This window comes from Allobosea sp. BE125, from assembly GCF_031456075.1.
Classification (GTDB): domain Bacteria; phylum Pseudomonadota; class Alphaproteobacteria; order Rhizobiales; family Beijerinckiaceae; genus Allobosea.
This window is the reverse complement of the sequence record NZ_JAVDTY010000002.1, coordinates 336,670-392,713: the sequence shown is the minus strand read 5'-3', so window position 1 is coordinate 392,713 and position 56,044 is coordinate 336,670. Positions and strand designations below refer to the sequence as shown.

51 protein-coding genes and 1 pseudogene (1 of these 52 cut by a window edge) are annotated in these 56,044 nt (G+C 66.4%); 14 read left to right on the top strand and 38 right to left on the bottom strand.

The features are described from left to right. Positions 1-51: 51 nt before the first annotated feature. The 3 genes and pseudogenes from J2Y55_RS07170 to J2Y55_RS07160 all read right to left on the bottom strand — a co-directional run. A pseudogene (locus J2Y55_RS07170) lies at positions 52-150 on the bottom strand (zinc-binding dehydrogenase); the annotation flags it as partial. 143 nt (positions 151-293) lie between these two features. Beyond that, complete coding sequence (locus tag J2Y55_RS07165; protein WP_310149843.1) at positions 294-1,388, bottom strand: alkene reductase; 1,095 nt, start codon at positions 1,386-1,388, stop codon at positions 294-296. Between the two features lie 60 nt (positions 1,389-1,448). Next, the gene (locus tag J2Y55_RS07160) at positions 1,449-2,237 is read right to left on the bottom strand and encodes an SDR family NAD(P)-dependent oxidoreductase (RefSeq protein ID WP_310149840.1); all 789 of its coding nucleotides are present in this window, start codon (positions 2,235-2,237) and stop codon (positions 1,449-1,451) included. A 110-nt stretch (positions 2,238-2,347) separates the two neighbouring features. Between J2Y55_RS07160 and J2Y55_RS07155 the strand changes: the two genes are divergently transcribed. Then, positions 2,348-2,917: a TetR/AcrR family transcriptional regulator gene (locus J2Y55_RS07155; protein ID WP_310149837.1), complete on the top strand. Its 570-nt coding sequence runs from the start codon at positions 2,348-2,350 to the stop codon at positions 2,915-2,917. Between the two features lie 491 nt (positions 2,918-3,408). On the opposite strand, the gene J2Y55_RS07150 is transcribed toward J2Y55_RS07155, so the two are convergent. From J2Y55_RS07150 to J2Y55_RS07090, 13 genes are all read right to left on the bottom strand, one after another. After that, complete coding sequence (locus J2Y55_RS07150) at positions 3,409-4,107, bottom strand: SDR family NAD(P)-dependent oxidoreductase (RefSeq protein ID WP_310149834.1); 699 nt, start codon at positions 4,105-4,107, stop codon at positions 3,409-3,411. A 5-nt stretch (positions 4,108-4,112) separates the two neighbouring features. Continuing rightward, positions 4,113-5,183 carry an ABC transporter substrate-binding protein gene (locus J2Y55_RS07145; RefSeq protein ID WP_310149831.1) on the bottom strand — a complete coding sequence of 357 codons (1,071 nt, stop codon included), beginning with the start codon at positions 5,181-5,183 and terminating at the stop codon, positions 4,113-4,115. 43 nt (positions 5,184-5,226) lie between these two features. Continuing rightward, positions 5,227-6,066 (bottom strand): amidohydrolase family protein, encoded by an 840-nt coding sequence (locus tag J2Y55_RS07140; protein ID WP_310149828.1) that lies wholly within the window; start codon positions 6,064-6,066, stop codon positions 5,227-5,229. Between the two features lie 17 nt (positions 6,067-6,083). Continuing rightward, positions 6,084-7,151, bottom strand: coding sequence for an ABC transporter substrate-binding protein (locus J2Y55_RS07135; protein WP_310149825.1), 1,068 nt, complete (start codon positions 7,149-7,151; stop codon positions 6,084-6,086). A 51-nt stretch (positions 7,152-7,202) separates the two neighbouring features. Continuing rightward, the gene (locus J2Y55_RS07130) at positions 7,203-8,066 is read right to left on the bottom strand and encodes an ABC transporter permease (RefSeq protein WP_310149822.1); all 864 of its coding nucleotides are present in this window, start codon (positions 8,064-8,066) and stop codon (positions 7,203-7,205) included. Then, positions 8,066-8,875, bottom strand: a complete 810-nt coding sequence (locus tag J2Y55_RS07125; protein WP_310149819.1) for an ABC transporter ATP-binding protein — start codon at positions 8,873-8,875, stop codon at positions 8,066-8,068. Before J2Y55_RS07125 ends, J2Y55_RS07130 begins: the two co-directional genes overlap by 1 nt. Before the next feature lie 59 nt (positions 8,876-8,934). Continuing rightward, the gene (locus tag J2Y55_RS07120; protein WP_310149816.1) at positions 8,935-10,146 is read right to left on the bottom strand and encodes a sialidase family protein; all 1,212 of its coding nucleotides are present in this window, start codon (positions 10,144-10,146) and stop codon (positions 8,935-8,937) included. Between the two features lie 68 nt (positions 10,147-10,214). After that, positions 10,215-11,189: a Bug family tripartite tricarboxylate transporter substrate binding protein gene (locus J2Y55_RS07115; RefSeq protein ID WP_310149813.1), complete on the bottom strand. Its 975-nt coding sequence runs from the start codon at positions 11,187-11,189 to the stop codon at positions 10,215-10,217. A gap of 60 nt (positions 11,190-11,249) precedes the next feature. Then, a complete protein-coding gene (locus tag J2Y55_RS07110; protein ID WP_310149810.1) occupies positions 11,250-12,683 on the bottom strand; it encodes an FAD-binding oxidoreductase in 1,434 nt (477 codons plus the stop codon). Between the two features lie 35 nt (positions 12,684-12,718). Next, on the bottom strand, positions 12,719-13,849 hold the full coding sequence (locus tag J2Y55_RS07105; RefSeq protein WP_310150666.1) for an iron-containing alcohol dehydrogenase: 1,131 nt from the start codon (positions 13,847-13,849) through the stop codon (positions 12,719-12,721). Between the two features lie 88 nt (positions 13,850-13,937). Further along, the gene (gene pdxA, locus J2Y55_RS07100) at positions 13,938-14,978 is read right to left on the bottom strand and encodes a 4-hydroxythreonine-4-phosphate dehydrogenase PdxA (RefSeq protein ID WP_310149806.1); all 1,041 of its coding nucleotides are present in this window, start codon (positions 14,976-14,978) and stop codon (positions 13,938-13,940) included. Beyond that, entirely contained in the window at positions 14,975-16,081 is a 1,107-nt protein-coding gene (locus J2Y55_RS07095; RefSeq protein WP_310149801.1) for a four-carbon acid sugar kinase family protein, read from the bottom strand. Before J2Y55_RS07095 ends, pdxA begins: the two co-directional genes overlap by 4 nt. Position 16,082: 1 nt before the next feature. Further along, the gene (locus J2Y55_RS07090; RefSeq protein WP_310149798.1) at positions 16,083-16,850 is read right to left on the bottom strand and encodes an HpcH/HpaI aldolase family protein; all 768 of its coding nucleotides are present in this window, start codon (positions 16,848-16,850) and stop codon (positions 16,083-16,085) included. Between the two features lie 235 nt (positions 16,851-17,085). Between J2Y55_RS07090 and J2Y55_RS07085 the strand changes: the two genes are divergently transcribed. Continuing rightward, on the top strand, positions 17,086-17,832 hold the full coding sequence (locus tag J2Y55_RS07085; RefSeq protein WP_310149795.1) for a FadR/GntR family transcriptional regulator: 747 nt from the start codon (positions 17,086-17,088) through the stop codon (positions 17,830-17,832). A 1-nt stretch (position 17,833) separates the two neighbouring features. Here the strand turns inward: J2Y55_RS07085 and J2Y55_RS07080 are convergent, their stop codons facing one another. Next, a complete protein-coding gene (locus J2Y55_RS07080; protein WP_310149791.1) occupies positions 17,834-18,850 on the bottom strand; it encodes a LacI family DNA-binding transcriptional regulator in 1,017 nt (338 codons plus the stop codon). Positions 18,851-19,136: 286 nt separating this feature from the next. On the opposite strand from J2Y55_RS07080, the gene J2Y55_RS07075 reads away from it, so the two are divergent. From J2Y55_RS07075 to J2Y55_RS07040, 8 genes are all read left to right on the top strand, one after another. Further along, the gene (locus tag J2Y55_RS07075; RefSeq protein WP_310149788.1) at positions 19,137-20,378 is read left to right on the top strand and encodes an ABC transporter substrate-binding protein; all 1,242 of its coding nucleotides are present in this window, start codon (positions 19,137-19,139) and stop codon (positions 20,376-20,378) included. A gap of 115 nt (positions 20,379-20,493) precedes the next feature. Further along, on the top strand, positions 20,494-21,387 hold the full coding sequence (locus J2Y55_RS07070) for a carbohydrate ABC transporter permease (RefSeq protein ID WP_310149784.1): 894 nt from the start codon (positions 20,494-20,496) through the stop codon (positions 21,385-21,387). After that, the gene (locus tag J2Y55_RS07065; RefSeq protein WP_310149782.1) at positions 21,384-22,292 is read left to right on the top strand and encodes a carbohydrate ABC transporter permease; all 909 of its coding nucleotides are present in this window, start codon (positions 21,384-21,386) and stop codon (positions 22,290-22,292) included. Before J2Y55_RS07070 ends, J2Y55_RS07065 begins: the two co-directional genes overlap by 4 nt. Before the next feature lie 2 nt (positions 22,293-22,294). Next, on the top strand, positions 22,295-23,371 hold the full coding sequence (locus J2Y55_RS07060; RefSeq protein WP_310149778.1) for an ABC transporter ATP-binding protein: 1,077 nt from the start codon (positions 22,295-22,297) through the stop codon (positions 23,369-23,371). A 27-nt stretch (positions 23,372-23,398) separates the two neighbouring features. Next, on the top strand, positions 23,399-24,157 hold the full coding sequence (locus tag J2Y55_RS07055; protein ID WP_310149774.1) for a sugar phosphate isomerase/epimerase family protein: 759 nt from the start codon (positions 23,399-23,401) through the stop codon (positions 24,155-24,157). 10 nt (positions 24,158-24,167) lie between these two features. Continuing rightward, positions 24,168-25,328, top strand: coding sequence for a Gfo/Idh/MocA family protein (locus J2Y55_RS07050; protein ID WP_310149771.1), 1,161 nt, complete (start codon positions 24,168-24,170; stop codon positions 25,326-25,328). Positions 25,329-25,446: 118 nt separating this feature from the next. Beyond that, on the top strand, positions 25,447-26,505 hold the full coding sequence (locus J2Y55_RS07045) for a sugar phosphate isomerase/epimerase family protein (RefSeq protein WP_310149767.1): 1,059 nt from the start codon (positions 25,447-25,449) through the stop codon (positions 26,503-26,505). A gap of 16 nt (positions 26,506-26,521) precedes the next feature. Then, positions 26,522-27,673: a Gfo/Idh/MocA family protein gene (locus J2Y55_RS07040; protein ID WP_310149764.1), complete on the top strand. Its 1,152-nt coding sequence runs from the start codon at positions 26,522-26,524 to the stop codon at positions 27,671-27,673. 16 nt (positions 27,674-27,689) lie between these two features. Here J2Y55_RS07040 and J2Y55_RS07035 read toward each other — a convergent pair whose 3' ends face one another. Next, positions 27,690-28,373, bottom strand: a complete 684-nt coding sequence (locus tag J2Y55_RS07035; protein ID WP_310149761.1) for a TetR/AcrR family transcriptional regulator — start codon at positions 28,371-28,373, stop codon at positions 27,690-27,692. 321 nt (positions 28,374-28,694) lie between these two features. On the opposite strand from J2Y55_RS07035, the gene J2Y55_RS07030 reads away from it, so the two are divergent. Beyond that, entirely contained in the window at positions 28,695-29,357 is a 663-nt protein-coding gene (locus tag J2Y55_RS07030) for a DUF3313 domain-containing protein (protein ID WP_310149758.1), read from the top strand. A 134-nt stretch (positions 29,358-29,491) separates the two neighbouring features. On the opposite strand, the gene J2Y55_RS07025 is transcribed toward J2Y55_RS07030, so the two are convergent. The 3 genes from J2Y55_RS07025 to J2Y55_RS07015 all read right to left on the bottom strand — a co-directional run bounded on the left by J2Y55_RS07025 (position 29,492) and on the right by J2Y55_RS07015 (position 31,744). Then, positions 29,492-30,034, bottom strand: a complete 543-nt coding sequence (locus J2Y55_RS07025) for a flavin reductase family protein (RefSeq protein ID WP_310149756.1) — start codon at positions 30,032-30,034, stop codon at positions 29,492-29,494. Between the two features lie 131 nt (positions 30,035-30,165). Beyond that, positions 30,166-30,621 (bottom strand): RrF2 family transcriptional regulator, encoded by a 456-nt coding sequence (locus tag J2Y55_RS07020; protein ID WP_310149754.1) that lies wholly within the window; start codon positions 30,619-30,621, stop codon positions 30,166-30,168. A 268-nt stretch (positions 30,622-30,889) separates the two neighbouring features. Beyond that, positions 30,890-31,744 carry an NADPH-dependent oxidoreductase gene (locus J2Y55_RS07015; protein ID WP_404978858.1) on the bottom strand — a complete coding sequence of 285 codons (855 nt, stop codon included), beginning with the start codon at positions 31,742-31,744 and terminating at the stop codon, positions 30,890-30,892. A 420-nt stretch (positions 31,745-32,164) separates the two neighbouring features. Here J2Y55_RS07015 and J2Y55_RS07010 point away from each other — a divergent pair, with 420 nt between their 5' ends. Then, positions 32,165-33,511, top strand: coding sequence for an LLM class flavin-dependent oxidoreductase (locus J2Y55_RS07010; RefSeq protein WP_310149747.1), 1,347 nt, complete (start codon positions 32,165-32,167; stop codon positions 33,509-33,511). A 99-nt stretch (positions 33,512-33,610) separates the two neighbouring features. On the opposite strand, the gene J2Y55_RS07005 is transcribed toward J2Y55_RS07010, so the two are convergent. The 9 genes from J2Y55_RS07005 to J2Y55_RS06965 form a co-directional block, all read right to left on the bottom strand. Then, positions 33,611-33,943: a cupin domain-containing protein gene (locus J2Y55_RS07005; protein WP_092166171.1), complete on the bottom strand. Its 333-nt coding sequence runs from the start codon at positions 33,941-33,943 to the stop codon at positions 33,611-33,613. Between the two features lie 28 nt (positions 33,944-33,971). After that, positions 33,972-34,850 (bottom strand): branched-chain amino acid ABC transporter permease, encoded by an 879-nt coding sequence (locus J2Y55_RS07000; RefSeq protein ID WP_310149740.1) that lies wholly within the window; start codon positions 34,848-34,850, stop codon positions 33,972-33,974. Beyond that, positions 34,843-35,628, bottom strand: a complete 786-nt coding sequence (locus tag J2Y55_RS06995) for an ABC transporter ATP-binding protein (protein ID WP_310149737.1) — start codon at positions 35,626-35,628, stop codon at positions 34,843-34,845. Before J2Y55_RS06995 ends, J2Y55_RS07000 begins: the two co-directional genes overlap by 8 nt. Next, complete coding sequence (locus J2Y55_RS06990) at positions 35,625-36,590, bottom strand: branched-chain amino acid ABC transporter permease (protein WP_310149734.1); 966 nt, start codon at positions 36,588-36,590, stop codon at positions 35,625-35,627. The genes J2Y55_RS06995 and J2Y55_RS06990 overlap by 4 nt, the downstream gene beginning before the upstream one ends. Continuing rightward, entirely contained in the window at positions 36,559-37,299 is a 741-nt protein-coding gene (locus tag J2Y55_RS06985) for an ABC transporter ATP-binding protein (protein WP_310149731.1), read from the bottom strand. The genes J2Y55_RS06990 and J2Y55_RS06985 overlap by 32 nt, the downstream gene beginning before the upstream one ends. Further along, the gene (locus J2Y55_RS06980; protein WP_310149728.1) at positions 37,296-38,435 is read right to left on the bottom strand and encodes an ABC transporter substrate-binding protein; all 1,140 of its coding nucleotides are present in this window, start codon (positions 38,433-38,435) and stop codon (positions 37,296-37,298) included. Before J2Y55_RS06980 ends, J2Y55_RS06985 begins: the two co-directional genes overlap by 4 nt. Positions 38,436-38,525: 90 nt before the next feature. Further along, on the bottom strand, positions 38,526-40,076 hold the full coding sequence (locus J2Y55_RS06975; protein ID WP_310149725.1) for a hydantoinase B/oxoprolinase family protein: 1,551 nt from the start codon (positions 40,074-40,076) through the stop codon (positions 38,526-38,528). Positions 40,077-40,081: 5 nt separating this feature from the next. Next, complete coding sequence (locus tag J2Y55_RS06970) at positions 40,082-42,145, bottom strand: hydantoinase/oxoprolinase family protein (protein ID WP_310149721.1); 2,064 nt, start codon at positions 42,143-42,145, stop codon at positions 40,082-40,084. A gap of 4 nt (positions 42,146-42,149) precedes the next feature. Next, positions 42,150-42,944, bottom strand: a complete 795-nt coding sequence (locus J2Y55_RS06965; protein ID WP_310149718.1) for an IclR family transcriptional regulator — start codon at positions 42,942-42,944, stop codon at positions 42,150-42,152. Between the two features lie 364 nt (positions 42,945-43,308). Here J2Y55_RS06965 and J2Y55_RS06960 point away from each other — a divergent pair, with 364 nt between their 5' ends. After that, positions 43,309-44,685: a M20/M25/M40 family metallo-hydrolase gene (locus J2Y55_RS06960; RefSeq protein WP_310149715.1), complete on the top strand. Its 1,377-nt coding sequence runs from the start codon at positions 43,309-43,311 to the stop codon at positions 44,683-44,685. A 9-nt stretch (positions 44,686-44,694) separates the two neighbouring features. Here J2Y55_RS06960 and J2Y55_RS06955 read toward each other — a convergent pair whose 3' ends face one another. The 5 genes from J2Y55_RS06955 to J2Y55_RS06935 form a co-directional block, all read right to left on the bottom strand. After that, the gene (locus J2Y55_RS06955) at positions 44,695-46,254 is read right to left on the bottom strand and encodes a GMC family oxidoreductase (protein ID WP_310149713.1); all 1,560 of its coding nucleotides are present in this window, start codon (positions 46,252-46,254) and stop codon (positions 44,695-44,697) included. 120 nt (positions 46,255-46,374) lie between these two features. Next, complete coding sequence (locus J2Y55_RS06950; RefSeq protein WP_310149710.1) at positions 46,375-47,082, bottom strand: DUF1345 domain-containing protein; 708 nt, start codon at positions 47,080-47,082, stop codon at positions 46,375-46,377. 266 nt (positions 47,083-47,348) lie between these two features. Then, complete coding sequence (locus J2Y55_RS06945) at positions 47,349-48,890, bottom strand: ABC transporter substrate-binding protein (protein WP_310149703.1); 1,542 nt, start codon at positions 48,888-48,890, stop codon at positions 47,349-47,351. A gap of 74 nt (positions 48,891-48,964) precedes the next feature. Beyond that, positions 48,965-50,719: a hydantoinase B/oxoprolinase family protein gene (locus tag J2Y55_RS06940; protein WP_310149699.1), complete on the bottom strand. Its 1,755-nt coding sequence runs from the start codon at positions 50,717-50,719 to the stop codon at positions 48,965-48,967. 2 nt (positions 50,720-50,721) lie between these two features. Next, positions 50,722-52,755 (bottom strand): hydantoinase/oxoprolinase family protein, encoded by a 2,034-nt coding sequence (locus tag J2Y55_RS06935; protein WP_310149696.1) that lies wholly within the window; start codon positions 52,753-52,755, stop codon positions 50,722-50,724. Positions 52,756-52,934: 179 nt separating this feature from the next. Between J2Y55_RS06935 and J2Y55_RS06930 the strand changes: the two genes are divergently transcribed. Then, positions 52,935-53,861 carry a LysR substrate-binding domain-containing protein gene (locus J2Y55_RS06930; protein WP_310149692.1) on the top strand — a complete coding sequence of 309 codons (927 nt, stop codon included), beginning with the start codon at positions 52,935-52,937 and terminating at the stop codon, positions 53,859-53,861. Between the two features lie 21 nt (positions 53,862-53,882). Here the strand turns inward: J2Y55_RS06930 and J2Y55_RS06925 are convergent, their stop codons facing one another. The 3 genes in view from J2Y55_RS06925 to J2Y55_RS06915 are tightly spaced (each overlapping or abutting the next) and all read right to left on the bottom strand, a layout consistent with a single transcriptional unit that may run on beyond the window. Further along, the gene (locus J2Y55_RS06925) at positions 53,883-54,620 is read right to left on the bottom strand and encodes an ABC transporter ATP-binding protein (protein ID WP_310149689.1); all 738 of its coding nucleotides are present in this window, start codon (positions 54,618-54,620) and stop codon (positions 53,883-53,885) included. Further along, a complete protein-coding gene (locus tag J2Y55_RS06920; protein ID WP_310149686.1) occupies positions 54,617-55,663 on the bottom strand; it encodes a FecCD family ABC transporter permease in 1,047 nt (348 codons plus the stop codon). The genes J2Y55_RS06925 and J2Y55_RS06920 overlap by 4 nt, the downstream gene beginning before the upstream one ends. Further along, positions 55,660-56,044 carry the final stretch of an ABC transporter substrate-binding protein gene (locus J2Y55_RS06915; RefSeq protein WP_310149682.1) on the bottom strand. Its footprint extends 692 nt past the window's final position, so the window shows 385 of its 1,077 coding nt (coding positions 693-1,077); its start codon lies beyond the right edge, outside the window; it ends in the stop codon at positions 55,660-55,662. Before J2Y55_RS06915 ends, J2Y55_RS06920 begins: the two co-directional genes overlap by 4 nt.

Below are 56,044 nucleotides of genomic sequence, written 5' to 3'. Positions count from 1 at the left end.
CCGGGCCTGTTGTCCTGGCTCGGAAACACCGCTTCATCCTGAGCGCTATCGTCACTTCAGCCGCACGACGACCTTACCTTTCGACCGTCCCGTTTCGATATAGGCCAAGGCTTCGTTGGTCACTTCGAACGGGAAAGCCCGATCGATGAGGCCATGAGCGCGGCAGCCAAGGTGAGCGTGAGAACACCCGATTGTTTCAAAATACGCATTCCGGTGGTCCCCAGGATTCTCTGCGTGGTCCGGCCAGGTCGCTTGCCGAGGTCGGGGGCACGCTCCAGCGCGCCCCCGATGGGTCAGGAGTGGCTTGCGGCTGCGATGGCGGGATAGTCGGTATAGCCCGCGGCGCCGCCACCATAGATCGTGGCAGGATTGACCTGCGCCAGCGGTGCGCGGGTTTCCAGCCGCTCCACCAGGTCGGGATTGGCGATGAAGGGGCGGCCGAAGGCGAAAAGGTCGGCCTTGTCCTCGGCCAGCCGTGATGTCGCGAGGTCGAGATCATAGCCGTTATTGGCGATATAGGCGTTCTTGAAGCGCCGGCGGAGCGATCCGAAATCGAACGGCGCGACGTCGCGCGGCCCGCCTGTGGCGCCCTCGACGACATGGATGTAGGCGATGCCGAGGCCGTTCAGTTGATCGACGATATAGTCGAACTGTCCCTGAGGATCCGTAGCCGATACGCCATTGGCCGGTGAAACCGGCGAAATGCGGATACCGGTGCGCTCCGCGCCGATTTCCTCGACCACCGCAGTCGCAACTTCCAGCATCAGGCGGGCGCGGTTTTCGATCGATCCGCCATATGCGTCCGTCCGGAGGTTGGAGCCGTCCTTGGCAAACTGGTCGAGCAGATAGCCATTGGCGCCATGAATCTCGACACCATCGAAGCCGGCCGCAATGGCGTTCGCGGCTGCCTTGCGGAAGTCGTTGACGATGCCCGGAAGCTCGTCGAGTTCAAGCGCGCGGGGTTCCGAAACGTCAAAGAAGCCATTGTTGACGAATGTCTTGGTTTTGGCCCGAATCGCGGAGGGCGCAACCGGAGCCGCCCCGTTTTCCTGGAGATCGACGTGCGAGACGCGGCCGACATGCCAGAGCTGCAGGAAAATCCGCCCACCCTTGGCGTGCACGGTGGTGGTGACCTTGCGCCAGCCTTCGATCTGCGCCTGGGAGTAGATGCCGGGCGTGTCCTGGTAGCCTTGTCCCTGCTGCGAGATCTGTGTGGCCTCGGAAATCAGCAGGCCGGCCGACGCGCGCTGGCCGTAATACTCAGCAGTGAGATCGCCTGGAACGAAGCCTGGGCCAGCGCGATTGCGCGTCAGGGGGGCCATGACGATACGGTTGGAGAGGATCAGCGAGCCGAGAATGTAGGGCTCGAACAGCGTTTTGCGGGTCATAGGTCACCTTGGTTTATCCCGCAGCGGCGGGGTCGTTTATCGAAATGGCTTCGTTGGTGCTCAGGCGAGCGTGCGGTATCGCTCGGCAGGGTGCTCGTTCCGATAGTTCGGAAGCATGGCCTGGCGCGCGGCCTGAAACGCGTCCCACTGCCCGGCATCGGGAAGCGGCGGGATGGTCACCGGTTCGCGGCGGTCGAAGCCGACCAGCGCCGCATCGACCAGATCGTTCACCTCCATCACGTTGGAGAGCGTGTTGATGTCGGCGCCGACATGGTCCCAGATCTCGGTTCGCGTCGTGGCGGGAAGCACGGCCTGGACGTAGACACCCTTCGGCGCGAGCTCGAGGCTGAGCCCCTGCGACAGAAACAGCACGAAGGCTTTGGTTGCGCCGTAGACCGTCATGCCGAATTCCGGCGCCAGGCCGACCACGGAGCCGATGTTGACGATCGCTCCTTCGCCGGCCTTCGCAAGGCGCGGGGCGATGGCGCTGGCAAGCCGGAGAAGTGCAGTCGTATTGAGCGCAACCAGCCGCGCGGCGTCATCGGTGCTCTGCTCGATGAAGCTTCCGCCGATGGCCGTTCCGGCATTGTTGACGAGAATCCCGATGCGGGCGTCGTCGCGCAGCCGCGTCTCTACCGTCGCAAGCTCGGCAGGCTGCGTAAGATCGGCCTGGATGATGTCAATCGCCACGCCATTTTCCTGACGCAGACGGGCTGCCAGGGCCTCCATTCGAGCGATGTCACGGGCAACCAGCACAAGGTCGTGCCCGCGGCGTGCGAAGCGCTCCGCATAGGCGGCTCCGATGCCGGTGGAGGCGCCGGTGACGAGGACTGAGGGGATGGTGGTCATGGCATTGCTCTTTTCTGTTCGGGAACCTATATTCATGATGCTCATCATGATTGATGTTAAATATGATGGCCATCATGTAAATGTCAACGGAGCCGGCGGAGAATTTTGAAATGAAGGTCAGTCGAGAGCAGATGGCGGAGAACCGTCGCCGGATTCTGGAGGTTGCCAGCCGGCTGTTTCGCGACAAGGGGTTCGACGCGGTCAGCGTGGCGGAGGTGATGAAGGCCGCCGGGCTCACCCATGGCGGCTTCTATGGCCATTTCAGTTCGAAGGACGACCTGATCGCGCAGAGCCTTGCCCATGCTCTCGCCGTCGGCGCAGGGGAAGGCGGCGATTTTCTCGCTTATGTGGGGGCTTATCTCGCGCCCCGTCATCGCGACAACTGCGCGGGGGGCTGCCCGACGGCGGGCCTTGCCGCAGCCGTCCGCCATCAGACCCCGGCGGCACGCTCGGTCATGACTGACGGCCTTCGATCGCAGTTCGACCGTATCGGCAAGGCGCTCCCGGAGTTGGATGCAGCCGACAGGCGTCGCGCGGCAATCGGAAGCTTTGCGGCGATGGTGGGGGCCGTGATTCTCGCCCGGGCGATCGACGATCCCGCGCTTTCGGATGAGGTTCTGGAACAGACGCGTGAATGGATCGAAGCTGGGATCAAGCCGCAGTCTGCCAGCGCCAGCTGAGCGAGGGCACGCTTCGCAACGGGCAATCGATCAGAATCTGCAAATCGGCGCGAGCTATCGATCCCTACGCCACTATCCAAGCCCCGAGCATTCAAAGGCTCACGGCCATGACTCCACGCCGGTCGGCGTCGAAAGCCGTCGCCGATCCACAAGTCATGCGCCCTGATCCCGGCATTGTTGACCAACATGTCGAGCCCCGAGCCGGCCGCGTCGATAGCGGCCATCAGCTTCTTCCAATCGGCTTCATGGAGGCGTCAAGATGGTGCGCCGTGGCCGTAAAGCCCTCGTCACGCTGGCTGCGGCCGAGGTCTCGCATCTCCTAGCCGAACACATCAGCGACATGCACATGCGCGCCGGCACCCGCAAAACGCCGTGCGATCGCAGCTCCCAGGCCACGAACTGCGCCGGTGACGCAGACGGATGAGTTGCGGAACTTCGGCTCGGTCATGCCGGATACCGTTTGGTGAGGGCTGGCCGACGGCGCGGGCTGCTCAAAGCGAAGCTCCGCCACAGACGATGATCTGCTGGCCTGTGATGCTGGCAGCGCCTTCAGAGAGCAGGAACGCCGTCGTCGCCGCGATTTCCTCCGGCTTCACCAGCCGGCCGATCGGCGGCATCTTGGGCGCGACCGATGCCCGTCTTGGGTCTCTGAGCATTGGTGTGTCGGTTGCGCCGGGCGCCACGACGTTCACCGTGATCTGCCGTGGAGCCAACTCGATGGCGAAAGAACGGGCCATGCCTACGACGGCGGCCTTGGTCGCAGCATATTGCGCCCGTCCGGGAGATCCGGCTGCCGTACGGCTGCCGAGCAGGACGATGCGCCCGCCATCCGGCAGCTTTGGCACAAGCGCCTCAACGATCTGTTCTGCCGCGTCGACATGGAGCCGCCACATCGTTCGCGCGTTTTCCGGATCGAGTTCGCCGAGCCGGCCGACGCGCAGGATACCTGCGGCGTGCACGATGGCGTCCAGCGGACCCAGGCCCTCAAGCGCGAGAGCGAGTGCCTCCCTGTCGAAGAGATCGACCGGCGCATGTGCCAGCCCCGGATCTACGAAGGCGGGCGTGCTGCGGCTGAAGCCGACGACGTACCAGCCCTCGGCGAGCAATCGCTTCGCGATCGCCTCGCCGATGCCGGAGCTCACGCCGGTGACGAGCGCGCGTTTCGCGCGCTCGTCCTGTGTCGAAAGCACCTGCGTCATCCGGTGAAGGACCGCGCCTGCGCCCTGATCTTCTCGACGTCGAAGTCGTTGATCTTGTCGATCAGGTCATTGGTGTAGACCTTGGAGAAGTCGGTGATGGCCCAGTCGTTCATCTTCGCCTCCGTGACGAATTCGTCGACCCGGATGCTGCCCATCTTGGCGCCTTGATAAGGCGGCTCATAGAGCTTGATGCGCCGGCTGATCGCCTCCAACACCGACTTCACTGCCTGCTCCTCGCTGGAACCGCGCGGGGCGGTCTCGGGATAGAGCTTGAGGAAGGCTTTCGCGCCGGCCGCGGGGTTCTCCAGGATGAAGCGCGAGGCCTTGGCGGTCGAGCGGCCGAAGCCGATGAAGAGATCGCGCTCGGCCTGGATCCTCTGGCGCAGGCCCATCAGGAACTGGCCGCCGATCATCGGCAGGTTGCTGGGGCGTGCCAGCAGCTCGAGCGGGATGCCGGCGCCGTCAATGATGCCGAAGCCGGTGTCGTAATAGGCGAGGGCGTCGATGGCGCCGCGCTGCAGGGCGACGCCGGCCGGCACGCCCGCGCCGACCGCCGTCCATTTCACGTCCTTGTCGGGGTCGACGCCGAGCGACTTCAGCACGTTGCGGGTGACCGGATATTCGGTGCCGCCGAAGTCGGAGACGCCGATGTTCTTGCCCTTGAGGTCGGTATAGGCCTTGGCGGTCGATCCGGGCTTGACCGCAATGTCCCATTTATAGGGGTAGGTGTACTGGTAGAACCATTGCGCGTTGCCCCATTCGTTCCGGGCCAGGATCGGTAGGGCGTAGGAGGGCACGCCGATGCCGACATCGACGTCGCCCTTGTCTGTGGCGACCTGGACGTTGGCGTTGCCGCCGAGCGCCAGCCCCTGGACCTTGAAGCCTTCCTCGGCATTGTAGCCGAGCGCCTCGCCGATCAGCAGGTTGATAACGCTGGAGTTGAGCGATTTCAGCCCGACGCCGACCTTCACGGTCCGCGTCGCCTGCGCGAAGGACGAGCGCGGTCCCATTGTCAGTGCGGCCGCGAAGGCGCCGCTTGCCAGAAGCCATTCTCTGCGTGTCGTCATGGTTTCTCTCCCTTCTTGCCGATTGGGCCCGATACGCGAGCCGTTACTTGAAGTCATAGAGGCGTTCAGCGTTTTCGCTGAAAATCTTCTTGCGAATAGGCTCGTCAAAAACGCTACAGAGCTCTTCGAACAGTCTTTGCGTGTCAGGCACGATCTCCATCAACGGATGCGGCCAGTCGGTGCCCCAGAGGCAGCGCTCCGGCGCGGCGGCTGCGAAGCGCCGCAGGAACGGCGCCATCTCGTCGCCCTCGCCGCCTGCCGGAAGCGATCGGTAGCTGATCAGCTTGATCCAGCATCGCCCGGTCGCGAGCAGGTCCAGCATCGCCCGCACCGCTTCCTGATCCTCGCCTTCGCGCGGATCGATCCGGCCGCAGTGATCGATCACCACTTCGACGGGCAGATCACGAAGCAGCGCCGCATGCTCCACGATCTGATCGGCGCGCGCGTGGAACTGGATGTGCCAGCCCAACTCCGCGATCATGGTCGCCTGTGCCCGGATAGCGCCGCCGTCGATGCGCTTGTCCGATATGGCGTTGAGTCGGATGCCGCGTACGCCGCCGTCATCAAGCCGGTGGAGATCTGCCACGGTGGTGGTCGCGTCGATGATGGCGATTCCGCGTGCACGATCGCGACCCAGCATCTGCACCGCATCGAGCATCGCTGCATTGTCGGTGCCGTAGCAACCACCCTGCACAACCACCATGCGGTCGACGCCGAGCCGTTCGGCAACCTGGCGATAGGCCGCGGCGGTCGCCTCCTGAGGCGCATAGGAGGGATGACGCGGCAGCGGGAAGCGGTCATAGGGGCCGAAGACATGGAAATGCGTGTCGCATATCCCGACAGCGGCAGGCGCATCGACGCGCCGCGCCGTCGAAGCGTCCATCTCTTTGGCCCCGATGCTCATGCGTAAGCCAGCGCCTGCCGCTTGATCTCCTCCCGATCGAAGCTGTTGATCTCGTCGATCAACTCATTCGTCAGAAAGGCATCGAACGAGCTGATCTTCATGTCGTTCATCTGCGCCTCGATCCGAAACTCCTCCGGATTGATGCTGCCGATCTTCGCGCCGGCATATGGCGGGTCGTAGAGCTTGATGCGTCGTGCCGTCGCGAGGAGCACCGACTTGATCGCATCCTCTTCGCTCGAACCGCGGGGCGCCGCTTCAGGATACATCTTCAGGAAGGCGCGGGCGCCCGCGCGCGGGCTAGCGGCGAGGAACACCGAAGCCTTGGCGACCGACCTACCATAGCCGACCATCAGGTCGCGGTCCTTCGCGATGCATTCGCGCAGCGCCATCAGGAACTGCCCGCCGACCATGGGCACGTTTTTCGGAAGCGGCAGCATCTTGAACGGGATACCGGCGCCTTCGATCTGTCCAAAGCCGGTGTCGTAATAGGCGAGGGCATCGACGGCGCCGCGCTGCAGTGCGACACCGGCAGCGACGCCAGTGCCCACCGCCGTCCATTTGACGTCCCTGTCCGGGTCAAGGCCCAGGCTACGCAGAACGTTCTTGGTGACCGGGAATGCCGTCTCCGCAAAATCCGGCACGCCGATGTTCTTGCCCTTGAGCTCCTCATAGCTCGTCAGCGTCGATTCCGGCTTCACCGCCACGTCCCATTTGTAGGGATAGGTATACTGGTAGAAGTGGATCGCCTTGCCCCACTCGCCCTTGGCCAGGATCGGCAGGGCAAAGGAGGGCACACCGGTCGAGATGTCGGAATCGCCGCGATCGATGGCGACCTGAGCGTTCGAGACGCCGCCCACCGTCATGAACTGCGCCTTGAAGCCCTCGGCCGCGTTGTAGCCGAGTCCTTCGCCGATGAGCAGGTTGACCAGGTTCGGCGCGATCGTCTTCTGACCGATCGCTACCTTCACGGTGCGGGCCGGCTGGGCGAACGCCGAGCGGGCCGGCAGGGCCAGCGCCGCCGCGACGGCGCCACTGGCGAGAAGCCATTCTCTGCGTGTGACCATGATGTTCCTCCCGTTGTGGCTTATTGCTTTTGGTCGTCTAGGTTTGGGCGGTTACTTGCGGCCGCGCTCGCCCCAGTGGACGATCTTCTTTTCCAGCCCGCGTACGATGGCGTGGAGCAGGATTCCCATGGCGCCGAGGATGACGAGCGCGGCGAAGACGCCTGCCACGTCGGTCACCGCCTGCGCCTGGGTGATGACGACGCCCATGCCCTGCTGCGCGCCGAGGAACTCCGCGACGATGGTGCCGAGCAGCGCATAGACCACCGCCATGTCGAGACCGGCGAAGATGAAGGGCGCCGCATTGGGCAGCTTGACAATGCGGTAGGTCTCGAAGCGCGAGGCCGAGAGCGAGCGCATCAAGTCGATGCGTTCGGGCTCGACGGCGCGCAGGCCGGTGAAGCTGTTGATCAGCATCGGGAAGAAGGCGAGCAGCGCCGAGATCGCGATCTTGGAACCGTCGCCGAAGCCGAACCAGATCACGATCAGCGGTGCGATCGCAACCTTGGGCAGGCTCTGCAGTGCGAAGGCATAGGGCATGATCAATTTCTCGATCAGCCGGCTCTCTGCCATGAGGGAGCCCAGCGTCAGACCCAGCGCTGAGCCGAGAAATAGGCCGATGGCGGCATTCTTGAGTGTGCCCCAGAGCGGCAGGTAGTAGCCGAGCGGGCTCGACGGGCTGACCGCGATGCCCGACCACAGCGCCTTCCAGACCGCCAGCGGCGTCGGCAGGATGTAGGAGGGCACTTCGAGATACTTCACCGCCAGCGACCAGCCGCCGAACAGGACGACGAGGCCGACCAACGTGATCGCTGTGCCGTTGACGCCCTTACCGTCCTTGGCTTTGGCCTTAGGCTTCGTGGCAGCGCGCTCGATCGAGACGCTGTCTGCAATGATGGTGGTCTGTGCTTGGCTCATCACTCGTCTCCCGATGCGTTCAGAAGCCCGCGGATTTCCTTGGCCAGCGCTGGATAGGCGGGATGGCTGATGATGGTGTCGTTGCTGCGCGGGCGCGGGATCGGCACTTCGAGCTCGCGGATGACGCGGCCCGGTCTTGCCGACATCACGACGACGCGGTCGGCGAGGAAGATCGCCTCCGAGATCGAATGGGTGATCAGCAGCACGGTCTTGCGGCTGGCCTGCCAGATGCGCTGCAATTCGAGGTTCATGCGCTCGCGGGTGAGCGCGTCGAGGGCGCCGAAGGGCTCGTCCATCAAGAGGACGCGGGGTGAGCGCACTAGGGCACGGCAGATGCCGGCGCGCTGCTGCATGCCGCCGGAGAGCTCATAGGGGAAACGCTCGCCGAAATCCTTGAGGCCGGCGACATCGAGCAACCGGTCGATATCCTCGGCCTGCCCAACCTGCTTGCCGCCGACGCGCAGCGGCAAGGCGATGTTCTCGCGCACGGTCAGCCAAGGCAGGAGGTTCGCGGCCTGGAAGACGACGCCTACGTCCCGCGAGGGGCCGGAGATCGTCTTGCCGTCGAGCGCGGCCGTGCCGGTGTCGTAGTCGTCGAGCCCGGCGAGGATGCGCAGCAAGGTCGACTTGCCGCAGCCCGAAGGGCCGACGACGCAGACGAATTCGCCATCCTTGATATCGAGGTTGATATTCGACAGCGCATGCACGCTGCCGCCGGCATAGGTCTTGTCGAGGCCGCGGATGCGGATCAGGTCATGCTGCGGCGAAGACGCCGTATTCAGCGGGTGGATTTGAGCGAGTGCAGGCATCTGCGGTCTCCCTGTTCTTGGTCTTGCTGTTCTTGGTCTTGTTCAGGCTTGGGTCTTGTTCAGGTTTGAGCCGCCCAATCGGGCTCAACGCGGACGTATTTGATGGCGCGGCGGAAATAGGTGAAGGCGATGTGCAGCGCCCCGTCCGGCGTCCGCGTGATCGAGGGATAGGAGAACTCGCGGTTGAGCTGGTCCTTGGAGTTGTTGGTCATGCAGAAGCCGTCGCCGGTTTCGAGGTCGCGCATCACCGGCCAGCTCCGGCCGTCATCGGCGGACAGCGCCAGCGTCATCGGCGCACGCGGCGCGCCCCAGAAGGCGGTGCGATGCGTCGCTGCCGGGGCGGGGGCGGCCTCGGCTTGTGGCGCGGCGTCTTCCTCGTCTTCGATGTCGTCATAGAGGCCGGTGCGCCGGTCGGTCGCGTCGGCCGCGCTGGAGTGGTTGAAGACGAGCGCGATGCGGCCGTCGGCCAGCACGGTCGCCTGGATCGAGGAGTTGTTGTTGGGCAGCACGGTGGGCTCGGGCGGCGTCCAGTTGCGGCCGTCGGTCGAGCGGCTGGCATAGATGAAATCGGCCCAGCGGCTGCGATAGAGCGCAAGCAGCCCATCCTCGGTCTTCAGCACGTTCATATGCACGCAGCCGGTCGAGCCGGGCACGGCATGCTCCACCCAGCTCTTGCCGGCGTCGGAGGAGACGCGCACTGCGCTGATGTCGTGGTCGCCGACCCATTTGGCGCCGGGCACGCTGATGCAATGGAACACCGGGATCACCCAATCGCCATTGTCGAGTACGACGGGAGGCTGGCGCACGAACAGGCCGTGGCCCTTGGGCGCCTCGAACAAGGTCTCGATCGGCCCCCATGTCAGACCATGATCATGCGAGACGCGCTTGCGCACCAGCGCCGTGTCCTGGTTGCCGGAGATCTGCGCGGTCCAGATCAGCCAGAGCTCGCCATTGGGCGTGGTGAAGAGGATCGGGTTCTGCTCGGAGCGCGCCGGATCGTCGGAGAGCTTGACCGGGGCCGACCAGCGCTCGCCGCCCTTGGGCAAGCGCGAGAAATAGGCCGAGATGTCCGGAATGCCTTCCTGCGTGCCGCCGAACCAGACGATGGCGAGATCGCCATTGCCGAGCACGGCGATGTTGGCCGCATGGTTCTGGACGCAAGGAGAGGGCAGATAGGCCTCGATGCGCTGCGCATCGCCCTCGCGCGGATGCAGGATGCCGCTGCGCTCGGAGAGGCCGGCAGGTGCGATATCGCTTGAATGGGCTCCCATTTCGGAAGGCCTCCTTTGGGTCTGCGCGGGCGTTTCGCCCCGTGGTCCGGCGCCGCTGTCGATGCGGCTCAGTCGATCTTGATGGCCGCCGCTTCGATGACCGCCTTCCAGCGGGTGGTCTCGGAGGCGATGTAGGCAGCGAATTCGTCGGGGCCGAGCGCAACCGCGATGGCGCCGACCTCGTCCATCTTCCTGGCCGTCTCCGGCTTCTGCATGAAGCTGCGGATCTCGGCCGAGAGCTTGTCGATCACGGGCTTAGGTGTCCCCGCGGGAGCGACGAAGCCGTGCCAGGCGACGGCCTCGAAGCCGGGCAGGTATTCCGACAGCGCCGGCAGGTTGGGATCGAAGGCGGCGCGCTTGGCGGTCGCGGTCGCGATCAGGGCGAGCTTTCCGCCCGCCGCCTGCGGCAGCAGCAGCGGCACATTGTCGAAGGCGAGATCGATATTGCCGCTGATGAGGTCTGTGACCATCTGGCTCGAGCCGCGATAGGGCACATGCGTCATCTGCGTGCCGGTCATCTGCTTGAACAATTCGGCGGCCAGATGCTGCGAGGTGCCGACGCCGGCCGAGCCGAAGGAGACCTTGTCCGGATTGGCCTTGAGATGGGCGATCAGCTCCGGGACGGTGCGGGCCTTGATCTTGTCGGGGTTCACCACGAGCACGTTCGGAACCATGCTGATCTGGGCGATGGGCAGGAGATCCTGCGCTGGGCGATAGGACAGCTTCGCCCCGTAGAGCGTCGGGTTGATCGAGAGGCCCGAGGTCGAGGCGAGGCCGAGGATGCTGCCGTCCGGTGTGCCTCGCGCGATCCGCGTGAGCCCGACGATCGAGCCGGCGCCGCCGACATTCTCGGTCACGAAGGGCTGGCCCCAGCTCTTCTGCAGATGCTCGCCAACCATACGGGCGAAGATGTCGGCGGTGCCGCCGGCCGAGAAGGGCACGATCATGCTGACCGGCTTCGACGGGTAACCAGCGCCTTGCGCGAAAGCGGGAGCCGGGCTGAGCAGGAGGCTCACTGCAGCCAGGACGTCGCGGCGGTTCATCTTTATGCTCCCTTGCATCGTTTTTGTTCGTATCGCGTCGTTCGGTCGTTCACGTCCTCGTCAGTCGCTGAGGACCTTGCCTGGATTCATCAGCCCCTGCGGATCGAGCAGCCCCTTGACCTGCCGCAGCAGGGCCATTTCGCGCGGCGCCGTCACATGGTTGAGGCGCTCCTTGTTGGCGATGCCGATGCCGTGCTCGGCGCTGATGCTGCCGCCGAGCGCGGCTGTCTCCTCGTCGACGGCGCGGTTGATCGCGCTGACGATGGGGGCGAGCGTCTCGCGCTGGTCGGCGGCGATGCCGGGCAGGATGGCGAGCACATGGATGTTGCCGTCGCCGAGATGGCCATGCATGACGATGCGCGCCTCGGGCCGGATCGCCGCGATGCGCGCCTCGACCCGGCGCACGAATTCGGCCTGATGTTCGAGCGGCACGGCGCTGTCATGCGAGACGACGTAGCCGGCGCGCTTGGAGCCTTCCGAGACGCTGTGGCGGATGGCCCAGAGCGCGGCGGCCTGGGCTTCGCTCGAAGCGACGAGGGCGTCGCCGATCAGTCCGCGCTCGAAGGCCGAGGCCAGCATCGCTTCCATCTCGGCGGAGAGGTCGATGCCGCGCAGCGTGTCGACGAGCTCGATCAGCACGAACCAGGGCGCGTCGGGCGCGAAGGGGATCGCGATATGGGGCACATTCTCGGCGATGACCTCGACCTGCCCGCGCGACATCACCTCGAAGGCGCCGAGCCGGTCGCCGAGCTCGGTACGGGCCAGTGCCAGGAGATCGAGCACCGCCTCGATATCCTCGGCCTTGGCCAGCGCGACGCTGCGCTGGCGCGGGCGCGGGAACAGTTTCAGCACCGCGCCGGTGATGATGCCGAGCGTGCCCTCGGCGCCGATGAAGAGCTGCTTGAGATCGACCCCGGTGGAATCCTTGCGCAGGCTCGTCATCAAATCGAGCACGGAGCCGTCCGGCAGCACGGCTTCGAGCCCGAGGGTGAGCTCGCGCGTCGTGCCGTAGCGCAGCACGGCCGTGCCGCCGGCATTGGTCGAGAGGTTGCCGCCGATCTGGCAGGAGCCCTCGGCGCCGAGGCTCAAGGGGAACAGGCGGTCGGCCGCCTCGGCCGCCTTCTGGACATCGGCGAGGATGCAACCGGCATCGACCGCGATCGAATCGCCGAGCCGGCTGATGGCGCGGATCCTGTTCATGCGGTCGAGCCGCAGCACGACATTCGGGCGCCCACCGACCGGTGTCGCCGCGCCGCACATGCCGGTATTGCCGCCCTGCGGGACGATGGCGAAGCCGAGCTCGGCGCAGAGCTTGACGATAGCCGCGACCTCGGCGGTGCTTGCCGGCTTCACGATCGCCTCGGCCGTGCCGCGATAGCGCCCGCGCCAGTCGACGAGATAAGGCTCCTGGTCGCCGTCGGGGCCGATGATATGCCGCGCCCCGACGATCGCCGCGAGGCGCTCGACGATCATGGGCGTGGCATGGACTGTCATCGCTTCTCTCCCTGTTCGCGTCCGGCGAGCGGCGCTCAGTAGGCGGCTTCGTAGAGGGCCAGGATCTCGTCGCGGCTGATGTCGCGCGGGTTGTTGTCGAGCAGGCGACGAATGGCGTGAGCCTCGCTCGCCATGGCCGGCAGGTCGTCGCGCGGCACGGAGAGACGCGACAGCTTCATCTCGCAGCCGAGTTCGGCGCAGTAGCGATGGGCGCCCTCGAACACCTCCTCCTGCCGGGCCGAGGCCTTCAGCCCGAGCGCGGCGAGGATCGCGGCGGTCTTCTCCGGCACGGCCGGCGCGTTGAAGGCGAGCGTATGCGGGAAGATCAGCGCATTGGCAGCGCCATGGGCGATATGGTGGCGCGTGCCGAGCGGATAGGCGACGGCGTGGCCGGCGGCCGTGTTGACCGGGCCAAGGCAATAGCCGCCATAAAGCGAGGCGAGCGACAGGCCGGCGCGGGCCTCGATGTCGGAGCCGTCGGCTATGGCACGGCCGAGGAAGCGGCCGACCAGGCGCACGCCCTCGAGCGCATACATGTCGATCAGCGGATGCGCCTTCAGGCTGGTGAAGGCCTCGACGCAATGGGCCATGGCATCGACGCCGGTCGCGGCGGTCACAGCCGGCGGCAGGCTCAGCGTCAAATCTGGGTCGATCACCGCGATGTCGGCGAGCATGTGCAGGCTCTGCACGGCGAGCTTGTTCTGCGTCCTGGGGTCGGTGACCAGGGCGCGCGTTCCGGCCTCGCTGCCGGTGCCCGAGGTGGTCGGCACCTGCATCAGGGCCGAGCGCTTGCCGGCGACCTTCTCGGGGCCGATGACCTCCTGGAGAGACTGGCCGGAGCCCGGCAGGACCGCGACGAGCTTGGCGAGGTCCATGGCGCTGCCGCCGCCGAAACCGATGACGAGGTCAGGCTTCACCCGCTCGGCGACGGCAAGCACTGCCTCGAGATTGGGAATGTCCGGCTCGGGGCGGACCTCGCCGAAGATCGTGACCTCGCCGGTCAGTCCGAGCAGATCGACGCGGGCAGCGTTGAAGGCATCCGCCACGACGAGGATGCGCGAGAGCCCCTGGGCCGCAGCCCAGCGCCCGGCGAGCGGGGCCGTGCCGGAGCCGAACTCGATGATCTTCGGCCGCGTGATCGCGATCGGCGTGGCGAGGCTCGCAATGGCGATCTGGCTGGGCGCGTGGATGTTCATGGTCGCCTCCCTTCGTGCTTTTGGCTTTTGGCTTTTGGCGCTTTCAGCTTTGGCGCTATCAGGCCGCGCGGTCGGCGCTGAGGCCGCGCGCCGCCGCCAGTTTTTCGGCGTATTCGATCGCCTCGATCAGGCTGAGCTCGTTGGCGATGCCTTTGCCGGCAATGTCGAAGGCGGTGCCGTGATCGACGGAGGTCCGCACGATCGGCAGCCCGAGCGTGATGTTGACGCCCGAGAGCGAATCCCAGGTGCCGGTTTCCGGATTCACGTTGAAGCCAAGGAGCTTGACCGGGATGTGGCCCTGGTCGTGATACATCGCGACGACGGCGTCGTACTGGCCGGCGCGCAGCTTGACGAAGACCGTGTCGCCCGGCACCGGCCCGACCACGTCGAGGCCGTCGGCGACCGCTTTGGCGATGGTTGGCGCGGAGACCTCGTCATCCTCGCGGCCGAACAATCCACCTTCGCCGGCATGGGGGTTGAGCGCGGCGACGGCGATCTTGCGCCGGCCGAGATCGAGTGCGGAAAGCGCCTCGTCGGTGCGGTCGAGCACATAGCGCAGCCGCTCCGGCGTCAGCTTGGCGGGCACGTCCTTGAGAGCGACATGGGTGGTGACATGGCTCACCCGCATGCCGCCATGGGCGAGCATCATCACCGAGCCCTTGGCGCCGGTCAGCGTCGCCAGCATGTCGGTATGGCCGGCGAATTTGTAGCCGGCCTTGTTCAGCGCCTCCTTGTTCAGCGGCGCCGTGACGATACCGCCGATGCGGCCGGCCTGGGCGAGCTTCACGCCCTTCTCGACTGCGAGATAGGCGAAGCGACCGCCATCGGCGGAGAGCACGCCCGGGCGGATCGGCTCGCCCTCCGGCCCCGCCTGCAGACAGGCGAGATGCGGCCAGGCCTCGCTCTCCGAAGCTTCGGGAATGGCGATGTCGGCGCCGAGCAGGCGGCGCGCCTCGGCAAGCGCGGGATTGCTGCCGATGACGAGCAGGCGCAGATCGCCGCTCGCCAGCCTGTCCTTCAAAGCGAGGCAGGCCTTGACGATGATCTCGGGGCCGACGCCGGCGGGATCGCCCATGGTGATGGCAAGGTGAGGTTTCATGCTGCCGCTCCGGCAAAGGCCGCGATCCGGGTCGCGGCGAGCTGTTGAAGAAGGTCCGGCGCGCCGAAGGCGCCCGATTTCGAGATCACGGCCACGCCATCCCAGCGGCCGCCGCGCATGATCGAGCGCGGCACGCCCGGCATGATCTCGCCGGTGACGTCGAGGCGCTCAGCACCGAGGCTCTCGCAGATACCGCGCAAGGTCTCGCCGCCTGCGGCGAAGAGCGTGTCCGGGCGGTCGAGGTCCTGCAGGAGGGCGGCCAGCCTTGCGTCGATCAGCGCGGCGGCGTCGCGTCGCGAGGTGCCGTCCGGCAACGCGACGCTTGCGAAGACGATGCCGTCACTGGTGAGGCGCCGGGCGATTTCGGCATTGCTGGCGGGACCCAGAACGCTATGAAGCGGGCCGAGCCGGTCGAGCTGCTCGCCGATCGCTGCATGGTCGGAGCCGACGAGCCCGAGAACCTTGCCTGCGAGCGGGCGGTCATCGATCTGCCGGACGATGCCGGCTGCCCGCGCGAGCGCCGCCGCCAGCCCCGCGCTGCCGACCCAGAGCACGTCGTCGAGCCCGGGAGTGGTCGCGATGATGGCGTCGAGATCGGCGTCGGTCTCGACATCCCAGAGGCTGATGCCCGGGGGCAGGGCATCTCCCGGAACGGCCTGCGTGACGGGCTGGCCCGCCGCTGCAAGCCCGGCGGCGAGATCGGCGGGCACCGGGCGCCATTCGCCATTCGCCCAGGCGCATTGCCTGCCGGCGCGCGTGATCCGGCGCTGCGCCGGGAAGGCCGGGGCGATGATGCAATGGGCCGGGCGCAGCAGGTCGAGGATCGCGGCGATCTCGGCGACCTCCTGTCCACGCAACAGGCTGTCGATCTTCTTATAGGCGAGGCCCGAGCCGCGCGCCCACAAGGTGGGAGCGATCGCGGCGACGGCGTTGCGGGCTTCCTCCGCCGAGATCTCGCGGCTGCGGCTGTCCATGGCGATGGCGCCCTTTGCGGGAGCCTCGCCACGCCAGCACACCGCGACCGGCTCGGCGGACGAACCGAACGCGGCCGCGCTGTCGAGCGCGCCGGTCAGGTCGTCAGCCAGGAGCCGGAGCGGTGCCATCTCAGCTCGCCTTCACCGCCGCAAGCAGTGCCTTGGAGCCTCGCACCACGATCGTGGTGTCGTTGGCGACGCCGACGAAGTCGATACCTTGCGCGACGCGCCGCACGGCCTCGGCCTCGTTATTGGTGAGGTAGCCGGCCGGCTTGCCGATGGCCTTCAGGCGGCGGAAGCCGTCATCGATCGCGGCCTGGACCTCGGGATGTTGCGTGTTGCCGAGATGGCCCATCGAGGCGGCGAGGTCCGCGGGGCCGATGAAGACGGCGTCGACGCCGTCGACGGCCGCGATCTTCTCGATATCGGCCAGCGCCTCGATCGTCTCGATCTGCACGATGACGCAGATCTCCTGCTGCACCTTGGCGAAATAGTCGGTGATCAGGCCATAGGCCGCCGCGCGCGAACTGCCGGAGACGCCGCGCACGCCATGGGGCGGATAGCGGGTGTAGCTGACGGCGCGGGCGGCTTCCTCGGCATTCTGGACATAAGGGAAGAGCAGGGTCTGGGCGCCTAGATCGAGCACGCGCTTGACCAGCACCATGTCGTTCCAGGCCGGGCGGATGATCGCTTCGGCGGGCAGCGCCGACATCGCCTGCAACTGGGCGACGACATCGCCGGGCTCATTGGGGCTGTGTTCGGTGTCGATCAGGATCCAGTCGAAGCCGACCTGCGCGAAGAGCTCGGTGAGGGTGGGGCTGGCCAGCGTCGAGAAGATGCCGAGCATCTGCCGCTTGCCGAGATCGCGCTTGAAACCGTTCGTCCTGACGTCAGCCATCATCCACCTGCTGAAAGACACCCATCGGGGCAGCGGATCACGGAAAGCGGGCGGTTGCGCCGTAGCGCACGGTCCTTGGGATGCCTCCATGAGCCGGCCTCTTCGGGCCTTGACGGGGTTGAACATCATCCAGTCGAATATGTCAACATGTTGTAATTTGTATGTCGATATGGGCCCTCAGCGGCGTTTTGACCGAGTGATTGACTGATTTGTAAATAGTTGTAAGCATGCGGCTATGGATCAGACTTTAGGCAAGCCGGCGCGTTCCGCTGACGCCATTCCGCCCTCGCCATTGGTGCAGCGGGTGCATCATCAATTGCGCGCCCGGATCGCCTCGGGCGAATACGCCAGCCATTCGCGACTGCCCGGCGAGCACGACCTGTCGGCGATCTACGGCGTGTCGCGGCCGGTGGTGCGCGAGGCGCTGCGCCGCCTGCGTGAGGACGGGTTGATCTTTTCCCGCCAGGGTGCGGGCACCTTCGTGCGCGGGAGCGAGGCGGAGCAGGGCAGGGCGCTGGCCTTCGCGCCGGTCGGCACGATCGCGGATGTGCAGCGCTGCTACGAGTTCCGGCTCGAGGTCGAGCCGGCCAATGCCTTCTACGCCGCCAAGCGCCATAATCCGGCGGCGCTGGAGGCCATCGGCAGCGCCTTCGAGCTGTTGCGCGACACGACCCATGCGCATCGCCATCGCGAGGATGCCGACTACGCCTTCCACATCGCGATAGCGGAAGCGGCGAACAACTACTTCTTCCTGTCGTCGATGCAGGCGCTGAAGGACCACATCAATGTCGGCATGAAGCTGCACGGTCTTTCGCTGCTCGGACCGGCGGGGGGCCTTGCCGGCGTGCTGGACGAACATGCACTCATCTTCGCAGCGATCGGCGCCCGCGACGCCGAGGCGGCGCGGGATGCGATGCGCATGCACATCAAGGGCTCCTATGACCGCTTGTTCGAAGGGCGGGTCCTGGACCTGGCTTTGTAAGTCAGCGCTCGCGCGTGCTGTCCCTCATGACGATCTCGGCCGGCAGATGGACCTCGCGGCTTGCCAGCTGACGGCCTTCGATCAGATCGATCAGCATCGTGGTCGCACGCGCGCCGATCTCGCTGCGGGCCTGGTGCACGGTGGTGAGGGCAGGGTTGTAGGCGCCGGCGAACTCGATGTCGTCGAAGCCGGCGATCGAGATCGCCTCCGGTACTGAGAGGCCCGCGGCGGTAAAGCCCCGGATCAGGCCCATCGCCATGGCGTCGTTGCTGGCGAAGACCGCGTCGGGAAGCTCGGCAAGCGACAGATAGGCGGTCGCTGCCGCCTCGCCCGTGGCCAGTGTGTAATCGCCCGGGCACACCAGAGCGGGGTCGGGGGCGAGGCCCCGCGCCGCCAACGCATCCCGATAACCGGCGAAACGGTCATGCTCCAGGATGTTGTTGGGCGGGCCGGAGACATAGCCGATGCGGCGATGCCCCAATTGCAGCAGTCGCTCCGTCATCGCTCGCGCCGCCTCGCGGTTCGCGGTCTCGACATAGGGGATATCGGAGCCCGGGATGCGCTCGCACAGGCTGACCGTCGGTACGGCCAGGCGGCGGCGCCCTCCCGTAGGGGCGGGCAGAAGACGCCCGTTCAGCAGCAGGAGGCCGTCGACCCAGCCGGCCTGGGCGAATTCGGCATGGTCGCGCTCGCGCTCGGGATCATTGCCGGTATCGGCGATCACCAGCCTGTAGCCATGCTGGTGCAAGGTGTCGGAGATGCCGCGCAGCACCAGCGAGAAGAAGATATTGGCGACGTCAGGCACGACGGCGAGCACGGCATGGGTGCGGTTGGTGCGCAGATTGCGGGCCGCGACATTGAGCACATAGCCTGTCTCCAGCACCGCCTTTTCCACGGCTTCGCGTGTCTTCGGCTTCACCTGGTCGGGGGTGGCGAGGGCGCGGCTCACAGTGGCGGTCGAGACGCCCGCCCGCCTGGCGACGTCGTCGATCCTCGGTTTTCGCAGCCGTTCGTCCATCACGATTCCTAGGGCGTTTTCGAGCGAAGCGGATACCGGTTCGCGTGAAGAAAACGCGTTAAAACAATAGCCTAGAACAGTTTCCGATCCAACTGGATCGGACGTTGCTCCGGCCTCGATCTGCCCTATCGTTATCCCGGCGGCCTGCCAAGACGGCATCTCGGAACGGCTTGACAGGCGTCGTCCCTGTGGCAGTATGGAAAAAAATGTAATCGATTACAAATCGAAATCGCAGCGCGCCCGGACACGGGTTCAACGACGATGCGAATACAGGGAGGACAGGACCATGAAGCTCAAGCCTTGCTTGACGGCTCTCGCCTTGGCGTGCGCGGCCGGCGCCTCGTTCCAGGCGAATGCCCAGGAGATGAAGGCTGAGGTCATCCATTGGTGGACCTCGGGCGGCGAGTCTGCGGCGGTGAAGGTTTTCGCCGAACAATTCGCGAAAGCGGGCGGCACCTGGGTCGACACGGCGATCGCCGGGGGCGTCAATGCCCGCACCGCCGCCATCAACCGCGTCGTCGGCGGTACGCCGCCCACCGCCATGCAGTTCAACACCGGCAAGCAGTTCGACGAGCTGGTCGAGAACGATCTGCTGCGCGATGTCGACCAGATCGCGACCGAGCAGAAGTGGAAGAGCTTCATGCCTCAGGCGATCATCGACGCCACCAGCCGCAACGGCAAGATGTATGCGGTGCCGGTCAATATCCACGGGCAGAACTGGTTGTGGCTGTCCAAGGCCGCGCTCGAGAAGGCCGGCGCCTCCGAGCCGGCGAACTGGGACGAGGCGCTCGTCGCACTTGAGAAACTCAAGGCCGCGGGCCTGATTCCGCTGGCCTTCAGCGGCCAGAAGGTCTGGGAGCGCGGCCTCTTCAATGCCGTTCTGGTCGGCAAGGGCGGCACCGCGCTCTGGGCGTCGATCCATGGCAAGCGCGACCCGGCCGCGGCCAGGAGCCCCGAATTCAGGGCGGTCGCCGAGACCTATGGCAAGCTGCGCGGCTATATCGACCCGGGCGCACCCGGACGGAACTGGAACGACGCCACCAATCTGGTGATCCAGGGCAAGGCCGGCATGCAGATCATGGGGGACTGGGCCAAGGGCGAGTTCGCCGCGGCCGGCCAGATAGCGGGCAAGGAGTTCGGCTGCGCCATTCTCTCGAACGAGGGCGGCTATGTGATGGGAGGCGACGTCTTCGCCTTTCCCAAGCTCAAGGACCCGGCCCAGCAGAAGGCGCAATTGGTCCTCGCCAAGGTGATGCTCGAGCCGGAAACGCAGATCCGCTTCGCCCAGAAGAAGGGCTCGATCCCGGTCCGCCTCGATCTCGATGTCAGCTCCCTCGACGCTTGCGCCCAGAAGGCGGTGAAACTCCTGGAGGACAAGAAGCATCAGGTCGCCGCCCAGGAGATGCTCTCGCCCCCCGCCCTGACCGGCGCGATGGAGGATGTGATCTCGCAATATTGGAACACGCCGGCGATGACCGCCGACGCCTTCATGACGAAAGTCGCCGACGTGCTGAAGCAGCCTTTCTGAAGGCCGGTCCGGACCTTCGCGTCCTCATCGCCCTCGCCTGGACAGGCGAGGGCGGCTCCAGGGCGGCCCTGGAGCATCACCCAACCCCTTAATCACTCGGCGGCGGAGCTTTGCCATGCCCCTCGTGAGACATCGAACCGCGTCCAGGCTCGCAGCGGGCCTCGCTCTGTCGCCGGCGCTGCTGGTCCTCGTCGTGGTCTATCTCGGCTGCACGGCCTGGACCGTATGGATCTCGCTGACATCGTCGCGGATGCTGCCGAATTCCACCTTTGTGGGCTTGCGCCAATACGCCTCGCTGATGGGCAATGAGCGCTGGCAGGTTTCGGTCGCCAATCTCGCCGTATTCGGCTCGCTGTTCCTGATCGCGAGCCTGGCGCTGGGCTTCCTGCTGGCGGTGGCGATCGATCAGCGCGTGCGGGCCGAGAACACGCTGCGCTCGATTTTCCTCTACCCCTATTCGATGTCGTTCATCGTCACCGGCCTGGTCTGGCAGTGGCTGCTGAACCCGAGCTTCGGCATCGAGAAGATGGTCCGGGACTTCGGCTTCCCGTCCTTCCGCTTCGACTGGATCGTGCGCCAGGACATGGTGATCTACACGCTGGTCTTCGCTGCCGTCTGGCATGCGGCGGGTCTGGTCATGGCGATCATGCTGGCGGGCCTGCGCGGCATCGACGAAGATATCTGGAAGGCGACCAGGATCGACGGCCTGCCGCCTTGGCGGGTCTATCTCTCGATCGTGATCCCGATGCTCGGCGCGAGCTTCGCCACCGCTGCCGTCCTGCTCGCGACCAGTGTGGTGCGCCTCTACGACCTCTCCGTCGCGATGACCAATGGCGGTCCCGGCGTCGCCTCTGAGGTGCCGGCCAAGTTCGTCATGGACCACCTGTTCGAGCGCGGCAATCTCGGCCTCGCCACAGCGGCCGCGACCTCGATGCTGATCACGGTTGCGGCCGTGGTCGCACCCTGGCTGGTCTGGCAGAGCCGCCGGACGCGGAGGGCGCACGCATGACCGCGATCGCCACGATCACGCCTGCGATCACCCAACCCGCCGGCATGCGGCCGCGCCGGCTGACGCCCGCCCGCATCGGCATCTACGCCTTCCTGATCGTGACGGCGCTGTTCTTCCTGGCGCCGCTCTATGTGATGCTCGTGACCTCGCTCAAGCCGATGGAGGAGATCCGCCTCGGAGCGATCCTGGCCCTGCCGCGCGCGCCGACCCTGGAGCCCTGGGTCAAGGCCTGGTCGGCGGCCTGCACCGGCTTGAGATGCGACGGCATCAGCGTCGGCTTCGCCAATTCCGTGAAGATCCTGGTGCCGTCCGTCGTCGCCTCGATCGCGGTGGGCTCGCTCACCGGCTACGCGCTGTCCTTCTGGAAGGTGCGCGGGGCAGGCCTACTCTTCGGCGCCCTGATGATCGTGGCCTTCGTGCCCTACCAGATCTTCATCTACCCGCTGGTGCGCGTCTTCGCCTTTGCCGGGATCAACAACTCGATCCTCGGCATCGTGCTGATCCACACCATCTTCGGCCTGCCGACGATGACGCTTTTGTTCCGCAACTACTTCGCCTCACTGCCGCAGGAATTGTTCAAGGCGGCGCGCGTCGACGGGGCGGGCTTCTTCCGCATCTTCTGGTCGGTGATGCTGCCGATGGCGACGCCGATGCTGATCGTCGCCGTCATCCTGCAGGTTACGGGTATCTGGAACGACTTCATTCTCGGGCTGATCTTCGCCGGCCGCGAGAACCTGCCGATGACGGTGCAGCTCAACAACATCGTCAACTCCACCCAGGGCGAGCGCGCCTACAACGTCGACATGGCCGCCACCATCCTCACGGCGCTCGTCCCGCTCGCCGTCTATTTCGCCTCCGGGCGCTGGTTCGTGCGCGGCATCGCCGCCGGCGCGGTGAAAGGCTGACAATGGGCAAGCTTTGCGACGTCTCCATCCGCGGGGTCGAGATCTCCTTCGGCGCGGTGCGCGTGCTGGACAAGCTCGATCTCGATGTGGCGCAATCGGAGTTCATCGTCCTGCTCGGCCCCTCCGGCTGCGGGAAGTCGACGCTGTTGAACGCGGTTGCAGGTCTCATCGACGTGCAGGCCGGGCAGATCTGGATCGGCGGCAAGAACGTCACCTGGGAGGAGCCGAAGGACCGTGGCATCGCCATGGTGTTCCAGTCCTATGCGCTCTATCCGCGCATGACCGTGCGCGGCAACATGTCCTTCGGGCTCAAGGTCGCCGGCATGCCGAAGCCCGAGATCGAGCGGCGGGTCAACGCTGCCGCCGCGACGCTGCAGATCACCGAATTGCTCGATCGCCGCCCGGCCGAGCTTTCGGGCGGCCAGCGCCAGCGCGTCGCCATCGGCCGCGCTTTGGTGCGCGATGCCGGGGTCTATCTGTTCGACGAGCCGCTCTCCAATCTCGACGCCCAGCTTCGCGCCGAATTGCGGGTCGAGATCAAGCGCCTGCACCAGCGTCTGGCGGCGACGATGATCTACGTCACTCACGACCAGATCGAGGCGCTGACGCTGGCCGACCGCATCGCGGTGATGAAGGATCGGGTGATCCAGCAACTGGGCACGCCCAACGAGATCTACCGCCGGCCGGCGAACCGCTTCGTGGCCTCCTTCGTCGGCTCGCCGGCGATGAACTTCCTGCCCGGCGCCTTCGCGGTGAAGGAGGGCGCGCCCTGTTTCCTGAGCGAGGGCATCGCCATCCCGCTGGACGGCTACGCGTTCGAGGCCCCGCCGCAGGACGGCACGCCTGTCGAGCTCGGCATCCGCCCCGAGCATGTCGAGGCCGGTGGCGGGGTTCCCGCAAAAATCGAGATGATCGAACCGATGGGCAGCGATCAGCTCGCATGGCTGCGGGTCGGCGGCCATCCGCTCTCGATGCGCCTGCCGGCGGAGGCCTGCACCGTCGCAGGCGAGGCGATGCAGCTCAGGCTGCCGGCCGACAAACTCAACCTGTTCGATGCCGCCACCGGCCGGCGTCTCTGATCCCCTGCACAACCGAAAGGACACCTCATGACGCCGCTCGATGGTCTTTCGTTCCAGCTCTACTCGGCCAGGATGCTCGAACCGCTGGAGACGCAGTTCGAGCTGTTGGCCGGCCTCGGCTATCGCAAGGTCGAGCCGTTCGGCGGGCTTCTGAATGAGCCGGACAGGCTGAAGGGGCTGCTGGAGCGCCACGGCATCGCGGCGCCGACAGCGCATGTCGGCCTGGACCGCCTGCGGGCGGACCCGGTGGCGACGGTCAAGCTCTGCCGCGATCTCGGCGTCGGCACGATTTACGCTCCCGCACCGCCGCTCGGCGAGCGCGAGGGCGGCGAGGCCGAATGGAAGGCGATCGGCCAGGAGCTCAACCGGATCGGCAAGGTCGTTACCGGCGAGGGGCTGACCTTCGGCTGGCACAACCATCATTGGGAATATGGCAGGGCGGCGGATGGCCGGCGCTTCCTCGACATCATGCTTCAGGAGGCGCCCGACATTCTCTGGGAGGCGGATCTCGCCTGGATCGTGCGCGGCGGGGCCGATCCCGCGACCGAGGTCAGGCGCTATGCCGGCCGTGTCAAAGCCGTCCATGTCAAGGACATCGCCCCAGTCGGCCAACGCCTGGACGAGGACGGCTGGGCCGACCCCGGCCATGGGGTGCTCGATTGGGGAAAGCTCCTGCCGGTGCTGCAGGAGATCGGCGTGACGCTGTTCGTCGCCGAGCACGACAAGCCCAACGATGTCGCGCGCTTTGCCCGGCGCGCCTTCGCCACCGTCTCATCCTGGCGCTGAGGAGCAAGGCATGACCGAACTTGGTGTCGGAATCGTCGGTTGCGGAGTCATTTCAACCATCTACATGCAGAACCTCGCGCTGTTTCGAGGCGTGCGCCTCGTCGCCTGCGCCGATCTTCTGGCGGAAAGCGCGCGCGCCCAGGCTGAGAAATTCGGCATCCGGGCACTTACGATCGACGAATTGCTGCGTGATCCGGAGGTCGATCTCGTCGTCAATCTGACGACGCCGAACGCCCATTTCGCGGTGAGCCATGCCGCGCTCACGGCAGGCAAGCATGTCTTCTCGGAAAAGCCGCTCTGCGTCTCGGCCGAGGATGGCTTGCGGCTCGTGCAAGAGGCCGATCGCCGCGGACTGAAGCTCGGCTGCGCGCCCGACACCTTTCTCGGTGCGGGTGGGCGGCTCGCCCGGGAGACGATCGACAGCGGCAAGGTCGGGCGCGTCCTGGCGGGCTCCTGCTTCCTGATGTCCCACGGCATGGAGCATTGGCACCCGAATCCGGAGTTCTTCTTCAAGCCGGGCGGCGGGCCGATCCTCGACATCGGGCCCTATTATCTCGGCGCGCTGTGCAACCTGCTCGGGTCGATCGAGAGCGTGCAGGCCCGCGCCTCGACCGGCTTCGCGGAGCGGGTGGTCACAGCTGCGGGAGCGCGCAAAGGCGACCGCATCACGGTCGAGACGCCGACGACCGTGATGGCGCTGCTGCATTTCGCGGAAGGCGCCGACATCGTGCTGTCGATGAGCTGGGACGTGTGGAAGCACGGCCATCCACCGATCGAGCTTTACGGCACCGAGGGCTCGCTGCGCGTGCCCGATCCGAATTTCTTCGGCGGCACGGTCGAGATCACCGCGCGCGGCGAGGACTGGCAGGTGCTCGATTCCGCTGACCGGCTCTATGGCAAGCCGAATTGGCGCTCGCCGAACTGGCCCGCCAGCGCACCCGACCGGGCGAATTACCGCTGCCTCGGCATCGCCGAGCTGGCAAGCGCCGTCCTGCACGGAACGCCGCATCGCGCCTCGGGCGCTTTCGCGGCCCATGTGCTGGAAGCGATGCATGCGATCCTGCGGGCCGGCGAGCATGGCGGCACGATCGCAGTGGAGTCGCGCATAGAGCGGCCCGCGCCACTCTCCGATGCGGAGGCGGCATCCTATTGGCGCGCTGCGGCGGGCTGAGCAGGGTCCGGAATTCGTCGCCTATTCCTCGGGGGCGGACGCCCCGGAGGCCAGTTCGGGACCGGCTGGAGAGCTGGTCTGCAGCATCAACCAGAGACGCTGGACGCAGGAGAGATCGATGCCCGCTACGATGAAAGGACCGGCGCTCTTCCTGGCGCAGTTCGCCGGCGACGCTGCGCCGTTCAACAGTTTCGACGGGATCTGCGGCTGGGCGGCCGGGCTCGGCTATAAGGGCGTCCAGATCCCGACCTTCGATGCCCGCCTGTTCGATCTCGATAAGGCGGCGGGCTCGCAGGTCTATTGCGACGAGGTGGCTGGCATCGCGGCAAGCCATGGCCTCGCGATCACCGAGCTTTCGACCCATCTCCAGGGGCAGCTCGTCGCCGTCCATCCCGCCTATGACGAGGCCTTCGACGGCTTCGCCCCAGCGGCCCTCAGGGGCAAGCCGCAGGCTCGCCAGGCCTGGGCCGTCGACCAGCTCATGAAGGCGGCGCAAGCCTCGCGCCGGCTCGGACTCAGCGGCAGCGTCAGCTTCACCGGGGCGCTGGCCTGGCCCTTCCTCTATCCTTGGCCGCAGCGCGCGCCGGGGCTGATCGAGACCGCCTTCGACGAACTCGGCCGGCGCTGGCGGCCGATTCTCGACGCCTATGAGGAGGCCGGTGTCGATCTCTGCTACGAGATCCATCCCGGCGAGGATGTCTTCGACGGCGCGACCTTCGAGATGTTCCTGGAGCGCGTCGGCAACCACCCGCGCTGCGCGATCAATTACGACCCGTCGCATTTCCTGCTGCAGCAGCTGGATTATCTCGCCTTCATCGACATCTATGCCGAGCGCATCCGCGCCTTCCACGTCAAGGATGCGGAGTTCAATCCGAGCGGCCGGCAGGGCGTCTATTCCGGCTTCCAGCCCTGGCTCAACCGCGCCGGCCGCTTCCGCTCGCTAGGCGACGGGCAGGTCGATTTCAAGGCGATCTTCTCCAGGCTCGCCGCGATCGGCTATGATCGCTGGGCGGTGCTGGAATGGGAGTGCTGCCTGAAGCATCCCGAGGACGGCGCACGCGAGGGCGCAGCCTTCATCGCCGACCAGATCATCCGCGTCACCGACAAGGCGTTCGACGATTTCGCTGGCGCCGGCAGCGACGATGCGCAGCTACGCCGTATGCTGGGCCTGACCTGAACGAGGAGATGCCGTGATGGCCGAGCCACGCATTCGACTGGGGATGGTAGGGGGCGGCGAAGGCGCGTTCATCGGCGCCGTCCACCGTATCGCCGCCCGCCTCGACGACCGCTATGAATTGGTTGCGGGCGCGCTTTCCGCCTCGCCCGACAAGGCGCGGCGTTCGGCCGAGGCGGTCGGGCTTCCGCTGGAGCGCTCCTATCCCGACTATCGCAGCATGGCCCGAGCCGAGGCCGCGCGCCCCGACGGCATCGAGGCGGTCGCGATCGTCACGCCCAACCATATGCATGCGCCGGTGGCCGAGGCCTTTCTCGAAGCCGGCCTGCATGTGATCTGCGACAAGCCGCTGACCGCGACATTGGCGGAGGCGCGCCGGCTGCGCGACAAGGCGCGGGCAAGCGGTTTGATCTTCGCGGTCACCTACAACTATTCGGGCTATGCGCTGGTCCGCCATGCCCGCGCCATGGTGCAGGCGGGCGAGCTCGGGGCGATCCGGGTCGTGCAGGTGGAATATCCGCAGGACTGGCTCGCCGGGCCGCTCGAGGCGACCGGCCAGAAGCAGGCGGAATGGCGCACAGATCCAGCGCGTTCGGGAGCTGGCGGCTGCGTCGGCGATATCGGCACCCATGCCTATCAATTGGCGCATTTCGTCACCGGCATGGCTCCCGAGCAGATCCTGGCCGAATTGACCAGCTTCGTGCCGGGACGCCGGCTCGACGACAACGCCCAGATCCTGCTGCGTTACGGCAATGGCGCGCGCGGTGCGCTCTGGGCAAGCCAGGTCGCGCCGGGCAGCGACAACGGCCTGCGGTTGCGGGTTTTTGGCGAGAAGGGCGGCCTCGAATGGTCTCAGGAGGAGCCTAACCAGCTCCTCTGGTCTCCACTCGGGGAGGCGCCGCGCCTTGTCCGTCGGGGCACGGCGGCCGTGAATGCCGCCGGACAGCGGGTCAGCCGCATTCCCTCGGGCCATCCGGAAGGCTATCTGGAGGCCTTCGCGACGATCTATGCGGAGGTGGCCGAGGCGATCCTCGCCAGGCGCAAAGCCGCGCCGCTCGATCCGATGGTCAGCTTCCCGACGATCGAGGACGGTTTCGCCGGGGTCGCGATGGTCGATGCCGCGCTGCGCTCCCATGCTGCGGGCGGGCTCTGGGTGACGGCGGAGCCGTGAGGGCTGCCGCTTTGTTTTAGCGGGCTGAGGAGGGTTGCGCGGGATGGTCGCGACAGCCGTTCAGGAACAGGTTGACCGCGGCGGTGACGCGCTCGCGCAGCACTTTCTCCGATGTCGCGGCCTCGCCCTCTAAAGCCAGAACCCGGGCCGGCCCCTCGATCACGACGTACAGAAACTGCTCGGCCAGGAAGTTGGCGTCTGCCGACTTTAGCTGGCCGTCACGCATGGCGTTGGAGAAGATCCCGGCGATCAGCCCTCGCGAGCGGACGCCGCTCTCGCGATAGGCGAGGGCGAGTTCTGGAAATTGATGCGCCTCGGAGGCGATGAGCCGGTAGAGCGCAAGCGCGGCGGGTCCGAAGGCACGCCTGGACAAATCGACGCCGATCCGGATCAAGGTCGCATTGATTGGGCCCGCGCGATCCACCTCTCCAGCGGTGAGCTTGGGGAGGTCGTTCATCCCCTTGCGGACGACGGCGGCGAACAGGGCCTCTTTGGAGGCGAAGCGGGCATAGAAGGTCTGTTTCGAGATCCGGGCTTTCGCCACGATCAGGTCGACGCTCGTCGCCTCGAAATTGGCCTCCAGGAAGAGCTGCGTCGCCACCTCGACGATGTGCTCGGTGATGAGCCCGGCCTGTTCTTTCGTCGGCCGCCCGCTGCGTTTTGGCGCGCTTTTATCCGGATCGGTCTTGGCGACATCCATCTGGATTTTTTCTCCGAACCGTCTCCGTGGCGTCCGTCGGCCTGATTGGTCAGCGACAGCCCACGGCTCCGATCGTTCGATGCCCCGCATATAGGCTTGCAGCGGCCTAAGGTAGCGTGTAAATAGTACGATATAGTTTGATTAATGACGCGGGGCCATTCCAGCGCGGCAGCTCTTCGCGGGTTGCCGGCTCCTTTCGTCTTTCGTGTCGCCAAGGAGCTCAAGACCCCACCGAATGGCCGCTGCGATGCGTCAGACTCTGTCGCGTACCAGTCCACTTTCCCCCTTTACCGCTTCCATAGATCCAAACAGGAGTTTGAAATGCCCATGAATTCGCAGGCGAACCGCCTGGCGATGCTGATGCTCTGTGCCTCCCTGGCGGGATGCGCCGGCGTGCAGCCGGTGCCTTATTCCGAGGTCGCCTCGTCGGCCCATCTGGCGCCAAACCCGTCCGACAGCTCCGGACGCGTGCCGTATCGCTATTCCTCCGGAGCGGATTGGCGCGGCTACAACAAGGTCATCATCGAGCCGGTCGTGGTCTATCGGGGACGCGACCAGCAGTTCGGCGACATGTCGGAGGCCGACAAGGCGTCGCTGGCGAGCTACATGCAGCGGCGTTTCACGGAGAGGCTGAGTGGCCGTTTCGCGCTGACCAACCAGAACGCACCCAACACGCTGCGGGTGAGGGTGACATTGACGGGCGCGGTGACCAACACCCCAGTTCTCGGCACCTTCTCGCGCCTCGACGTTGCAGGCGCCGTCTATAATGGCGTGCAGACCGTCCGCGACGGCGAGGGTTCGCTGACTGGCTCGGTCATCTATGCCGTCGAGATCTTCGACGCCCCGAGCTCGCGCCTGCTCAGCGCCTTCGTCTCCAAGCAGTATCCGAGCGCCTACGACATCAAGGCCAGCGTCGGAGCGCTGACCGCCGCCGAAGTCGGGATCGACAGGGGCGCGGATGCGCTGATGACGCAATTGCGGTGATGAGAGGCCGTTAGGGCCTCCAGGCTGTGAAGGCGCCGGATGCCCTTGCCCGGTCCATGCCGGACGGCGAGGGCATCCAATCGAGCGCGGCGACCGCTGGCGCGGCTTGAGCCGCACGCCGCCGCCGGCTTCCATCAGATGCCGGCGCCGTATTGCAGGGTCTCGTCGAGCTTGCCGTAGATCCCGCGCCAATAGAGCAGGGCGCCCTCCGTCTCGGCTTCGCGGATGGCCTTGACGCGGCCGATCAGGATCGTGTGCGAGTGTCGCTCGATCGCCTCCTCGGTCTCGCAGTCGAGGATGGCGAGCGCCCCTTCCAGCACGGGAGCGCCCGTGACCAGTTGGGTCCAATCGCCCTCTCCGAAGCGTTCGTCGCCCTTGAACCCGCCCCGGCCGGCGAAGCGGTCGGCGATCGACTGATGCCGGGCGGCCAGCACATTGATGGCGAAATGGCCGGCACGCTCGATCGTCGGCCAAGCCGATGCCGTTCTGTTGACGCAGACGATCACGGCTGGCGGCTCGGCCGACAGGGCCGTCAGGGAGGTTGCGGTCAAACCCGCGCGGGCGCCGCCATGCGAGGCTGTCACGATGCTGACGGCGCCGGCGACGTTGCGCATCACGGATTTGAACGCCACGGCTTCGATATCGGCTGGCCTGAAGCCGCTGACCTGCTGATTCATGGAAACTGCCCGGGAAGGATGGGGAAGGGCGCGCGGAACCGTGGCGCACCCGAACGGACAGTCAGGCTAGGGTCTTGGTCGAAAATTGTCTATAGATACGCTAGACAAAATCTCACATGAGTTGCCGCGCTCTAGAGTGCGAGCTGCCCCGCCGGCTCCCCATGGTGCCCACGGGACCGCAGCACCAGATCGGCGATGGTGGTGTTGTCGATGACCGAGGCCATGGCGTCGCGAACCTCGCTCATCACCGAGCGGACCGCGCAGGTTTCGATGTCGCCGCAATCCTCGCAGGCGCGGAAGGCCGAACGGCTCGCGCAGGCGATGGGGGCGATAGGGCCTTCCAGGGCGCGAATGACGGCGCCCACCTTGATCGCCCGTGCGGGTTTCGCCAATGCGTAGCCGCCGCCTGGTCCCTTCTTGCTGCGCAGCATGCCGGCGTTGCGCAAATCGAGCAGGATCGCGTCGAGGAATTTCTTCGAGATGTTGTTCGTCTGCGCGATGTGGGCGACCTGTGCGGTTTCGCCTGCTTCCAGCTTGGCCAGGTGGATGATCGCCTTGATGCCGTATTTGCCTTTGTTGGTGAGCATCGCGCCAATCCCCGTTTATGCTCTTATTTGTACATGGCCTATCTCAATTTCTATGGCTGCATCAACAGAATTTTCTCGTTTGATCGGCGCCGGCGCGGCGCGCGTGTCGATCCTGCGAGGTTGCGGAGATCAAAATTCCGGAGCGGGCTCCCCGCTTGAGGATCGCACTGTCGCGTCGAGCACCACGCCGACCGGCCCCACAGCGATATGTGCTCCAGGGGCCGGTGCTCTCAGGTGAGCAAGCCGGCGAACGCCGCGCAGCCTTGCTTCAGCGCAGGACGAAGCCGAGCCCGGCGAGCGCGTCCCGGATCCGGTCGCGTCCACTCAGCGATTGCGGCCCTGCGACGCGGTTGAGCGCCTGCCGCGACCAGGGCATCTGGGGAATGCCCTGTTCATCCTGGAAGCCCTGGATGGCGGCGTCATAGGCATCGACCGCCGTCGCTTCATAGCCCGCGCCATAGGTCTCCTGGTGCAGGACGAGCGAAGGCGCGAGCCTGGGCTTGATGCCGGAGACGACCTGAGGATCGGGGTAGCCGAGGCAAAGCCCGAAGACAGGCAGCACCTTCGGCGGCAGGTTCAATTCGGCCGCGACCCGTTCCGGGTCGTTGCGCAGGGCACCGATATAGACCGTGCCGAGGCCCAGGCTTTCGGCGGCGATGACGGCGTTCTGGGCGGCGAGCGCTGCGTCGATGATGCCGACAAAGAGGGTTTCGAGATAGTCGAGCGCCTCGACCTGATGCTGCCGATCCTCGCCGAGCGCATTCAACCGGTTGAGGTCGGCGAGCCAGACCAGCAGCACTGGAGCCTGCAGGATATGCTTCTGGCCGCCAGTGACTTCGGCGAGGCGCGTCTTTCTGGCGGGATCGCTGACCGCGACGACGCTCCAGCTCTGCAGGTTGGACGAGCTCGCCGCCGACTGGGCCGCCGCGACCAGCGTCTCGATCGTGCCCGCGGGCAAGGGATCAGGCTTGTAGGCGCGGATGGAGCGATGGGCGAGCAGCGTTGCCAGCACGTCGTTCCAGTCGCGCGGCGAGGCCGAGCCGTCTGTCCGGTAGCGCGCCGTAATCAGGGCGTCCGGGCCATCCTGCGCAGTCGCCTCGGAGAGTGTCGCGGGTTTCGGCAGCGGGGCGGCGGCTTGGTGGGTCAAGGTCTGGAGCTCCGGAAAGAGGGAGGCGAAGATGAGAAGCGAGATCGGCATATGCGGCAGTGCCCGCATTGGGAGGGATTGAGGGACCCCGAGCCTGACCAGGGATCGTGCCCTGGTCAATGGAATGTTCTTTTTAAAGAACTCGCGGATCCCAAGTGCATCTCTCTCAAGGCGCGCTCTTGAGGGAAGGTTTTTTGCCTCGGCCTTTTCCCGGTCTGGAGATCGTCATGAAATGCGCCCCAGTCCCGAAGTGCTGATCTTCTCCAAAGTGCGTTCGATTTAAAATACGGTTCTCTTGACCTTCTCGACCTCGGCCGCCCATCGTCGGGGGACAGGCCGGCGCGGTGCATCGGCAGAGTTGAGGCCGAGGCGCGGCAGCACGCAACGAGGTTTCCCATGTCCAGTTCCGACCGCCAGCTGACGTTGAACCTGTTCATCTATCCGGGCGGCCACCATGAAGCGGCCTGGCGCTACAAGGAATCCGAGCCCAAGCGGGTGCTCGATATCAGCTATTATCAGGAGCTTGCTCGGCGTGCCGAGGCTGCGAAGTTCGATGCGATCTTCTTCGCCGACGGTCCGTCCCTGCCCGAGAATGTGCGCTATTCCTCGCGGCTGCGCTTCGAGCCGATCACCTGGCTCGCGGCGATCGCGGCCGCCACCAGCCGGATCGGACTGATCGCGACGGCTTCGACCACCTATACCGAGCCCTATAATCTTGCGCGGCTCTTCGCTTCGCTCGACCATATCAGCCATGGCAGGGCGGGCTGGAACATCGTCACCACCAGCGACGCCGGAGCCGCGCAGAATTTCGGCCTGCCCGAGCATCCCCCGCATGCCGACCGCTATGAGACGGCGCGTGAATTCCTCGAGGTCGTGACCAAGCTCTGGGACAGCTGGGAGGACGATGCGCTGGTCGCCGACGCGCAGAGCGGCGTCTTCGCCGACAGCGACAAGGTTCATCGCATCGATCATGCCGGCAAGCACTACAAGGTGCGCGGGCCACTCAACGTCGCCCGCACGCCGCAAGGCAGGCCGGTCTATGTCCAGGCCGGTTCCTCCGAGGATGGCCGCTCCTTCGCCGCCCAGCATGCCGAGGCGATCTTCACGGCGCATCAGACGCTGGCGAGCGCGCAGGGCTTCTACGCCGACATCAAGAAGCGCGCCGCCGCGCTGGGCCGCCGGCCCGAGCACATCCGCGTGCTGCCCGGCATCAGCCCTTATCTCGGCTCGACGCAGGCCGAGGCGGACCGGCTGGAAGAGGAGATCAACGCGCTGATCCAGCCGGCGGCCTCGCTGGAGCAGCTCAAGCGCATGATCGGCCTCGATCTCTCCGGCTTCGATCTCGACGGGCCGTTCCCGCGCCATCTCGTCGATACCAACGGCCCGAAGGGCGTCGCCAGCCGCTTCCAGCTCGTCATCGATATCGTCGACCGGGAGAAGCCGACCATCCGCCAATTGATCAAGCGATTGGCCGGCGGGCGGGGCCACTGGGTTCTCGTCGGCACGCCAGAGCGGGTCGCCAACGAAATTCAGACATGGTTCGAGCAGGGTGCGGCCGACGGCTTCAATGTGATGCCGCCCTGGCTCACCGGCGGCTTCGACGCCTTCGTCGACGAGGTCCTGCCGATCCTGCGCAAGCGCGGCTTGGTCCGCGAGGATTATACGGGCGAGACGCTGCGCGACCATTATGGCCTGCCGCGGCTGGAAAGCGGCTATGCGCTGGCGCGGCGCAGGAGCGCCTGACAGGGCGACGACTTGCCGTGGACTGAGGCCGTGGCGTTCCGGCTGGAAGGCGAAGCGGGATTTATCGAGTCAATTCAAAGCGATGGATGCTTTTCTTGATCAGGCATATTCGGGCCTGCGCGGCGTGAAGACGTCGAGATTGATCACGGGCTCGTCGCCGACGACCTCGCCCCAATGCTCGACATTGGCCGGCACGACCAGGAGGGAGCCCGGCCCCAGGAGATGTTCCTCGCCGCCGACGACGAAGCGAATCGTGCCGCTGACGATATAGGCGATCTGCTCATGGGGATGGCTGTGGGGTTTTGGCTCATGGCCCGGCATCAACCGGTGCAGCGCCAATGTCGCGGCGCTGCCCGAAAAGGCCTTGCGCTCGACGCCCGGGCGCACCGGCGTCCAGGGGAGCTGGCTCCAGTCGATCTTGTGGATGTCCATGGCTTGTCTCCTGTCGTGACAGGCGGGCTCACTTGGCCGCGCCGAGAATTCCCGATGGGCGGATGAAGAGGAACAGCAGCAATACCGACAAGGCCGCGACGGTCTTGAGGCCGGCGCCGAAGACGACGATGGCGAGCGCCTGCATCAGGCCGAGCAGCAGCCCGCCGAGAAAGGCTCCGAAGGGACGCCCGAAGCCGCCGACGATCGCGGCGATGAAGCCGCTGATGGCGAAGGGCACGCCGACATTGAAGGCGGTGTACTGCGTCGGCGTGATCAATATGCCGGCGATGGCGCCGAGCGCGGCGCTGAGCGCGAAGGCCAGCGCCAGCATGCGCGAGACCGGGATGCCTTGCAGCGCCGCCGCCTCGCGGTTGATCGAACAGGCCCGCATCGCCTTGCCGGTCCGGGTCAGGGCGAAGAAGGCGGCAAGCAGCGCAACGATCGCGAGCGAGCCACCGACGATCCAGAGGAACTGCGTGCCGATCGCGACGCTGCCGATCATCAGGGGCGGCAGATCGGTGAAGACCGGCAGCGTCTTGGGCTGGTCGCCGACCGCGATCAGCGTCAAGCGCTCGATGACGATCTGCGCTGCGAGCGTCGCCAGGATCATCACGAACATCGTCGCCTTGCGGTTCCAGAGCGGCCTGACGACGATCCGCTCGATCACGACGCCGAGCGCAGCGACGGCTGCGACCGCGACCAGCGCCGCCACCGGCAAGGGCAGGCCGTGGCGGCTGAACAGCGTCTGGGTGATCATGCCGCCGAGCATCACGAAGGCGCCTTGGGCGAAGTTCACGATGCCGCTGGCATTGTAGATCACGCAGAAACCGATGCCGATCAGCCCATAGACGCAGCCGATGCCGAGCGCGCTGACAAGGACCTGGGGGATATAGGACCAGTCAGCCATGGGCCGCTTCCTTGCTGGCGGGGGCGCCGAGATAGGCTGCGATCACGGCCGGGTCGGAGCGGATCTGCGCCGGCGTGCCCTCGGCGATCTTGCGGCCGAAATCGACCGCGACGATCCGGTCGGCCGTGTTCATCACCAAAGTCATGTCGTGTTCGACCAGCAGCACCGTCGTGCCGGTCTCGGCGATGCGCCTGATGATCCGCGACAGGGCCGCCGATTCCTCGGCGTTCAATCCCGCCGCCGGCTCGTCGAGCAGGATCAGGCGCGGACCCGCCGCCATGGCGCGAGCCAGTTCGAGCAGGCGCTGCCGGCCATAGGGCAGGCTGGAGGCGGGTTCCTCGGCCAATGCGGCAAGGCCGGTGAAAGCCAGGAGCTCGCGGGCGCGGTCTTCGACCTCGGCTTCCTCGCGCCGGGCCGAGGCCGGGCGCAGCAGGGCCGAAAACAGGCCGGCCTTGCCATGCAGATGGCAGCCGACCTTGACGTTGTCGAGCACGCTCAGATCCTCGAACAGCCTGACGAGCTGGAAGGTGCGCACCAGCCCGCGCGCCGCGATCCTGACCGGCGGCAGGCCGGTGATGTCCTGCTCCTCGAAGATGATCTGTCCCGAACTCGGCGGCAGGAAGCCAGAGATCAGGTTGAACAATGTGGTCTTGCCGGCGCCATTGGGGCCGATCACGGCCGTGACGCCCTGGGCCGGCACGGAAAAGCTGACATCGTCGACGGCGATGAGGCCGCCGAAGCGACGCGTCACACCCTCGAGTCGCAGGCGGCGGGTCATGAGCGGCCTCGCGTCGAGAACAGGCTGGCGAGACCGCGCGGCGCATAGATCAGGAGCAGGATCAGCGCCGCGCCATAGGCGAGGTCCTGATAGTCCTTGAAGGCGCGGAAGGTCTCGGGCAGCAGGCTGACGATGAGCGCGCCGATCAACGGCCCCGCGACGGTGCCGATGCCGCCGACATAGAGCATGGTGAAGGTGACGATGACCATGTGCAGCCCGAACACCTCGGGGCTGACGAAGCCGACGACATGGACGAAGAGCGAGCCCGCCAGCGCGGCAAAGCCCGCCGAGAGCAGGAAGGCCATCAGCTTGTAGCGCGCGACGTCGATGCCCAGCGCCTGGGCGGCTTCCTCGCTGCCGGCCACGGCCGACAAAGCGCGGCCGAAGCGCGAGCGGCGGATGCGCGCTGCCGCGAAAGCACCGCCTGCGACGACGAGCGCCAGCATGACGAGCTGGCCGCGATCCGAGGAGACTTCGTAGCCTGCCAGGCTCAGGGGCGGGATGCCGGAAATGCCCATATAGCCTTGCGTCACTGACTGCCATTCGACCGTGATCTCATAGGCAATCAGGCCGATGGCGAGCGTGCCCATGGCGAGGTAATGGCCCTTCAGCCGCAAGGTCGGAAAGCCGATGATGGCGGCGGCCAGCACGGCGGCAGTCATGCCCAGCGCCATGGCGGGCAGGGGGCTCCAGCCATGGCTTGCGGTGAGCACGGCGGAGACATAGCCGCCGATCGCGGCGAAGGCGTTCTGGCCGAAGGAGACCTGGGCGGCGAAGCCCATGAACAGGTTCAGGCCGGTGACGAAGACGGCATAGATCAGCGCGAAGGAGACGACGGTGGCCGCATAGCCGCCGACCAGGATGGCATAGCCGACGACCGCGCCGGCGAAGAGCCAGGGCAGCAGGCCGACGAGCCGCAGGCGGCGCCGTTCAGGAGAGGTAATGCTGGGCGAGATCGTCATGGGATGTGATGTCACGCGGATCGAGTTCGGCGACGATGCGCCCCAGGGAAAGCAGGTAGACGCGGGCTGCGAGCTTCAGCGCCAGCGGCGCCTTCTGCTCGACCAGCACGATCGCGAGGCCCTCGCGATTCAGGAGGCCGAGCGTCGCCAGGATCTCGTCGGTGACGCGGGGCGCCAGACCAAGCGATGGCTCGTCCAGGAGCAGGACCTTGGGGCCGGCCATCAGCGCCCGGCCGATGGCGAGCATCTGCTGCTCGCCGCCCGACATCGAGCCCGCCATCTGCCCCAGCCGCTCCTTCAGGCGCGGAAACAGCGTCAGCACGCGCTCGCGCCGGCGGGCGAATTCGGGCTTGTCGCGCAAGCGATAGGCGCCAAGCTCGAGATTATCGGCCACGCTCATCGGCCCGAAGATGCCGCGCCCTTCCGGCACCAGGACGATGCCGCGCGAGGCGACGGCGACGACATCCTGGCGCGGAAGCGGCGCGTCCCGGAAGCGGACTTCGCCCGCATTCGAGACCAGCCCCATCAGCGCCCGCAGCAAGGTCGATTTGCCGGCGCCGTTGGGACCGAGCACGGCGACGAGCTCGCCTTCGCCGATCCGGATATCGAGCGGATGCAGCGCCTGGATATGGCCATAGCGCGCCGAGAGCCCTGTCGCCGCCAAAATGGGCGCGGGAGCCGCGACGCCCGGCGCCGTGGCCAGGTTCATTGCACCACCTTGACCGCGCCGTTCTGGATCGTCGCCAGCACGAAGGGGTTGTCGGTGATGCCCTGATGCAGGTCGCGCCTGAAATTGTAGATGCCGGTCGTGCCCTGGAAGCCCTTGAGCTCCTCATAGGCCGCGCGGAGCTTCTCGCCCTCGAAGGACTTGGCCTGTTCGATCGCGGCGACGGTGAGCATGACGCCATCCCAGCCACGCGAGGCCCAGTTCGGGTCGCGATCCTTGTACTTCTCGCGCCAGGGATCGAGGAACGCCTTGATGCCGGTCTTGAGCGGACCGTCCGGCAGCGCTTCATAGACCTGCGAGGGTGAGGCGACGAAGAAGAACTTGTCGCCCAATACCTCGGCGACGGGGCCGAACACGGCGAGGTCCTCGAGGCTCGTCAGGAGCAGCATGTCGGCGCCGAGCTGCTTGATGTTCTTGGCGGCGGTCAGCGTGGTGCCGCCGAGCCCGATCTTCAGGATGGCACCGGCTCCGGCCGAGCGTGCCTTGCTGATCTGGACGCTGAGATCGGCATCGTCCTGCTTGTATTGCTCGATCGAGACGATTTCGAGCCCGTATTTCGCGGCATTGCGCTCGGCTACGGTCTTCTGGAGATTGGCGTAGGGCGTTGGGTCATGCAGCACCGCGATCTTGCGGATCTGCGTCTTCTCCTTGAGGAATTCGAGGCGCTTGTCGACCTCGAAACCGGCCGGCGGCAGCGTGGTGAAGGCCCAGGGCAGATGCTCGGCCAATTGCGGCAGGATCGAGCACAGCATCATCGGCACCTTGGCGCGCAGCAGCAAGCCGGCGGCGGCGAAATTGCCGGCCGAGACGCAGCCGCTGACGAAGACGTCGACCTTGTCGGAGCTCAGCATCTTTCGGTAGACCGTCACGGATTCCTGCGGCTCGGAGCGGTTGTCCTCGACGATCACCTGGATCTTGCGGCCCATCACGCCGCCCTTGGCGTTGACGGCTGCTGCCGCGAGCTCGACACCGTCGCGCCAGGCGCGATCAACGGTAGCGGCATAGCCGGTGAGCCCGGCTGAGACGCCGATCTTGTAGTCCTGGGCGCCCGCCATTTGCGGCAAAGCCGATGCGAGACAGGCGGCGAGCGCGGCCGCCACGGCAGTGGATGTCTTCATGGGTTCCTCCCGTTTCCCTTGCTTTCGGGTCGTTCGCCGCAAGCTGCGGCGCGCCCTTTATGGTCTTGATGGTGGGGCTTCACGCCTCACTCAGGCTGCTGGTTTCCCGTAGCCGCCGCCGCCTGGCGTTTCGAGGAGCACGACGTCGCCGGGCTGCATCGTCAGCTTCTTGGCTTCGCTGACCGGCTTGCCGTTGACGAGAAAGTGGCCGGATGCGCCGGGCAGTCCGCCATCGATGCCGTCGGGGCCGCGGTTCAACCGGCTCGGCACCGCGTTCAGCAGCCAGGGCGCGTCGGTGCGCATATGGAACTGGATGCTCTGGCCGTCGCCACCCTGCATCCGCCCCTTGCCGCCCGAGCCGCGCCGCAACTCCTTGCGGTCGAACACGATCGGCATCGTCGCCTCCAGGATCTCGATAGGCACCGCCGCGACGCCGGTCGGATAGCAGGTCGCGCTGGGGCCTGGCTTGTTGGCGCGGGCGCCCATGCCGCCGGAATAGTTGAACATGGAGGAGGTGAAGGCCTGGCCATCCTGCCGCTTGCCCTGGATCTGCATGGTCCAGACCGCGCCCGAGCCTTCGGCCAGCACGCGCTCGGGCATGACCTGATGCAGCGCCTTCAGGATCGGCATCGGTACATACATGCCCACCACATGGCGGGCGTTCACCGGTGCGGGATAGGCACAGTTGATGATCGAGCCCTCCGGCGCGCGCACTTCGATGGGCGCGAGCGAGCCGGTGTTGTTGGGCAGGTCGGGGTTGAGGCAGGAGCGGATGGCGAAGGTCGAATAGGCGTGGGTGTAGTTCAGCACGACATTGATGCCGGTCGCGGTCTGGGGCGAGGAGCCGGCGAAGTCGACGATGATCGCGCCGGCCTCGACATCGACCGTCACGGCGGTCTTGAGCGTGATGATCTCGCCGCCGGGCACGTCGAAGCTGGTTTCTCCGTGATAGGTGCCGGGCTTCAATTTGCGGATGGCGTTGCGCGTCGCCTCTTCCGAGCGGTTGATGATCTCGTCCGACAGGGCTTCGATATCGGCGACGCCATAGCGACGGCACAGCATGATCAGGTATTCGGCCGCCGCCTCGCCGCTGGAGACCTGGGCGGAGAGATCGCCGAAGACGGCGTCCGGCGTGCGCACATTGCGCCGGATGATGTCGTGGAGAACCTCGTTGGGCTTGCCGCGCTCATAGAGCTTGAGCGGAGGAATCCACAGCCCCTCCTCATGCACGTCGCGCGCGCCGGCGCCGATGCCGTAACCGCCGATATCGGTGTGGTGGATGGTCGAGCCGATATAGGCGATGAGATTTTGCCCGTCGAAGATCGGCGTCAGCACCGTGATGTCGAAGAAATGCCCGGCCGAGAGCCAGGGATCATTGGTGATCAGCACGTCGCCGGGCTCGCAGCGCCCCTCGAAGATGCGCACGAGATGCGCGCCTGCAAAGGCGAGCGAGTTGATGTGGCCGGGCGTGCCGGTATTGGCCTGCGCCACCATGCGCCCGCGCTGGTCGAACAGCGCGCAGGCGAGGTCGCCGGCCTCGCGCACGATCGGGCTGAAGGCGATGCGCTGCAGCGCCTTGGCCCGCTCGTTGACGATGCCGATCAGGTTCGACCAGAGGATTTCGAGTTCGACGCCATCCATTGGGTTCAGCCTTTCCTGGCGATGATGCAGCCGAGGCTGTCGATCGTGGCGTTCCAGCCGGGGGGAAGCGCGGTCGTGGTCTCGCGCTCCTCGATGATGGCGGGGCCTGCGATGGTCTGGCCCTCAGCGAGCGCGGCGCGCTCATAGACCGGGACCGACTGGTCATCCTGCCAGGCATGGACCGGGCGATGGCGCTTGGCCTGCCCCTGCGCGATCTGCGGGCGGGCCTGGCCGTCGAAATGCGGCGAGGGGCCGCGCGCCACGACGCGCCAGGTGACGATCTCGATGGGGACATGCGAGGGGTTGACGCCGTAGAGCGTGCGATAGGCCGCCTCGAACTGCTGGGCGAGGGCGCCCGCATCGCGGCTTTGGCGCGGGTCGGTCTCGAAGATGACGGTGACCTCGTGCTGCTGGCCGACATAGCGCATATCGGCGCCGACCAGGATCGTGACGTCCTTGGGCGCGCAGCCGGATTGGCCGAGCGCAGCCATGCCCTCGCTTTCGAGGTCGCCGAGCACGCGGTCGACACGGGTCCAGTCGAGATGGGCGACCAAGGTCAGGTCGCTGCGCACCAGATCGAGCCGGACCGGCGTCACCAGCGTGCCGAAGGCCGACAGCACACTCGATTGCGGCGGCACGATCACGCAGGTGCTCTGCAGCAGGTCGGCGACGCCGCAGGCATGCAAGGGCCCCGCGCCGCCAAAGGCAAACAGCGGCAGGCCGCGATAGTCGACGCCGCGATCGGTGGCATGGGTGCGCGCGGCCGAGGCCATCGCCTCGGTCACGATCCGGTAGATGCCGCGCGCCGCCTGGACGGGGGAGACAGCGAGCGCCTGGCCGAGCCGCGCCATCGCGGCCTCGCACGCCAGCTTGTCCAACGACATGTCGCCGCCGAGGAAGTTTTCCGCATCGATCAGGCCGAGCACGAGGTCAGCATCGGTCACGGTCGCGCTCTGGCCGCCGCGGCCGTAGCAGGCGGGGCCGGGATTGGAGCCGGCGCTTTCCGGGCCGACCTTGAGCAGGCCGAGATCGTCGACATGGGCGATGCTGCCGCCGCCGGCGCCGATCTCGATCAGGTCGATCGAGGGTACGGTGACGGGCAGGCCGCTGCCCTCCTTGAAGCGATAACGCCGGTCGACTTCGAACAGCCCGGTGACCAGCGGGGTGCGGTTCTCGATCAGGCAGGCCTTGGCGGTGGTGCCGCCCATGTCGAAGGACATCAAACGGTCGATGCCGAGCAGTTCGGCGTAGTGGCAGGCCGCCAGCGCGCCGGCGGCGGGGCCGCTCTCGATCATGCGCACCGGGTTCTTCCCAGCCGTTTCCGCGCCGACGACGCCGCCCGACGACAGCATGATCAAGGGCGTGTTGGCGAAGCCCTCGACGCGCAGCCTGTCGCTCAAGCGCTTGAGATAGGGCTGCGAGATCGGCATCGCATAGGCGTTCACCGTCGCCGTGGAGGCGCGCTGATATTCGCGGATCTGCGGGGCGACCTCAGAGGAGGTGCAGATGAAGACGTCGTTCAATTCGCGGGCCAGCGCTGCGGCGACTACGGCTTCGTTGGCGGGGTTCGCGAAGCTGTTGAGGAAGCAGATCGCCAGCGCCCGCGCGCCGCTGGCGCGGATATCGCGCACCAATTGCGCGATGTCCTGCGGATCGGGCGCGATCGCTATCGTGCCGTCGGCCAGGACACGTTCCTTCAGGCCAAAGGTCAGCTCACGCGTCACCAGCGGCTCGGGGAACTCGATCTGAGGATCGTACATGTCGTAGCGGTGCTCGTTACGGATCGAGAGCACGTCGCGGAAGCCCTCGGTCACGACAAGCGCCGTCGGCAGGCCCTTCCGCTCGATCAGCGCGTTGGTGACGACGGTGGTGGCGTGGACCACCAGGCCATCGACCGCGCCGGCTGCGACACCGGCCTTGCCAAGTACGGAATCGACGCCCCGGAAGAAGCCTTCGAGCAGGTCGTGATGCGTGGTCAGCGTCTTGTCGACGCTGAGACCGCCCTTGGAGTCGCGCAGGACGATATCGGTGAAGGTGCCGCCGATATCGACGGCCAGCGAATAACTCATGGCTTCAGTCTTTCCAGGTCAATCCCCGCGATATGCGTGCGGCGCTGCCGACGACTTCGCGGATCTGTTCGGGATCGGGGACGGGAGGGATGAACTGTGTCGCGCCGACGATGGCGATCGAGCCGACGAGGATCTGGCGATGGTCGAAGACGGGGGCGGCGAGCGTGTTGACGCCGGTGATGACCTCGTCGGGGGCTGTGGCCCAGCCGCGTTCGCGGACGGCGTCGAGATCGGCGAGCAGGGCATCCCGCGTGACGATCGTCGCTGGCGTCCAGGCCTCGAGCTCGCCATTGGCAATGGCGGCCGTGCGCTTCTGCGAGCCGAAGGCGAGCCAGATCTTGCCATGCGCGCTGGCATGGAAGGCGAGCCGCGTGCCGGGGCGCGTGGCGAATTCGATGAGGGTGCGGCCCTGGATCAATTCGAGGACGATCAGCTCGGCGTCGATCGCGGCGCAGACCGTGACGGCCTGGCCGGTGCGATCGCGCAGCGTCATCAGCTCCTCGCGGGCGGCGCTGACGATGTCGAAGCGCTGCCGCAGCGACTCGCCCAGCACCATCAGCTTGATGCCGGCTTCGTAACGACCGGTCTCGGCATCCTGCCGGACGAAGCCGTGGCGCTGCAGCGTCACCAGATGCCGGTAGATCGTGGCTTTCGACGCTCCCAGCGCGCCGGCGATCTGCGCCAGCGCAGCCGGACGGCTCTGCTGCACCAGATACTCGACTGCCCGCAAGGCGAGATCGAGTGTGCTGGTGCCGGCCGGTGCGGCTTTGGCCGCATCTGGATCGGGTTTCGTCGGCAAGGGCGTTCCTCTGTGTTTCATTTCATATAATGAAACATCATTTTGTTATTTGATACGCTATGATGAAAGCTGCGAGGAGGTCAATGCCTCCGTTCGCGGTGTTGATCAGTTTTTATCGGATGGCTGGATCAGGGCGTGCGCAGCCCCAAATCATCTGTCGCTGTCAGAAAGGGCCGGTGAATTGGTTACGGCTCAGGCCTCTCCGATGAGGCCCGGGAGGCTTTCTGAACGCCGAAGGACGCCGTGCGAAGATGCCGGCATCCCGATAAACCATTTCATCAAGCATCGGGCTCAACTATCTAGAAACAGGTCATGCGGCGTTCTACGCCTTCAAGCCTAGCCTTCCTCTGTCAGGGACAAAGTCATGCCTTCCTCCGATGCGCTGGCTGCGGTTTTCGAGCATATCGAAACGAACCGAGCGAGTTTCCTCGATCGCCTCATCGCTTATCTCCGCCATGCCAGCATCAGCGCCGAAAATATCGGCATCGCCGAAGTCGGGGCTCTGTTGGTGGAGATGCTGAGCGAGATCGGGCTCGAGACCAGCCTGATGCCGACCGCGGGGCATCCCATGGTCGTCGCGCGCTGGGAGAAGGCGCCGGGCAAGCCGACCGTGCTGCTCTACGGCCATTACGACGTGCAGCCGCCGGACCCGCTCGAGAAATGGCTCTCGCCGCCCTTCGAGCCCACCATCCGCGACGGACGTCTCTATGCGCGCGGCGTCGGCGACAATAAGGGCCAGCATTTCGCGCAGATCCTGGCGATCGAATCCCATCTCAAGGTGCATGGAACTCTGCCTTGCAACGTCATCCTGATGCTGGAAGGCGAGGAGGAGATCGGCAGCCCGAACATCGCCGGCTTCGTGCGGGCCAATAAGGAGGTGCTGAAGGCCGATCTCGCGGTGACCGCCGACGGCCCGCGCCATGCCAGCGGGGCGGCCGCGATCAAGTTCGGCTCGCGCGGCGTGGCGTCCTTCGAGCTGCGCTGCCGCCATGCCAGCCGCGACGTGCATTCCGGCAATTTCGGCGGCGTCGTGCCCAACCCGATCTGGACGCTGGTGCATCTGCTCGGCACCATGAAGAACGAGGCTGGCGAGATCACGATCGAAGGCTTCCATGACGGCGTCGAGCCCCCTTCACCGGAGGAACTCGCCGCGGTCGAGCGCCTGCCGCTCGACATTGAGGCGTTCAAGCACAGCCTCGGGCTCGCACGGCTCGACGCGCCGGCGGAGCGGCCCTTCTACGATCGCCTCTGCTTCCGCCCGACCCTGACCATCAACGGCTTCCACGGCGGCTATGGCGGGCCCGGCTCCAAGACGGTGCTGCCCAATGAGGCCTTCGTGAAATGCGACGTCAGGCTGGTGGGCGCGCAAGATCCGGAAGACGTCCTGCGCAAGATAGCGGCTCATGTCGCCAGGCATGCGCCGGAGGTCGAGTTCATCGCGGCCGAGAAGGGCATGCAGCCCTCGAAGACGCCGATCGCCTCGCCCTTCACCCCGATGCTGCGCCGGGCTTTCGTCGCAGCCCAAGGGGTGGAGCCGCTGCTGATCCCGGCCGGCTTCGGCAGCCTGCCGGGCTATGTCTTCACCAAGATCCTCGGCATTCCCGCCTTCGTGACGCCCTATGCGAATCCCGACGAGGCGAACCACGCGCCCAACGAGAACCTGACGCTCGACTGCTTCTATAGCGGGCTTCGCACCGGGGCCGCGCTGCTGCACGAGCTTGGCGAGTTACGAGCACCTTGAGCGGACCAGCTACGTAAGGCCTTGTTCTAGGCGCATCCGCCGCGCCAGGGCCTCGCCGATCATCACGCAGGTGAAGTGCAGGTTCGCCCGGCAATCCGTCGGCATGATCGAGGCGTCGGCGACCCTTAGCCCCTCGACGCCGCGCACCCGCAGATCCGGGTCCACCACGCCGCGCGGGTCGTGATAGGCGGTCATGTGGCAGGTGCCGGCGGCGTGCTGGATGTCGCTGGCCTCCTGCAGCATCAGCGCATCAAGCTCAGCCTCCGGCAAGGCTGCGGCCTCAGCTGGGCTGAGCGGGGTTTCGCAGAAGCGGATATCGTCGCAAACCGCGCGCAGGGCCGGCTGTTCGGCGAGAGCGGCCAGCCGCCGCACGGCGTCGCGCATGCGCAGCCGGTCGCGCGGGTCGGCCAGCATGTTCTCGTCCACGACGGGATTGGCGTCCGGGTCGGCCGAGCTCAGGCGCAACTCGCCGCGCGAGAACGCATCGTAAAGCGACACGCCCACCGCTCCGCCCGGACCGGGCGTGGCGCCCACGAAGCCGCGATGGTTGTAAGAGACCATGATCATGTCGCGCCGGCCGCCGCCGCCAAGGCCGCTGCTATAGGTCAGGCAGCAATTGGTGTGGCGGGCATCGGGGTCATGCGCGACGAAGCCGGGCTTGAGGGCCAGGCTGAGGCGCAGCACCGGATGGTCCATCAGGTTGCGCCCCACAAAAGGCTGGTCGCGCAGCACGGGAATTCCCAGCGCCGCCAGTTGCGCGGCCGGGCCCAGCCCCGAGCGCATCAGGATGGTGGGGCTGTGGATCGCGCCGGCGCACAGCACGATCTCGCGGCCCTCGATCTCCGTCCACTCCGTGCCAGTGAAGCGCACCCGTACCGCACGGGCGCGGTGGCCGTCGAACAGGATCTTGTCGACCATGGCGCCGCCACGGATCTCCAGATTTGCGCGTCCCCGCACGGGTTCCAGATAGGCGTCGTTGGTGGAGATGCGCGCGCCGTCGCGGGAGTTGATCGGGTTGGTCGCAATCCCTTCGCCCTGCAGCGCGTTGAGGTTGCCGAGCCAGGGGTAGCCGGCAGCCAGCGCCGCATCGCGGAAGGCGAGGTCGACATGGCCCCAGCTGTTTTCCGGCGCGCGATACACCGGCAAGGGCCCGGCGGTGCCGGCCTGCGGATCGCCTTCTATGGCGTCGAAGACCGGCAGGACGTCCTCCGAAGACCAGCCTTCGCAGCCATACTCGGCCCAGCTGTCGAAGGCCTCCGCGACGCCGCGAATGGCGATCTGCGCGTTCACCGTGGAGGAGCCGCCGAGCGCTCGGCCGCGCCAGTAGAAACGCGGCTCCTGCACCGCGGTCCGGCGGGTCATCAGCTCCGGCCACTGCCACTGCGCCTGGTGCGCCGGATCGTGCATGAACGGGATGATGTTGGCGCTGCGCAGCGCGTGCGGCGCCTCGGAGGCGCGCCAGTCGCGCCCGGCCTCCAGCAGCAGCACCCGGCGGTTCGGATCCTCCGAAAGCCGGGCGGCCAGCGGCGCCCCGGCCGAGCCGGCGCCCACCACGATCACGTCGTACATGCGCTCAGATTCTCCCTGTCTACACCGCCTTCTGGCATGGCCGGAGACCACGCACCATACAATCGGTGCAGAGCTGGGCTGCACGACCTCGGCGGGCTTCGGCAGCCTGCCGGGCCGATGTCAGATCAGGCCGGCGGCAATGTTGATGGTCAGGCCGAGGATGGCCAGATTGAAGAAGAAGGCCAGGACGCAGTGGACCAGCGCCACCCGGCGGATCGAACGGGAGGTGATATTGACGTCGGCCGTTGCCGAGGCGACGCCGATCACGAAAGAAAAATAGAGAAAGTCCAAATAGTCGGGGCAATCTTCATTCCCGGGAATGTCGAGGCCACCACGCGATTTCGGCACTGCTGCGGGATGGGACCGCCATTCGTCGTAATATTCATGCGCGTAGTGCAGCGCAAACATCACATGGACAAAGCCCCAGGCCGAGACGATCGTCAGAAGGGCCAGGCCGAGGTGAAGCCCTTTCGCGATCCCCGTGACGTCCTTGACCGAACCCAGTTCGGCCACGATCGCGCCAATGCTCGCAACCGCGGCCAGGATCACCAGCGACAGGATCAGCAATTGACCTTCGTCCTGAAGGGCGGCTTTGCGGCGTATCGTGTGATGCGTCGCGCGCAGCATCATCACGATGATACTGACGAGGAACGCGATCGTTGCCGCATTCCAGGCCACCAGCGCGCGCGTTGTCGGCCGCCAGATGTCGGGCAGGACCAGACTGACCAGAACGCCCAGGACCGTGCAGAGAAACAGGCGCGGTCTCGCCCGCACATAGCGGATCGGCAACCAGCGTTGGCGATGCCGGTCGAGCGCTGAGTTATCCATGGGCGATCCTTAGAGCGTTCTCGCGCGAAGCGGATACCGGTTCGGGTGAAGAAAACGCGTTAAAACAAGGAGCAGGAGCGGTTGAACGATCCAATCGGATCGGAAACAGCGCTAGCGCGTTTTCCAATCACCTTGCCCCAGCATTGCGAGCGCGGTGATCTAGATTGCTTCGTGGCTTTGCCCCTCGCAATGACGATCTGCTGCCCCCTCCATCCAAACAGCCAATAGAGCGAAAGCGCGGGCATCGGCCGCCATGGCGGTATGGCTCAAACCAGCCTCGTCTCCTCGATGGTGACCGGTGAATAGAAGGAGAGCGAGCCGGGCAGGCTGCGAAAGCCCGAGACCTCCCGCCGGAAGGCATAACCCTGCGAGCGCCAGGCGAGCCCGACCATGGGCGCCTCGGCGAGCGCAAGCCGGATCATCTCGTCATAGGTCGCCTTGCGCGCGGCGAGATCGAGCTCGGCGCGGCCTTTGGCGAGCAGATCGGTGATGGCCTTGTTCTCGAAGCCGAAGGACCGTTGATAGGAGGGGGAGCTGCCGGCGAGAAAGCTCGACATCGCGTCGGGGTCCTCATAGTCGAGTGCGTAGCCGACGACGGCGAGCTCGTACTGGCCGCGATTGCCGAGCTGGAGGCGTGTCGAGTAGTCCGGCAATTGCAGGGTAGCGCGGATGCCGACCGCCGCGAGGCTTTGCTGCACGACCTCGGCGGTGTCCTTGTGCATGCCGTATTGCGCCGAGGAGAGCAGGGTGGTCTGGAAGCCGTCGGGCATGCCGGCCTCGGCCAGGAGCTGCTTCGCCCTGGCGCTGTCCTGTTTCCAATGTGCCTCGCGCGCTGCATCGTAGAAGGGCGAATTCGGGACGATCGGCAGCCCTTCCATCGGGGTGCCATGGCCGAAGAAGGCGGCCCTGACCACATCGGCGCGGTTGACCGCATAGGCCACGGCCTGGCGCAATTTGGGATTGGTGAAAGGGCCCTGCCTGGTGTTGAAGACGAGGCCCATGAAGGGGCCGTCCGTCGCATCGAGCTTCAGAGCCGGATTGGCGCCGATCGCTTCCATGCTCTGCCAGGGCACATATTCGATCAGGTCGACATCGCCGGCCTGGAGCGCCGCGACGCGCAGGTTCTCATCGGCATAGGCGATGCAACGCAGCTTTGGCGTCTTCGGAAAGCCGGGCCGGAAATAGCCGTCGAAGGCGGCGAGATCCATCCGGGTGCCGCGCTCGATCTCGGTGATGCGATAGGGGCCGCAGCCGATCGCCTCCGCATCGCTCGATTTCGCCGAGATGATCGGTGCATTGAAGCTGGCGAGGTGGAAGGGGAATGTGGCGGAGGGGGCCTTCAGCAGGATGCGGACGCTGCGTCCCTTGACCTCGACCTGCTCGACGATCTCATAGGCGGCCTTGAGATAGGCGGTCGATTTCGCGCCGGCGATCTGCTCGAGCGTGAATTTCACATCCTCGCCGGTAACGGAATCGCCATTGTGAAATTTGGCGTTCTCGCGCAATTCGAAGACATAGGCGCGCTCACCATCGGCGCGGAAGCTTTCGGCGATCTCGCCGCGCAGCTTGCCGGTGGCGTCGTAGCCGACGAGCCCGCGATGGATCATCAGCTTGACGGCGCCGGCGCTGGTGCCGGCGTGCTGGAACGGACGCAAGCTCGACGGATAGCTCGACAGGGCAAAGCGCAGCATGTCCTTGCCCTGCGCGCGCGCCGCACTGATAGCGCCCGGCCCGGCGAGGTTGCCGGCGAAGGCCGCTGCGCCCGCCAGGAAAGCCCGGCGGTTCGGCCGCATCGTCATCTCGCTCATCATCCCGCTCCCTTATTGTGTTCGGAGGCGGGAAGGGCGCAAGACCCAGCCACACGCACCGTGTTTCTTGACGATCAGTCCGTCAGGGCGAGCGCCTGCATCACGCGCTCAGTACCATAGTCGCGCTCGGCTGCGCTCCGCGAGCATTTGCCGGAACGGATGTCCTGGGCCAGGGCCTTGAGCTCGCGCTCGGCCGGCGAGCCGAAGCCACCGCCGCCCGGCGTCTCCAATCGCACGGAATCGCCCGCCTTGAGCACGAGATTGGATATCTTCGAGGAGAGCTCGTCCTCATGCGCCGTATCCGGATTGCGCAGCAGCCGGGCGGTGCGGCCGTCGAGCCCGCCGAACAAACCCGGAGCGCCGGCGCGGTGACCGTCCGAGCGGGCGGAGAAGACGATGCCGTCGCGCGTCGCCGAGATCTGGCGAGCGATACCGAGCCCGCCGCGATGGCGCCCGGCACCGCCGGAATCCTCGACCAGGGCGTATTCATCGACCAGCAACGCGTATTCGTTCTCCAGCGCCTCGGCCGGCAGGTTCGAGGTGTTGGTGATATGGACATGGACGCCGTCCATGCCGTCGCCATCATGGCGCGCGCCGACACCACCGCCCATCGATTCCAGATAGACGAAGGTGCCGTCGTCGCGCCGGCGCTGGCCGGAAAAGATGATGACCGGAACGACGTCCTGCGAGGAGGCCATCGCCCGTTCCGGCGGGAGCAATTGGGCGAAGGCGCCGAACAAGGCGCGCGCCACCTTGTTGCAGGTGATCGAGCGCGCCCCGACCGGAGCGGGGTAGGCGGGGTTGACGATACTGCCGGGCGGCGTGGAAACCTCGACACAGGCGAACATGCCGCTATTGGGCAGAAGCTCGGGGTCGAGCAGCGTCTTGACCGCGTAGTAGCAGGTTGCCAGCAGCGCGCTTTCGGCAACGTTCATCGCGCCGCGCGCCTGGGGAGCGCTGCCGCTGAAATCGAGGATCAGTCTTTCGCCTTGCACGGTGACATTGGCCTGGATCGGCACGGGATCGCCGCCGAGCCCGTCATCGTCGAGCCAGGCGATGCAGCTCGCCTGGCCGTCCTGCATGTCGCGGATGCGGTTGCGCAGGCGTCGCGCCGTATAGGCGAGCAGGTCGTCGATCGCGCCCGTCATCGCGGCCAACCCCATCTGAAGCGAGAGAGCCAGCAACAGGCGCTTGCCGCGTTCGTTCGTCGCGATCTGGACCTTGAGATCGAGCGAGCGCTCCTCGGCCTCGCGCGAATTCTGCGAGACGAGATTGAGCAGGTCCTCGTCGAGCTCGCCGGCGCGCACGATCCGGATCACCGGGATGCGCAGGCCCTCCTCGAAGATCGAGCGCGCCGTGCCCGAGATCGAGCCTGGAACCGAGCCACCGACATCGGAGTGGTGGCCGATATTCGCCGCGAAGAAGCGTAACGCCCCGTCGATGAAGACCGGCGTGACGATCGAGATGTCCGGCATATGGGTGCCGCCGGCGAGGTAGGGATCATTGCAGATGAAGGCGTCGCCATCGCGCATGCGCGCGACTGGGCAGGCCTTCAGCACCGCGGTGACGCTGCCCATCAGCGAGCCCAGATGCAGCGGCACATGCGAGGCCTGGCAGACGAGCCGGCCGACGCCGTCGAAGAGTGCAACCGAGCAGTCCTTGCGCTCCTTGATGTTGGTCGAGAAGGAGGAGCGGACGAGCGTGTTGCCCATGTCCTCGGTGATCGAGAGCAGCCGGTTGGAGAAGACCTCCATCGCGATCGGGTCGGCGAGGCGGGCTTCGTCATCCTTGCGTAGCGCGGCGAGGCTGGTCTGGAGGGAGGCGGTCATGGTCACAGCTCCACGATCAGGTTGCCGATGGCGTCGATGTGAACATGCTGGCCCGGCCCGACGACGGTGGTGGAGCTCATCTCCTCGATCACGGCCGGCCCTTCGAGCCGTGCGCCCGCGCCCAGGCCGGCGCGGTCATGGACCGGCGTATCGAGCCAGCCATCGGAGAAGTGGACGAGGCGATGTTCGCGCGCGAGCGGGGATGCAGCCTGTGCGCCGGGTGGTTTCGTCTTGGGACGGTCGATCGCGCCGACGACCTTGAGACGGCAATTCACCACCTCGATCGCAAGACCCTCGACATCGTAGCCATATTCGCGGCGATGCGCCTCGCGGAAGCCGGCAACGAATTCGGCGAAGGCGACCCTGGACGCCTTCTTGTCGAGGCGGACCTGGACCTCATGGTTCTGGCCTTTGTAGCGAGCCTCGATTACGCGCAGAAAGCTGCGACGCCTGGGCTCTACGGCCTCCTGGTCGAGCCAGGCGAGACCGCGCTCCTGCATGCCGTCGAACTGCGCGGCGATGCGCGGCCAGCTCGCGTCATTCGCGATGATGATCTCGCTCTTCACGAAATCGAGGCTGAGATCGGACATCAGGATGCCGCGCGCGCACATCGTGCCCGGCTCCTGCGGCACCAGAACGCGCTTGATGTCGCATTCCTCGGCCACCGCGACCGCATGGAGCGGCCCGGCTCCGCCATAGGGAAAGAGCGCGAAATTCGCGAGGTCATGGCCCTTCTCGGTCGAGACGGCCCGGATCGCCCGGCTCATATTGGCAACCGCGATACGGATGATGCCGAGCGCGGCCTCCTCGACCGTGAGGCCCAGCGGTTTGGCGATGCGCTCCTCGACGGCCCGGCGCGACGCTTCTTCATCGACCTGCATCCGGCCGCCGAGCAGCGTCACCGGGTTGAGCCGGTGCAGGATGATGTTGGCGTCGGTCAGGGTCGGCTCGGTGCCGCCGCGGCCATAGGCGACTGGTCCGGGATCGGCGCCGGCGCTGTGGGGGCCGACCTTGAGCGCGCCGGCATCATCGATCCAGGCGATCGAGCCGCCGCCCGCGCCGATGACGTGGATATCGACCATCGGGGTGCGCACCGGATGGTCGGCGACCATGCGGCTCGCGGCGAAGGCCGGGGCGCCCGCCTCGACAAGGGAAACGTCGGTCGAGGTACCGCCGACATCGAAGGTGATGAGATCGGGAAAGCCTGCTTCCTTGCCGACCTCGGCTGCGCCGACGACACCTGCGGCTGGTCCCGACAGGCAGGTGCGCACCGGATAGGCGCGAACCGTCTCGACCGACATCAGCCCGCCATTGGAATGGATCGTATAGGGCTGTGCCACCACGCCGAGATTCGTCAGCCGGCCGAGGAACCGGTTGAGATAGCGGTCCATCTTCGGGCCGACATAGCTGTTGATCGCCGTCGTCGAGAAGCGCTCATATTCGCGGAATTCGGGCAATACTTCCGAAGAGGTCGAGACATAGAGCCCGGGCGCGACCTGACGCACGATCTCGGCCGCGCGCCGCTCATGCTCGCCGCTGAGATAGCTGTGCAGGAAGCAGATCGCGATCGCCTCGACACGCGCGGCGAGCAGCGCCTCGGCGGCGCGGCGGATCGCGGCCTCGTCGAGCTCCGTCAGCGTCTTGCCTTCGACATCGATCCGGCCGGCGACCTCGATGCGGCGCTGGCGCGGCACCAGCGGCTCGGGCTTACCGACGGAGTAGTCGAACAGATGCGGCCTGACCTGGCGGCCGATCTCGAGCACGTCGCGGAAGCCCTTGGTGGTGATCAGCCCGGTGCGCACGCCGCGCCGCTCGATCACCATATTGGTCGCGACCGTGGTGCCATGGCCGACGAAGCCGATGTCGCAGGCGGCGATGCCGAGTTCGGCGATCAGCGCCGAGAGCCCGGTCGCGATCGCCTCGGACGGATCGGACGGAGTCGAGGCGACCTTGAAGTGGCGTATCGCGCCGCTGGCTCCGTCGTGAATGGTGAAATCGGTGAAGGTGCCGCCAACGTCAAAACCAACCCTGTACATGAGATCGTCGGTTCCTTGCTGGTGAACGGCTACCGCATTCTCTTTCCTTATGGCTCCGTCGATGGGTCCTGGAGCATTCAAGGGGCTGTTTGCGGGCGGATGCGACGGTTGCATCTCCCACGGCATGCGCTCAAATAGAATTACCGTCACCTCGTATGCGAAAAGCTGATAGCTTTGCCATGCCTCGCCAGTTGAGCCATCGCGGCCTGCAGGCCTTCCGCCTGATGATGTTGACCGGCAGCGTTTCCGCTGCGGCGGCGACGATGAACCTGTCCCAGCCCGCCGTCAGCCGCCTCCTCAAGGAGCTCGAGCTCGATACAAGCCTGCGCCTGTTCGACCGAACCAAGGGCAGGCTGGTGCCCACCGCCGAGGCCGGGCTGCTGCTCGACGAGGTCCAGCGCTCCTTCGTCGGGCTCGACCGGATCTCCTCTGCGGTGGGCGAAATCCGCAAAGGGCGGCGCGGAACGCTGTCGATTTCCTCGCTGCCCATACTGGCCAGTTCGCTTTTGCCGAAGATGGTCGGGGAATTCCTGCGACGGGCGCCGGGTGTCGCGGTGCGGCTCGACTCGGCGGGATCGCAGACCGTGACCCAGCAGGTCATGACCGGCCAATACGATATCGGCTTCATCAGCATCTCGGTGCCGCTTGCCAATCTGCACACGATGCGGCGCTATTCGCTGCCCTGCCGCTGCATCCTGCCGCCTGGCCATCGATTGGCGGGGAAGGAGGTTCTCGGCCCCGGTGACCTGGAGGGGGAAAGCCTGGTCAGCGCCTCGCGGCGCACGCTGATGGACACACAGGTCCAGGCGCTGCTCGACCGCCACGGCGTCTCGCCTGCGATGCCGGTTGAGACGCCGCTGCTGCCGCTGGCCTCGCTGCTCGTGCTCGAAGGCGCCGGCGTCGCGATCGTCGATGCGATCACGGCCGCGCATCATGAACGGCTTGGCGGCATCTCCCGCCGCTTCGAGCCGCTGGTCAGGCTCGAACTCGGCATGGTGCGCCGGCTCGATGCTCCCGTGACGAGCGCCGAGGCACTGTTCATGGAGATCTGCGATGGACAGATGTCGCGCTATGTCGATCAGGAGATCGACGTGCAGACCGCGTAACGTCGAGGCCGGACTGCCCCGTCAATGCAGCGGGATGATGGTTTCGACCAGGCCATGGCCTTCGATCGCGACCTGGCGGCGGCGCAGCGGCGTGCCGTAGAGGGCGCTCAGGTTGCTCTCGCTCATCACGGTGTCGACGGGCCCCTGGCGCTGATCCTCAGGCCCCATCAGCAGCAGCGCCTCATCGGCGACCTCAAGCGCATGGGTCGGCAGATGCGTGCTGAACAGGATCGCGTGCTCGCCGGCGGTGCGCAGGTCGCGCAGCACGGCGACGAGCCGGCTCTGATTGGCGAGATCGAGCGCGGAGGCCGGCTCATCGAGCACCAGGACGGGCGATTGCGTCGCCAAGGCGCGTGCCAGCAGCACGAGCTGGCGTTCGCCGCCCGAGAGCCGGTCGAGCCGCTGCTCGGCGAAAGCCTCAGCGCCGATGCGCACCAGCGCTGCGCGGGCGATGTCGTAGTCGGCGCGGCGCGGCGTTCCGAACAGCCCGAGCGACCTGGCGCGCGCCATCACCACGACATCGAGCGCGCGATAGGGCAGGGGCGCGATCACCTGCGGCACATAGGCGACGAGCGGCGGGGCCTCGCGCGTGCCCTCATCGAGCTTGTCGAGCCCGGTGACAGCCTTGATCAGCGTGGTCTTGCCGCGCCCGTTTGGGCCGAGCACGGCAACGCAACGCCCCGGCGCCAGCGATAGATCGAGCCCGCGGAAGATCCAGCGCTCGCCGCGGCGGATGCCCGCGCCTTTCAACGCGATCATGCCGCCAGCTCCCGGCGCTGACGCTGGCGCAGCAGCAGTGCAAAAACCGGAGCGCCGACGATCGCGGTCAGAACGCCGAGCGGGATCTCGGCGGCCACCGCCGTGCGGGCGAGGGTGTCGACCAGTACCAGATAGGATGCGCCGAGCAGGGCCGATGCCGGGATCAGCAGGCGATGATCCTCGCCGGCGACCATACGCGCGGCATGCGGCACGACGAGGCCGACCCAGCCGATGACGCCGGCGAAGGCGACGACGGTGGCCTCCATCAGCGCAACAGCCAGGAAGACGAGCCAACGGTCGCGCTCGACCGGCAGGCCGAGCGCGCGTGCATCGTCCTCGCCGAGCGAGAGCACATTGATGCGGAAGCGCAGGCCGAGCACGAGCATGAGGGCGAGCGCGAGCACGGGAGCGGCGGCTGCGAGTTGGCGCCAGCTCGCCGTGGCGAAGCTGCCCATCAGCCAGAACACGATCGCCGGCAATGAACTGTCGGGCTCGGCGACGAATTGCGTCAGGCTGACCAGCGCGCTGAACAGCGCCGCGACGATGACGCCGGTCAGCACGACAGTGACCGTGCCCGAGCGACCATCGACGCGGGCGATGGCGCCGACCAGCAGCAAGGCGGCGGACCCGGCGAGAAAAGCCGAGCCGATCAGGAACCAGCCGGACAGGCCGAGCAGGATCGCGACCGCGCCGCCGAAGGAGGCGCCGGAGGAGACGCCGAGGATATGCGGCGAGACCAGCGGGTTGCGCAGCACGCCTTGCATTGCCGCTCCGGCGGCTGCAAGCGCGGCGCCGCAGATGGCGGTGAGCAGGACGCGCGGCAGGCGGACCAGCAACACGATGCGCTCCTGCAATTCGCTCCAGCTTGGGTCGACGGGAACGATGCGGGAGAGGACGATGCCGAGCACGGTGCCGGGCGAAAGCGAGAGCCGGCCGGCGCAGAGGGCGGCGACCATGACAAGGCCGAGCCCGACCGCCAGGGCGAGCATGACGAGGGTCGCGCCACGGTCATGCGACACCGATCCGCCAGCCGCGATGGTCATGGCCGTGCGAAGCGTGAATAGGCCCGGGATGTGCCGTTCACATCGAGCCGCAGGACCTGGTCGAGATCGCTCTCGGAGGCCGCGAAACCATAGAGATCGCGCAACCCCTCGCGCAATTCGTGACGCAGATCGATGGCCGGGCCGGTCTCGTGCAAAAGCGCCGCCAGCCAGAGCCAGAGGAAGGGGTTCTCCTGCGTCGGGGGCTCCCAGCGATAGGCGCCGGTCGGGATCTTGTAGACGCGCTTGTCCTTCGCCGCCCGCATGCCCGACAGGATCGGATCGTCGAGGACGGTCTGCGGCGTCAGGTCAGGGATGGCGCTGTTGAGCAGGATGACGTCGGGATCCCAGATCATCATCTGCTCGGCCGAGGCCGTCTTGGAG

Excerpts from the sequence above, each read along its gene's own strand:
- J2Y55_RS07145 (WP_310149831.1), bottom strand. The coding sequence starts at position 5,183 with ATGACGACACGCAGAGAATGGCTTCTGGCAAGCGGCGCCTTCGCGGCC.
- J2Y55_RS07125 (WP_310149819.1), bottom strand. The coding sequence starts at position 8,875 with ATGCCTGCACTCGCTCAAATCCACCCGCTGAATACGGCGTCTTCGCCG.
- J2Y55_RS07050 (WP_310149771.1), top strand. The coding sequence starts at position 24,168 with ATGACCGAACTTGGTGTCGGAATCGTCGGTTGCGGAGTCATTTCAACC.
- J2Y55_RS07110 (WP_310149810.1), bottom strand. The coding sequence starts at position 12,683 with ATGACAGTCCATGCCACGCCCATGATCGTCGAGCGCCTCGCGGCGATC.
- J2Y55_RS06975 (WP_310149725.1), bottom strand. The coding sequence starts at position 40,076 with ATGGATGGCGTCGAACTCGAAATCCTCTGGTCGAACCTGATCGGCATC.
- J2Y55_RS07065 (WP_310149782.1), top strand. The coding sequence starts at position 21,384 with ATGACCGCGATCGCCACGATCACGCCTGCGATCACCCAACCCGCCGGC.
- J2Y55_RS07020 (WP_310149754.1), bottom strand. The coding sequence starts at position 30,621 with ATGCTCACCAACAAAGGCAAATACGGCATCAAGGCGATCATCCACCTG.
- J2Y55_RS06990 (WP_310149734.1), bottom strand. The coding sequence starts at position 36,590 with ATGACGATCTCGCCCAGCATTACCTCTCCTGAACGGCGCCGCCTGCGG.
- J2Y55_RS07095 (WP_310149801.1), bottom strand. The coding sequence starts at position 16,081 with ATGGCACCGCTCCGGCTCCTGGCTGACGACCTGACCGGCGCGCTCGAC.
- J2Y55_RS07010 (WP_310149747.1), top strand. The coding sequence starts at position 32,165 with ATGTCCAGTTCCGACCGCCAGCTGACGTTGAACCTGTTCATCTATCCG.
- J2Y55_RS06955 (WP_310149713.1), bottom strand. The coding sequence starts at position 46,254 with ATGTACGACGTGATCGTGGTGGGCGCCGGCTCGGCCGGGGCGCCGCTG.
- J2Y55_RS06970 (WP_310149721.1), bottom strand. The coding sequence starts at position 42,145 with ATGAGTTATTCGCTGGCCGTCGATATCGGCGGCACCTTCACCGATATC.
- J2Y55_RS07155 (WP_310149837.1), top strand. The coding sequence starts at position 2,348 with ATGAAGGTCAGTCGAGAGCAGATGGCGGAGAACCGTCGCCGGATTCTG.
- J2Y55_RS06985 (WP_310149731.1), bottom strand. The coding sequence starts at position 37,299 with ATGAACCTGGCCACGGCGCCGGGCGTCGCGGCTCCCGCGCCCATTTTG.
- pdxA (WP_310149806.1), bottom strand. The coding sequence starts at position 14,978 with ATGAAACCTCACCTTGCCATCACCATGGGCGATCCCGCCGGCGTCGGC.
- J2Y55_RS07000 (WP_310149740.1), bottom strand. The coding sequence starts at position 34,850 with ATGGCTGACTGGTCCTATATCCCCCAGGTCCTTGTCAGCGCGCTCGGC.
- J2Y55_RS07115 (WP_310149813.1), bottom strand. The coding sequence starts at position 11,189 with ATGAACCGCCGCGACGTCCTGGCTGCAGTGAGCCTCCTGCTCAGCCCG.
- J2Y55_RS07075 (WP_310149788.1), top strand. The coding sequence starts at position 19,137 with ATGAAGCTCAAGCCTTGCTTGACGGCTCTCGCCTTGGCGTGCGCGGCC.
- J2Y55_RS06935 (WP_310149696.1), bottom strand. The coding sequence starts at position 52,755 with ATGTACAGGGTTGGTTTTGACGTTGGCGGCACCTTCACCGATTTCACC.
- J2Y55_RS07055 (WP_310149774.1), top strand. The coding sequence starts at position 23,399 with ATGACGCCGCTCGATGGTCTTTCGTTCCAGCTCTACTCGGCCAGGATG.
- J2Y55_RS07160 (WP_310149840.1), bottom strand. The coding sequence starts at position 2,237 with ATGACCACCATCCCCTCAGTCCTCGTCACCGGCGCCTCCACCGGCATC.
- J2Y55_RS07035 (WP_310149761.1), bottom strand. The coding sequence starts at position 28,373 with ATGGATGTCGCCAAGACCGATCCGGATAAAAGCGCGCCAAAACGCAGC.
- J2Y55_RS07130 (WP_310149822.1), bottom strand. The coding sequence starts at position 8,066 with ATGAGCCAAGCACAGACCACCATCATTGCAGACAGCGTCTCGATCGAG.
- J2Y55_RS07140 (WP_310149828.1), bottom strand. The coding sequence starts at position 6,066 with ATGGACGCTTCGACGGCGCGGCGCGTCGATGCGCCTGCCGCTGTCGGG.
- J2Y55_RS06960 (WP_310149715.1), top strand. The coding sequence starts at position 43,309 with ATGCCTTCCTCCGATGCGCTGGCTGCGGTTTTCGAGCATATCGAAACG.
- J2Y55_RS07120 (WP_310149816.1), bottom strand. The coding sequence starts at position 10,146 with ATGGGAGCCCATTCAAGCGATATCGCACCTGCCGGCCTCTCCGAGCGC.
- J2Y55_RS06945 (WP_310149703.1), bottom strand. The coding sequence starts at position 48,890 with ATGAGCGAGATGACGATGCGGCCGAACCGCCGGGCTTTCCTGGCGGGC.
- J2Y55_RS07070 (WP_310149784.1), top strand. The coding sequence starts at position 20,494 with ATGCCCCTCGTGAGACATCGAACCGCGTCCAGGCTCGCAGCGGGCCTC.
- J2Y55_RS06980 (WP_310149728.1), bottom strand. The coding sequence starts at position 38,435 with ATGAAGACATCCACTGCCGTGGCGGCCGCGCTCGCCGCCTGTCTCGCA.
- J2Y55_RS07030 (WP_310149758.1), top strand. The coding sequence starts at position 28,695 with ATGCCCATGAATTCGCAGGCGAACCGCCTGGCGATGCTGATGCTCTGT.
- J2Y55_RS07090 (WP_310149798.1), bottom strand. The coding sequence starts at position 16,850 with ATGGCTGACGTCAGGACGAACGGTTTCAAGCGCGATCTCGGCAAGCGG.
- J2Y55_RS07040 (WP_310149764.1), top strand. The coding sequence starts at position 26,522 with ATGGCCGAGCCACGCATTCGACTGGGGATGGTAGGGGGCGGCGAAGGC.
- J2Y55_RS07045 (WP_310149767.1), top strand. The coding sequence starts at position 25,447 with ATGCCCGCTACGATGAAAGGACCGGCGCTCTTCCTGGCGCAGTTCGCC.
- J2Y55_RS06925 (WP_310149689.1), bottom strand. The coding sequence starts at position 54,620 with ATGATCGCGTTGAAAGGCGCGGGCATCCGCCGCGGCGAGCGCTGGATC.
- J2Y55_RS06930 (WP_310149692.1), top strand. The coding sequence starts at position 52,935 with ATGCCTCGCCAGTTGAGCCATCGCGGCCTGCAGGCCTTCCGCCTGATG.
- J2Y55_RS06995 (WP_310149737.1), bottom strand. The coding sequence starts at position 35,628 with ATGACCCGCCGCCTGCGACTCGAGGGTGTGACGCGTCGCTTCGGCGGC.
- J2Y55_RS07085 (WP_310149795.1), top strand. The coding sequence starts at position 17,086 with ATGGATCAGACTTTAGGCAAGCCGGCGCGTTCCGCTGACGCCATTCCG.
- J2Y55_RS06950 (WP_310149710.1), bottom strand. The coding sequence starts at position 47,082 with ATGGATAACTCAGCGCTCGACCGGCATCGCCAACGCTGGTTGCCGATC.
- J2Y55_RS07025 (WP_310149756.1), bottom strand. The coding sequence starts at position 30,034 with ATGAATCAGCAGGTCAGCGGCTTCAGGCCAGCCGATATCGAAGCCGTG.
- J2Y55_RS07060 (WP_310149778.1), top strand. The coding sequence starts at position 22,295 with ATGGGCAAGCTTTGCGACGTCTCCATCCGCGGGGTCGAGATCTCCTTC.
- J2Y55_RS06940 (WP_310149699.1), bottom strand. The coding sequence starts at position 50,719 with ATGACCGCCTCCCTCCAGACCAGCCTCGCCGCGCTACGCAAGGATGAC.
- J2Y55_RS07080 (WP_310149791.1), bottom strand. The coding sequence starts at position 18,850 with ATGGACGAACGGCTGCGAAAACCGAGGATCGACGACGTCGCCAGGCGG.
- J2Y55_RS07165 (WP_310149843.1), bottom strand. The coding sequence starts at position 1,388 with ATGACCCGCAAAACGCTGTTCGAGCCCTACATTCTCGGCTCGCTGATC.
- J2Y55_RS07005 (WP_092166171.1), bottom strand. The coding sequence starts at position 33,943 with ATGGACATCCACAAGATCGACTGGAGCCAGCTCCCCTGGACGCCGGTG.
- J2Y55_RS07135 (WP_310149825.1), bottom strand. The coding sequence starts at position 7,151 with ATGGTCACACGCAGAGAATGGCTTCTCGCCAGTGGCGCCGTCGCGGCG.
- J2Y55_RS06920 (WP_310149686.1), bottom strand. The coding sequence starts at position 55,663 with ATGACCATCGCGGCTGGCGGATCGGTGTCGCATGACCGTGGCGCGACC.